49 protein-coding genes (1 of these 49 only partly in view) are annotated in these 56,206 nt (G+C 72.4%); 19 read left to right on the top strand and 30 right to left on the bottom strand.

The window, feature by feature from the left end:
* Nucleotides 1–1,044: the 5' portion of a type I glutamate--ammonia ligase gene (gene glnA / locus ACZ4Z1_RS25660; RefSeq protein WP_468488956.1), read on the bottom strand. Its footprint begins 366 nt before the window's first position; only the first 1,044 of its 1,410 coding nucleotides appear in the window; its start codon is at nt 1,042–1,044; its stop codon lies off the left edge, out of view.
* Nucleotides 1,045–1,511: 467 nt separating this feature from the next.
* On the opposite strand from glnA, the gene ACZ4Z1_RS25655 reads away from it, so the two are divergent.
* Nucleotides 1,512–1,979, top strand: a complete 468-nt coding sequence (locus ACZ4Z1_RS25655; protein WP_468488955.1) for an RDD family protein — start codon at nt 1,512–1,514, stop codon at nt 1,977–1,979.
* A 273-nt stretch (nt 1,980–2,252) separates the two neighbouring features.
* On the opposite strand, the gene ACZ4Z1_RS25650 is transcribed toward ACZ4Z1_RS25655, so the two are convergent.
* From ACZ4Z1_RS25650 to lipB, 4 genes are all read right to left on the bottom strand, one after another.
* Entirely contained in the window at nt 2,253–2,966 is a 714-nt protein-coding gene (locus ACZ4Z1_RS25650; protein ID WP_468488954.1) for a DUF4191 domain-containing protein, read from the bottom strand.
* A gap of 10 nt (nt 2,967–2,976) precedes the next feature.
* Nucleotides 2,977–3,195, bottom strand: coding sequence for an SCO2195 family GlnR-regulated protein (locus ACZ4Z1_RS25645; protein WP_365848339.1), 219 nt, complete (start codon nt 3,193–3,195; stop codon nt 2,977–2,979).
* 252 nt (nt 3,196–3,447) lie between these two features.
* Nucleotides 3,448–4,392, bottom strand: a complete 945-nt coding sequence (gene lipA, locus ACZ4Z1_RS25640) for a lipoyl synthase (RefSeq protein ID WP_468489039.1) — start codon at nt 4,390–4,392, stop codon at nt 3,448–3,450.
* A gap of 190 nt (nt 4,393–4,582) precedes the next feature.
* Entirely contained in the window at nt 4,583–5,398 is an 816-nt protein-coding gene (gene lipB, locus ACZ4Z1_RS25635) for a lipoyl(octanoyl) transferase LipB (RefSeq protein ID WP_468488953.1), read from the bottom strand.
* A 359-nt stretch (nt 5,399–5,757) separates the two neighbouring features.
* On the opposite strand from lipB, the gene ACZ4Z1_RS25630 reads away from it, so the two are divergent.
* A complete protein-coding gene (locus tag ACZ4Z1_RS25630) occupies nt 5,758–7,329 on the top strand; it encodes a regulator (protein WP_468488952.1) in 1,572 nt (523 codons plus the stop codon).
* A gap of 79 nt (nt 7,330–7,408) precedes the next feature.
* Here the strand turns inward: ACZ4Z1_RS25630 and ACZ4Z1_RS25625 are convergent, their stop codons facing one another.
* Nucleotides 7,409–8,635 carry an FAD-dependent oxidoreductase gene (locus tag ACZ4Z1_RS25625; protein WP_468488951.1) on the bottom strand — a complete coding sequence of 409 codons (1,227 nt, stop codon included), beginning with the start codon at nt 8,633–8,635 and terminating at the stop codon, nt 7,409–7,411.
* Between the two features lie 471 nt (nt 8,636–9,106).
* The gene (locus ACZ4Z1_RS25620; RefSeq protein ID WP_468488950.1) at nt 9,107–10,039 is read right to left on the bottom strand and encodes a TIGR01777 family oxidoreductase; all 933 of its coding nucleotides are present in this window, start codon (nt 10,037–10,039) and stop codon (nt 9,107–9,109) included.
* Nucleotides 10,040–10,080: 41 nt separating this feature from the next.
* On the opposite strand from ACZ4Z1_RS25620, the gene ACZ4Z1_RS25615 reads away from it, so the two are divergent.
* On the top strand, nt 10,081–10,572 hold the full coding sequence (locus ACZ4Z1_RS25615) for a GNAT family N-acetyltransferase (RefSeq protein WP_468488949.1): 492 nt from the start codon (nt 10,081–10,083) through the stop codon (nt 10,570–10,572).
* 34 nt (nt 10,573–10,606) lie between these two features.
* On the opposite strand, the gene ACZ4Z1_RS25610 is transcribed toward ACZ4Z1_RS25615, so the two are convergent.
* The 3 genes from ACZ4Z1_RS25610 to ACZ4Z1_RS25600 form a co-directional block, all read right to left on the bottom strand.
* Entirely contained in the window at nt 10,607–11,443 is an 837-nt protein-coding gene (locus tag ACZ4Z1_RS25610; RefSeq protein WP_468488948.1) for an alpha/beta hydrolase, read from the bottom strand.
* Nucleotides 11,440–12,033 (bottom strand): TetR/AcrR family transcriptional regulator, encoded by a 594-nt coding sequence (locus tag ACZ4Z1_RS25605; protein WP_468488947.1) that lies wholly within the window; start codon nt 12,031–12,033, stop codon nt 11,440–11,442. The genes ACZ4Z1_RS25610 and ACZ4Z1_RS25605 overlap by 4 nt, the downstream gene beginning before the upstream one ends.
* Nucleotides 12,034–12,162: 129 nt before the next feature.
* Nucleotides 12,163–12,681: a DUF4240 domain-containing protein gene (locus ACZ4Z1_RS25600; RefSeq protein WP_468489038.1), complete on the bottom strand. Its 519-nt coding sequence runs from the start codon at nt 12,679–12,681 to the stop codon at nt 12,163–12,165.
* Nucleotides 12,682–12,834: 153 nt separating this feature from the next.
* On the opposite strand from ACZ4Z1_RS25600, the gene ACZ4Z1_RS25595 reads away from it, so the two are divergent.
* Nucleotides 12,835–13,800, top strand: coding sequence for an SDR family oxidoreductase (locus ACZ4Z1_RS25595; protein WP_468488946.1), 966 nt, complete (start codon nt 12,835–12,837; stop codon nt 13,798–13,800).
* Nucleotides 13,801–13,820: 20 nt separating this feature from the next.
* Here the strand turns inward: ACZ4Z1_RS25595 and ACZ4Z1_RS25590 are convergent, their stop codons facing one another.
* The 6 genes from ACZ4Z1_RS25590 to ACZ4Z1_RS25565 all read right to left on the bottom strand — a co-directional run bounded on the left by ACZ4Z1_RS25590 (nt 13,821) and on the right by ACZ4Z1_RS25565 (nt 23,835).
* Entirely contained in the window at nt 13,821–14,792 is a 972-nt protein-coding gene (locus tag ACZ4Z1_RS25590; protein ID WP_468488945.1) for a helix-turn-helix transcriptional regulator, read from the bottom strand.
* 239 nt (nt 14,793–15,031) lie between these two features.
* Entirely contained in the window at nt 15,032–17,725 is a 2,694-nt protein-coding gene (aceE, locus tag ACZ4Z1_RS25585; protein ID WP_468488944.1) for a pyruvate dehydrogenase (acetyl-transferring), homodimeric type, read from the bottom strand.
* Nucleotides 17,726–17,942: 217 nt separating this feature from the next.
* Nucleotides 17,943–18,566 carry a GntR family transcriptional regulator gene (locus ACZ4Z1_RS25580; RefSeq protein ID WP_365848327.1) on the bottom strand — a complete coding sequence of 208 codons (624 nt, stop codon included), beginning with the start codon at nt 18,564–18,566 and terminating at the stop codon, nt 17,943–17,945.
* Nucleotides 18,567–18,742: 176 nt separating this feature from the next.
* Nucleotides 18,743–20,515 carry a 2-oxoglutarate dehydrogenase, E2 component, dihydrolipoamide succinyltransferase gene (gene sucB, locus ACZ4Z1_RS25575; protein ID WP_468488943.1) on the bottom strand — a complete coding sequence of 591 codons (1,773 nt, stop codon included), beginning with the start codon at nt 20,513–20,515 and terminating at the stop codon, nt 18,743–18,745.
* Between the two features lie 53 nt (nt 20,516–20,568).
* Entirely contained in the window at nt 20,569–21,957 is a 1,389-nt protein-coding gene (gene lpdA / locus ACZ4Z1_RS25570; protein ID WP_468488942.1) for a dihydrolipoyl dehydrogenase, read from the bottom strand.
* 330 nt (nt 21,958–22,287) lie between these two features.
* Entirely contained in the window at nt 22,288–23,835 is a 1,548-nt protein-coding gene (locus ACZ4Z1_RS25565) for a leucyl aminopeptidase (RefSeq protein WP_468488941.1), read from the bottom strand.
* A gap of 364 nt (nt 23,836–24,199) precedes the next feature.
* Between ACZ4Z1_RS25565 and ACZ4Z1_RS25560 the strand changes: the two genes are divergently transcribed.
* The 5 genes from ACZ4Z1_RS25560 (at nt 24,200) to ACZ4Z1_RS25540 (ending at nt 31,712) form a co-directional block, all read left to right on the top strand.
* Complete coding sequence (locus ACZ4Z1_RS25560; RefSeq protein WP_468488940.1) at nt 24,200–26,293, top strand: hypothetical protein; 2,094 nt, start codon at nt 24,200–24,202, stop codon at nt 26,291–26,293.
* Between the two features lie 684 nt (nt 26,294–26,977).
* Nucleotides 26,978–28,477, top strand: coding sequence for a GT4 family glycosyltransferase PelF (pelF, locus tag ACZ4Z1_RS25555; protein WP_468489037.1), 1,500 nt, complete (start codon nt 26,978–26,980; stop codon nt 28,475–28,477).
* The gene (locus tag ACZ4Z1_RS25550) at nt 28,474–29,940 is read left to right on the top strand and encodes a hypothetical protein (protein WP_468488939.1); all 1,467 of its coding nucleotides are present in this window, start codon (nt 28,474–28,476) and stop codon (nt 29,938–29,940) included. The genes pelF and ACZ4Z1_RS25550 overlap by 4 nt, the downstream gene beginning before the upstream one ends.
* A 204-nt stretch (nt 29,941–30,144) precedes the next feature.
* Nucleotides 30,145–30,840, top strand: a complete 696-nt coding sequence (locus tag ACZ4Z1_RS25545; RefSeq protein ID WP_468488938.1) for a spherulation-specific family 4 protein — start codon at nt 30,145–30,147, stop codon at nt 30,838–30,840.
* Complete coding sequence (locus ACZ4Z1_RS25540) at nt 30,837–31,712, top strand: endo alpha-1,4 polygalactosaminidase (RefSeq protein WP_468488937.1); 876 nt, start codon at nt 30,837–30,839, stop codon at nt 31,710–31,712. The genes ACZ4Z1_RS25545 and ACZ4Z1_RS25540 overlap by 4 nt, the downstream gene beginning before the upstream one ends.
* Before the next feature lie 56 nt (nt 31,713–31,768).
* Here ACZ4Z1_RS25540 and ACZ4Z1_RS25535 read toward each other — a convergent pair whose 3' ends face one another.
* On the bottom strand, nt 31,769–32,581 hold the full coding sequence (locus ACZ4Z1_RS25535; protein WP_468488936.1) for an adenosylcobinamide-GDP ribazoletransferase: 813 nt from the start codon (nt 32,579–32,581) through the stop codon (nt 31,769–31,771).
* Nucleotides 32,582–32,659: 78 nt separating this feature from the next.
* Here ACZ4Z1_RS25535 and ACZ4Z1_RS25530 point away from each other — a divergent pair, with 78 nt between their 5' ends.
* Nucleotides 32,660–33,397 carry a hypothetical protein gene (locus ACZ4Z1_RS25530; RefSeq protein ID WP_468488935.1) on the top strand — a complete coding sequence of 246 codons (738 nt, stop codon included), beginning with the start codon at nt 32,660–32,662 and terminating at the stop codon, nt 33,395–33,397.
* A 38-nt stretch (nt 33,398–33,435) separates the two neighbouring features.
* Here ACZ4Z1_RS25530 and ACZ4Z1_RS25525 read toward each other — a convergent pair whose 3' ends face one another.
* From ACZ4Z1_RS25525 to ACZ4Z1_RS25505, 5 genes are all read right to left on the bottom strand, one after another.
* Nucleotides 33,436–34,134, bottom strand: a complete 699-nt coding sequence (locus tag ACZ4Z1_RS25525; protein WP_468488934.1) for a hypothetical protein — start codon at nt 34,132–34,134, stop codon at nt 33,436–33,438.
* Nucleotides 34,131–35,900 (bottom strand): phosphatidylglycerol lysyltransferase domain-containing protein, encoded by a 1,770-nt coding sequence (locus ACZ4Z1_RS25520; RefSeq protein ID WP_468488933.1) that lies wholly within the window; start codon nt 35,898–35,900, stop codon nt 34,131–34,133. Before ACZ4Z1_RS25520 ends, ACZ4Z1_RS25525 begins: the two co-directional genes overlap by 4 nt.
* A 92-nt stretch (nt 35,901–35,992) precedes the next feature.
* Complete coding sequence (gene cobT, locus ACZ4Z1_RS25515; RefSeq protein WP_468488932.1) at nt 35,993–37,039, bottom strand: nicotinate-nucleotide--dimethylbenzimidazole phosphoribosyltransferase; 1,047 nt, start codon at nt 37,037–37,039, stop codon at nt 35,993–35,995.
* Nucleotides 37,040–37,049: 10 nt separating this feature from the next.
* Entirely contained in the window at nt 37,050–37,916 is an 867-nt protein-coding gene (locus tag ACZ4Z1_RS25510; RefSeq protein ID WP_468488931.1) for a class I SAM-dependent methyltransferase, read from the bottom strand.
* Between the two features lie 63 nt (nt 37,917–37,979).
* Nucleotides 37,980–39,260 carry a bifunctional adenosylcobinamide kinase/adenosylcobinamide-phosphate guanylyltransferase gene (locus ACZ4Z1_RS25505; protein WP_468488930.1) on the bottom strand — a complete coding sequence of 427 codons (1,281 nt, stop codon included), beginning with the start codon at nt 39,258–39,260 and terminating at the stop codon, nt 37,980–37,982.
* Between the two features lie 217 nt (nt 39,261–39,477).
* Here ACZ4Z1_RS25505 and ACZ4Z1_RS25500 point away from each other — a divergent pair, with 217 nt between their 5' ends.
* Nucleotides 39,478–39,684, top strand: a complete 207-nt coding sequence (locus ACZ4Z1_RS25500) for a hypothetical protein (protein WP_468488929.1) — start codon at nt 39,478–39,480, stop codon at nt 39,682–39,684.
* Between the two features lie 79 nt (nt 39,685–39,763).
* On the opposite strand, the gene ACZ4Z1_RS25495 is transcribed toward ACZ4Z1_RS25500, so the two are convergent.
* The 3 genes from ACZ4Z1_RS25495 to ACZ4Z1_RS25485 form a co-directional block, all read right to left on the bottom strand.
* Nucleotides 39,764–40,870 carry a S1C family serine protease gene (locus ACZ4Z1_RS25495; RefSeq protein ID WP_468488928.1) on the bottom strand — a complete coding sequence of 369 codons (1,107 nt, stop codon included), beginning with the start codon at nt 40,868–40,870 and terminating at the stop codon, nt 39,764–39,766.
* A gap of 139 nt (nt 40,871–41,009) precedes the next feature.
* Nucleotides 41,010–41,741, bottom strand: coding sequence for a class I SAM-dependent methyltransferase (locus ACZ4Z1_RS25490; protein WP_468488927.1), 732 nt, complete (start codon nt 41,739–41,741; stop codon nt 41,010–41,012).
* 86 nt (nt 41,742–41,827) lie between these two features.
* Nucleotides 41,828–42,424, bottom strand: coding sequence for a DUF3043 domain-containing protein (locus ACZ4Z1_RS25485; protein ID WP_468488926.1), 597 nt, complete (start codon nt 42,422–42,424; stop codon nt 41,828–41,830).
* A gap of 305 nt (nt 42,425–42,729) precedes the next feature.
* On the opposite strand from ACZ4Z1_RS25485, the gene ACZ4Z1_RS25480 reads away from it, so the two are divergent.
* The 5 genes from ACZ4Z1_RS25480 to ACZ4Z1_RS25460 all read left to right on the top strand — a co-directional run bounded on the left by ACZ4Z1_RS25480 (nt 42,730) and on the right by ACZ4Z1_RS25460 (nt 49,458).
* Nucleotides 42,730–43,530, top strand: coding sequence for a PspA/IM30 family protein (locus ACZ4Z1_RS25480; RefSeq protein WP_073761907.1), 801 nt, complete (start codon nt 42,730–42,732; stop codon nt 43,528–43,530).
* Between the two features lie 129 nt (nt 43,531–43,659).
* Nucleotides 43,660–43,938 (top strand): PspA-associated protein PspAA, encoded by a 279-nt coding sequence (gene pspAA, locus ACZ4Z1_RS25475; RefSeq protein WP_468488925.1) that lies wholly within the window; start codon nt 43,660–43,662, stop codon nt 43,936–43,938.
* Between the two features lie 92 nt (nt 43,939–44,030).
* Nucleotides 44,031–45,347 carry a sensor histidine kinase gene (locus tag ACZ4Z1_RS25470; RefSeq protein ID WP_468488924.1) on the top strand — a complete coding sequence of 439 codons (1,317 nt, stop codon included), beginning with the start codon at nt 44,031–44,033 and terminating at the stop codon, nt 45,345–45,347.
* Complete coding sequence (locus ACZ4Z1_RS25465) at nt 45,344–46,030, top strand: response regulator (RefSeq protein ID WP_468488923.1); 687 nt, start codon at nt 45,344–45,346, stop codon at nt 46,028–46,030. Before ACZ4Z1_RS25470 ends, ACZ4Z1_RS25465 begins: the two co-directional genes overlap by 4 nt.
* A gap of 257 nt (nt 46,031–46,287) precedes the next feature.
* A complete protein-coding gene (locus tag ACZ4Z1_RS25460; protein WP_468488922.1) occupies nt 46,288–49,458 on the top strand; it encodes an efflux RND transporter permease subunit in 3,171 nt (1,056 codons plus the stop codon).
* Nucleotides 49,459–49,518: 60 nt separating this feature from the next.
* Here the strand turns inward: ACZ4Z1_RS25460 and ACZ4Z1_RS25455 are convergent, their stop codons facing one another.
* Nucleotides 49,519–49,728: a DUF397 domain-containing protein gene (locus ACZ4Z1_RS25455; RefSeq protein WP_468488921.1), complete on the bottom strand. Its 210-nt coding sequence runs from the start codon at nt 49,726–49,728 to the stop codon at nt 49,519–49,521.
* Entirely contained in the window at nt 49,698–50,213 is a 516-nt protein-coding gene (locus ACZ4Z1_RS25450; protein ID WP_468488920.1) for a Scr1 family TA system antitoxin-like transcriptional regulator, read from the bottom strand. Before ACZ4Z1_RS25450 ends, ACZ4Z1_RS25455 begins: the two co-directional genes overlap by 31 nt.
* A gap of 210 nt (nt 50,214–50,423) precedes the next feature.
* Here ACZ4Z1_RS25450 and ACZ4Z1_RS25445 point away from each other — a divergent pair, with 210 nt between their 5' ends.
* On the top strand, nt 50,424–50,972 hold the full coding sequence (locus tag ACZ4Z1_RS25445; protein ID WP_468489036.1) for a Uma2 family endonuclease: 549 nt from the start codon (nt 50,424–50,426) through the stop codon (nt 50,970–50,972).
* A gap of 107 nt (nt 50,973–51,079) precedes the next feature.
* Here ACZ4Z1_RS25445 and nadA read toward each other — a convergent pair whose 3' ends face one another.
* Entirely contained in the window at nt 51,080–52,267 is a 1,188-nt protein-coding gene (gene nadA, locus ACZ4Z1_RS25440) for a quinolinate synthase NadA (RefSeq protein WP_468488919.1), read from the bottom strand.
* A 341-nt stretch (nt 52,268–52,608) separates the two neighbouring features.
* On the opposite strand from nadA, the gene ACZ4Z1_RS25435 reads away from it, so the two are divergent.
* Entirely contained in the window at nt 52,609–52,962 is a 354-nt protein-coding gene (locus tag ACZ4Z1_RS25435; protein WP_031004115.1) for a HesB/IscA family protein, read from the top strand.
* Nucleotides 52,963–53,088: 126 nt separating this feature from the next.
* Here ACZ4Z1_RS25435 and ACZ4Z1_RS25430 read toward each other — a convergent pair whose 3' ends face one another.
* Together ACZ4Z1_RS25430 and ACZ4Z1_RS25425 are read right to left on the bottom strand one after the other, a co-directional pair.
* Nucleotides 53,089–54,609, bottom strand: coding sequence for a hypothetical protein (locus ACZ4Z1_RS25430; RefSeq protein ID WP_468488918.1), 1,521 nt, complete (start codon nt 54,607–54,609; stop codon nt 53,089–53,091).
* Between the two features lie 145 nt (nt 54,610–54,754).
* Nucleotides 54,755–55,000, bottom strand: a complete 246-nt coding sequence (locus tag ACZ4Z1_RS25425; RefSeq protein ID WP_468488917.1) for a hypothetical protein — start codon at nt 54,998–55,000, stop codon at nt 54,755–54,757.
* Between the two features lie 141 nt (nt 55,001–55,141).
* Here ACZ4Z1_RS25425 and ACZ4Z1_RS25420 point away from each other — a divergent pair, with 141 nt between their 5' ends.
* Nucleotides 55,142–56,116: a carbohydrate kinase family protein gene (locus tag ACZ4Z1_RS25420; protein WP_468488916.1), complete on the top strand. Its 975-nt coding sequence runs from the start codon at nt 55,142–55,144 to the stop codon at nt 56,114–56,116.
* Nucleotides 56,117–56,206 lie beyond the last annotated feature (90 nt).

Below are 56,206 nucleotides of genomic sequence, written 5' to 3'. Positions count from 1 at the left end.
GCCGGTGATCGGGATGCGCATCGCGGCGGAGCGGTTGCGCTGCGAGTAGACCAGGTTGACCGGGGCCTCGAAGCCGGGGACCAGGCGGTGGTAGGAGTTCACCGTCGGGTTGGTGAAGGCGAGGAGCGAGGGGGCGTGCTTGAGGATGCCGCCGATGTAGTAGCGGGCGGTGTCCGAGAGGCCCGCGTAGCCCTGCTCGTCGTAGAAGAGGGGCTCGCCGCCGGACCACAGGGACTGGTGGACGTGCATGCCGGAGCCGTTGTCGCCGAAGATCGGCTTGGGCATGAAGGTGGCGGTCTTGCCGTTGCGCCAGGCGACGTTCTTCACGATGTACTTGAAGAGCATCAGGTCGTCGGCGGCGGCGAGGAGCGTGTTGAACTTGTAGTTGATCTCCGCCTGGCCGGCCGTGCCGACCTCGTGGTGCTGGCGCTCGACCTTCAGGCCGGCCGCGTCGAGCTCCAGGGAGATCTCGGCGCGCAGGTCGGCGAAGTGGTCGACCGGGGGAGCCGGGAAGTAGCCGCCCTTGTAGCGGACCTTGTAGCCGCGGTTGTTGATCTCGGAACCGGTGTTCCAGGCGCCGGCCTCGGAGTCGATGTGGTAGAAGGACTGGTTCGCCGACGTCTCGAAGCGGACGTTGTCGAAGACGTAGAACTCCGCCTCCGGACCGAAGAACGCGGTGTCGGCGATGCCGGTGGAGGCGAGGTACGCCTCGGCCTTCTTCGCCACGTTGCGCGGGTCACGGCTGTACTGCTCGCCGGTGATCGGGTCGTGGATGAAGAAGTTGACGTTCAGGGTCTTGTCGCGGCGGAACGGGTCCACGCGGGCGGTGGAGAGGTCGGCGCGCAGAGCCATGTCGGACTCGTGGATGGCCTGGAAACCGCGGATCGAGGAGCCGTCGAAGGCGAGCTCCTCGGTCGGGTCGAACGCCTCCGCCGGAACCGTGAAGTGCTGCATCACACCGGGCAGGTCGCAGAACCGGACGTCGACGAACTTGACGTCTTCGTCCGCGATGAACTTCTTGGCCTCATCGGCGTTCTGGAACATCCAACTCCTCCTAGCCCGGTCACCGGCGGTCGGCGGCGCGGGATTGCTACTCGGAGCGCGCCATGTGCGGTGGCGCGCTTGCCCGACCATAGGCAGGCGGGATTTCCCAAGCATGACCCATTTGTTTCGCCGAGGTTAACCGCCGCGCGGCCTATTTCGGGGGTGTCGGGCAGGGAGGACGGGGAGGGGGATGGGGTGGGGAGACGGGGCGGGGAGGGAGAGGAATCGATCATTCCGGTCGCTCCGAGGGGGCGGGGATGCCGGGTGGGTGCGGTGGCCTGGGCGCGAGGAACGGCGCGGAGCGGGCATGGGGCGGGCGCGGAGCTGGGGAGGGGTGGCGAGGCGTGGAGCCGTACGGTCGCGCTGTGTGCCGGGGGCGTCGCGCGGCGGCTCCGGCGCGGTCCCCGGAGGCCCTCGGCCGTGCCCCGCGGACGGGAGAACGTATGCGGTCGCAGTACCGTGGACGGGTGGACAACAGGCAAGCAATCGGATCGTGGATCTCCGGGCCCCGCGCGGCAGCCGAGGACATGGGTGTCGAATTCGGCTACCGAGGGCAGCGTCTCGGGCTGCCCGAGGAGGGGCCGGGCTCGATCGCGCGTCCCGGCCGGCGCTTCGCCGCCCTCTTCATCGACTGGGCGCTGTGCTCGCTCGTCGCGTACGGGCTGCTCAGCCACGGCCGCGCCGATCAGACGAGCAACTGGGCGCTGGCCGTCTTCGCGGTGCTCAGCGTGCTGACGGTCGGCACGGTGGGCTTCACGCCGGGCAAGCGGCTGGTGGGCCTGCGGGTCGTCGCGGAGGGCGGCGGACGGCTGCCCCTGCTGCGTGTGGTCCTGCGGACGCTCCTGCTGGTCGTGGTCATCCCGGCGGTGATCTGGGACCGCGACGGCCGCGGCCTCCACGACCGCCTCGCCCGCGCCGTACAGGTCCGGATCTGAGGGCTGCGCAGCCGAGCCGTACGGCCGAGCCGGGTATCCGGCGGGGCTGGACCGCTTTGTACGAGCCCTACGCGCGCACGTCCGTACGGCTGCCCGTCGGCCCGGTGAGCCCGGTATGCCGGTGACGGAGCCCGCCGCCTCCCAGGCACGCTTCCGCCCCCGGCCGTGTACGGCCGCTGGACCCCAGAACCCCGAGGGGCCCAGGACCACAAGGTCCTGGGCCCCTCGGCCGTTCCGGTGACGGGCGGTGCGAGCCGCCCCGTGCGATGCGGCTCAGCGCATCTTGCCGCCGCCGCCCTTCGGCATCCGCATGCCCTTGGGCATGGGGCCCTTCGGGACCGGCATGTTGCTCATGAGGTCGCCGAGCGCGCGGAGACGGTCGTTGGTGGCCGTCACCTGGGGGCCGGGCAGGGTGCGCGGGAGCTTCAGGAGGGTCGTGCGGATCTTCTTGAGCGGGATCTGGCCCTCGCCGTCACCGACCACGAAGTCGTGGACCGGGGCGTCACCGGCGATGCGGGCCATCCGCTTCTTCTCGGCGGCCAGCAGGCCGCGTACGCGGTTCGGGTTGCCCTCGCCGACCAGGACGATGCCCGCCTTGCCGACGGCGCGGTGCACGACGTCCTGCTGGCGGTTCATCGCCACGGCGGGGGTGACCGTCCAGCCGCGCCCCACGTTGTCCAGTACGGCCGCCGCCGCGCCGGGCTGGCCTTCCATTTGTCCGAAGGCGGCCCGCTCGGCCCGGCGGCCGAAGATGATCGCCATCGCGAGGAAGGCCAGGACGAATCCCAGGATGCCCAGGTAGACGGGGTGGCCGATCAGGAAGCCGAGGACGAGGAGAACGCCGAAAACGACGATGCCCACGCCGGCGACGACAAGACCGACCTTGGGGTCGACCCGACGGGTCATCTTGTAGGTCTGGGCGATCTGCTTCAGTCGCCCGGGGTTCGCAGCGCCCTCAGCGCTGTCTGCTTTTGCCTTCCTCGCCATGGGGCGCAGTTTACGTGGCGTTCGGGCCCTCGGTCGCCGCGGCCTCCAGTACGTGCTGGGCCTCGCGCCGGTCCCTGGCGCGGCGGCGGTCCTCCAGCACCGATGTCCACGCGTTGCGGCGGGCGGTGCGCTGGCCACCGCGCATCAGCACGGACTCCACTGCGCGCAGTGCATCGGTGACCGACGGGATGGGGAGAACGGCGGTGGCGCGAGCGGGCGCGGCCTGCATGGCGGGTTCCCCTTCTGGAGGAAGGATGGATGCGGTCTGTGAAGCCATCGTTACAGATCGGTGTTACCAACTGATGACCCGCCGGTCAAACACCGATGAAACGTTGACGCGGCCCGCACCGCCCCTGCCTGGGGGAGTGCGGGCCGCGTCGTCGCAGCGTGTGCCGGGACTCACATTCCGGCCCAGGGGGCAGCGGGGTCCCACACGGTCCTTACGGGCCCGGACGGCACGTACCCGGCCGCCCGGCGCGGGTCAGACCGCCCGGGCCGACTCCTCGACCTGGCGGCGCTCGATCGCCTGCTGGTACAGGCGGCCGGCGCGGTAGGAGGAGCGGACCAGCGGGCCGGACATGACGCCGGCGTAGCCGATCTCCTCGGCCTCCTCCTTCAGCTCCACGAACTCGGCGGGCTTGACCCAGCGCTCGATGGGGTGGTGCCGCACCGACGGGCGCAGGTACTGGGTGATCGTGATCAGTTCGCAGCCCGCGTCGTGCAGGTCCTGGAGCGCCTGGCTGATCTCCGCGCGCTCCTCGCCCATGCCCAGGATCAGGTTGGACTTGGTGACCAGGCCGGCCTCGCGGGCCTTGGTGATGACCTCCAGCGACCGCTCGTAGCGGAAGCCGGGGCGGATGCGCTTGAAGATCCGCGGCACCGTCTCGACGTTGTGCGCGAGCACCTCGGGGCGCGAGGAGAAGACCTCGGCGAGCTGCTCGGGAACCGCGTTGAAGTCGGGGATGAGCAGTTCGACGCCGGTGCCGGGCATCGCGGCGTGGATCTGGCGGACGGTCTCCGCGTACAGCCAGGCGCCGCCGTCCTCCAGGTCGTCGCGCGCGACGCCGGTGATGGTGGCGTACTTCAGCCCCATCGTCCGGACGGATTCGGCCACCCGGCGCGGCTCGTCGCGGTCCAGTTCCTGCGGCTTGCCCGTGTCGATCTGGCAGAAGTCGCAGCGGCGGGTGCACTGGTCACCGCCGATGAGGAAGGTCGCCTCGCGGTCCTCCCAGCATTCATAGATGTTGGGACAGCCCGCCTCCTGGCAGACCGTGTGCAGGCCCTCCTTCTTGACCAGGCCCTGCAGGTGGTTGTACTCGGGGCCCATTTTCGCCCGGGTCTTGATCCACTCGGGCTTGCGCTCGATGGGGGTCTGGCTGTTCCGGACCTCAAGGCGCAGCAATCGCCGGCCGTCAGGCCTTGGCATTTCCTGCCCGTCGGGTGCGACAGCGGACACGTCCGGCTCCCTACGACTTCGTTTCTTCGGCGTACACCAGGGTACGCCCGTCAATTCGCACGTCTTTACGTGCAGGCCAACCCCGTATGGAAGGGGGGCATTCCGCGCGGTCGGTCGTGCCGGTCCGAAGGAGGCCGGCCCGGCCGGTCCGTGGACCGGCTCAGACCGCCCGTGGGAGCAGCACGGCGTTCTCCAGCACGTCGCGCAGGTGCTTCTCGACGACGGGCAGGACGTCGGCGATGGTGATCTCCCGGCCGAGTTCGCCAGCGAGGGAGGTCACCCCGGCGTCCCGGATGCCGCAGGGGACGATCTTGTCGAACGAGGTGTTGTCCGGGTTCACGTTGATCGCGAAGCCGTGCATCGTGACGCCCTTGGCGACGCGGATGCCGATCGCGGCCAGCTTGCGGTCCTCGCGGCGCTGGCCGGCGTTGGACGGGGCGTACTCCGGGCCGTTCAGCCGGGGGTCGAACTCCTCGTCGGCCGTACGCGGGTCGAAGTCGAGGGAGAGGCCGCCCAGGGACGGGCGGTCCGCGATCGGGTCGCCCAGCACCCAGACGCCGCTGCGGCCCTCGATCCGTGTGGTCTCCACGCCGAACTCGGCGCAGGTGCGGATGATGGCCTCTTCGAGACGCCGTACGTGGGCGACGACGTCGACCGGGCGCGGGAGCTTCTGGATCGGGTAGCCGACCAGCTGGCCCGGACCGTGCCAGGTGATCTTGCCGCCGCGGTCGACGTCGATGACCGGGGTGCCGTCCAGGGGGCGCTCGCTGTCGTCCGTGCGCCGGCCCGCCGTGTAGACGGGCGGGTGCTCCAGCAGCAGGCAGGTGTCCGGAACCTCGTCGGCGAACCGGGCGGCGTGCACCCTGCGCTGCTCCTGCCAGGCCGTCTCGTAATCGACGGCGTCGGAGCCGAAGCCCAGCTGGACAAAGCGCAGCCCCTCGGGTGCGGGGGTGTCCCCCCGAGAGATCGCAGTCACGGCAGCTCCTCTTCGAACTTTGTTGAGTCCTTTGCGCCCACGCCAACTGTACGGCGGGGGCGGACGGCGTCCGCAGGCGCCCGGGGCAGGGGCCTGATGCGCGGGCGCACGGGAATGTTCCGGGAGCCCCGGGGCACTCCGGGGGCCGCCGTTACGGGACGGGGGCGCGGCCGCCGCCGGACGCGTGGAGGACAGTACGAGCCCTGCTCACACGATCGGATGAACGCGTGGCGAAGGCGGCGAGAAAGCCGCTCAAGGCCGTTACATTCACGCCGTTCCACGAGGGCAGGGAGCAGCGCCGGACAGGGTCAGCCGAACCCGGGCAGCTCGGCCCGGAAGGCAGGAGACCGGTAAAGCTGATGACGGAACGACCCCCACAGCGCACGCCCAACCGACAGCTCGCCGCGCTCATCGCGGAGGCGGGATTCTCCAACGCCGGGCTGGCCCGCCGGGTCGACCAGCTCGGCCTGGAGCACGGGCTCGACCTCCGGTACGACAAGACGTCGGTGACGCGCTGGCTGCGCGGGCAGCAGCCCAGAGGCACCACGCCCGCCCTGATCGCCGAGGTCTTCACGCGCAGACTGGGACGCCGCCTGTCGGCCCAGGACCTCGGCCTGGACGCCTGCGCGCCGGTGTACGCCGGGCTGGAGTTCGCGTCCACGCCGAGCGAGGCGGTGGACATCGTCAGCGGTCTGTGGCGCAAGGACTCCGGCAGCCACGCGGAGCTGCGGAAGATCGCCTTCACCCCGGCCGGGCTGGTGGTGCCCAGCCGGGACTGGCTGATCGGGCGGGCCGACGAGCGGGTCGCGCACGGTGAAGCGGCCGAGCCCGCCGGCCGGCTGACCGCGCCGGGCCGGATGCAGGTGTCGGTGCCCCGGCAGCGGCAGATGGACCGGCCCGGTCATGAGCGCGCCGGCCACGACCGCCCCGGGCCGTCCGAACGGGGGGAGCGCGCGGGGACCGCCGAACGCGCCGGGCGTACGGACCGCCCCGAGCGCGCGGAACGCGCCGACCGGGCGCACGCCTACCGGGTGTCCGCCGGTGACATCAAGGCGCTGCGGTCGGTCGGCGAGCTGTTCCGGGCGCTGGACCACGCGTACGGCGGCGGACACGCCCGCCAGGCCCTGGTGCGCTACCTGGAGCACGAGGTCGAGCCGATGCTGCGCGGCACGTACGGCGAGGCGGCCGGGCGGCGGCTGTTCGCGGCGGCCGCCGACCTGACGCGGCTGGCCGGCTGGACGTCGTACGACATCGCCGCGCACGGTCTGGCGCAGCGCTACTTCGTCCAGGCGCTGCGGCTGGCGCAGGCGGCCGGGGACCGCGCGTACGGCGCCTACGTCCTGGTGACCATGAGTCGGCAGGCCGTCTACCTGGGGCATGGCCGGGAGGCCGTCCAGCTGGCGCGGGTCGCCCAGCAGGGGGTCGGCGGCAACGCGCCGCCCGTCGTCCAGGCACTGCTGCACTCGGCGGAGGCGCGCGGGCACGGCGTACTGACCGAGGTACGGGCGTGCACCGCCTCGCTCGCGCGGGCGGAACGGGCCCTGGAGACGGCGCGCCCCGGCGACGACACGCCTTACTGGGCGCGCTTCTTCGACGAGGCGCAGCTCGCCGACGAGCTGGCGCACTGCCATCGCGACCTCCAGCAGTTCCGGGCGGCGGCGCAGCACGCGGAGCGCTCGCTCCAGCTGCGCGGCGCCGGCTTCGCCCGCAGCCGGCTGTTCTGCCGGGTGGTGCTGGCGACGGCGCGGCTCGGCCTGGGCGAGCTGGAGCAGGCGTGTGCGCTGGGCGCGGAGGCGGCGCTCCAGGCGTCCGAGATGCGCTCCGTACGGGCGCACGAGTACGTCCGCGAGTTCGAGCGCCGGCTGGAGCCGTACCGGGACGCGGCGGCGGTACGGGGGTACCGGGACCGGGTGGCGGCCATGAAGGGGTGACGGGCGGGGCTGCCGAGTGTGCCGGCGGCCCCGGCCCGGACGCGCCACCTGGCCGGGTCCGGGCCGGGGCGTGGGTGGGTCAGGCGGCGGCGGACAGTTCGCAGGGCTCGCGGAACGGGGGCAGGCGGAGGTCGTCCAGCGCGGCGCGGGCGGCCCGGCGGCCGGAGCGCAGCGCGCCCTGGACGGTGCCGGTGTCCCGGTGGTCGCCGCACACGTACAGCCCCGCCAGCAGCCGCACGGACCGCTCCGGGCCGTGCGGTACGGGCATGGCCGGGACCGCCTCCGGGTCGTGGTGGGTGGCCAGCAGCTCCCAGGCGTCGGTGGACGTGCCGTAGATCCGGTCGAGTTGGGGGCGGACCGTCTTGTCCAGCGCCCGGGCGGGCAGCGTCGCCGGGGCGCCCAGCACGGTCGTGGTGACCAGGGCGCGGCCCGCGGGAGCCCGGGAGGGATCGGCCTCGCTGGCGACGAAAGTGTGCGCGACCGGGCCGTCGGCGGGCAGGAAGAACGCCGGTTCGCGGACCGGGGGACTGTCAGTGGTGTGGTGCACGATGGTGACCGGGTGGAAATCGGGGACCCGCAGTCCCGGGAGCAGCTCTGCCGCGTCGCGCGCTCCGGTGGCCACGAGCACCGAGCGGCAGGGGAACTGCCCGTGGGCGGCGGTGCTGACGCTGGTGGTCGAGACGGAGACGGCGCGTACGGAGGTGCGCACGGTGCCGGGGGGAAGGGAGGCGGCGAGGAGTTCGGGCAGGGCCGAGGCCCCGCCGGCGGGCAGGCACAGCCGGCCGCGGGCGAACGAGCGCAGGGCCTGGGCGGCGCTGCGGCTGGAGACGGTGAGCCCGGGGTCGCACAGCAGGGCGGACAGAAGGGGACGCAGGAACCCGTCGGGGATGTACGGCGGGAAGGCCGGGCGGGCGGCCAGTGCCTGGGCGACGGGGAGGTCGGCGCGCCGCTCGGAGCGCGCAAGGGCGCGCGCGGCCGAAAGTGCGCCCCTCGTGCTCCGGGGGGCACCGACGCGCTGTGTCCGCCGGCCGTTGTGCAGACAGAGCCCCGGGGAGAAGTGACGCAGGACCAAGCCGTTGAGGCCGGGGGTGGTGCGCAGTTCGGGGTACGAGGTGACGAGCAGTTGGCCGGTGCGGTCCAGCCGGAAGCCGTCCAGATGGTCGGTGGTGGTCCGGCCGCCGGTGCGCGGGGCGGCCTCCAGCACGGTGACCGTGGCTCCCGCGCTGGTCAGATGGTGGGCGGCGGCGAGACCGGCGAGGCCGGCCCCGACGATGACGACGTCCACGGTCGATGCGGTGCGCAGCACGTGCCCTCCCGAGGTCGGTCCCGGTGCCGGCGTCGTCGGGGCTCCTGCCCCGAACCGGCGCGCGGGATGCCGAGTTCGTGAGGTTGGAACCTTAAGAAGGGCGGTGGCGGGGGCGCGATCGCGCGTAGACCGCGCATGGGCGCACGATGCGGCACGGAGTGCCGCGAGGGCGCGTGTGTGGGTCTGTACGGGGGCGGGTGCGGCGCCGCTGCGTCCGGGGTGGGTGCGGTGCCTTCGGCTGCGGGTGTGTTGTAGGGCCGCGTTCGGCGGAAGGGGGTGTGGGGCGGGGCCCGCCGCTGGTGTGTGGTGCGGGCCGGGGCCGGGGGCTGCGGGGTGGGTTCCTGGACTGCTGCGCTTTACGTCCTGGAACCCACCCCTCCGCCCCCGGCCCCTCGGTCTCGTCGGCGGGCCGCGCCCCGGTGGGGGAGGGGCAAGAACAAGGTGTGGGTGCCGCCCCGGTGGAGGGGGCGGTTACCCCTCCACGGCTGCCCGGATGGCGTCGTCCGGGGTGGGGTGGGTGAAGGTGAAGCCGGAGTCCAGGAGGCGTTGGGGGATGATGCGTTGGCTGGCCAGGACGTTGTCGGCGAATTCGCCCAGGGCCAGTCGGAGGGCGGGGGCGGGGACGGGGAAGGGGGTGGGACGGTGCAGGACGCGGCCCATCGCTGCCGTGACCTCGCGGTTGGTGACCGGTTCGGGCGCGGTGAGGTTGACCGGGCCGCTCAGTTCCTCGGTGTCGATGAGGTGCCGGAGGGCGGCGACGTGGTCGTGCAGGGAGATGAAGCTCCAGTACTGGCGGCCGGTGCCGAGCCGTCCGCCCAGGCCCAGCTTGAACAGGGGGAACAGTCGTCCCCAGGCGCCGCCCCGGCGGCCCACGACCAGTCCGGTGCGGGGGAAGACCGTACGGATGCCCGCCTCGACGGCCGGGGCGGCGGCCTCCTCCCAGTCGACGCAGACGCGGGCCAGGAAGTCGTCGCCGGGCGGTGCCGACTCGTCGGTCCGCCGGTCGCCGGTGTCGCCGTAGTAGCCGACGGCGCTGCCGCACACGAAGACCCGCGGCGGGGTGTCCAGGGATGCGATGGCCTCGGCGAGGGCCGCCGTACCGAGGACGCGGCTGTCCCGGATCTCGCGCTTGTACGCGTCGGTCCAGCGGTGGTCGCCGACGCCCGCGCCCGCGAGGTGGACGACGGCGTCGCAGCCCACGAGCCCGGTGGTGTCCACCGTCTGGCGTTTCGGGTCCCAGCGCACCTCGTCGGCGGCGCGGGGCGCGTGCCGGACGAGCCGGACGATGTCGGGCCGCTTCCCGGCGTCCGGCGGGCGGGTGGCGCCGCCCTCGCGCAGGGAGCGCAGCAGTGCCGTTCCGATGAGACCGGCCGAGCCGGTGATGGCGATCCGCATGCCAGCCATACTGCCCGTCCCGGAGGCGTATGCATGGCACAGTGGCACGCATGTCCGATTCGTTCGTCCGAACCGCCGTTTTTGCCGACGAGGAGCCGCTCGCGGTCATGGACCGCCGTACGTGGTCGACGCTGCACGCCGTGACGCCCCGGCCCCAGCCCCCGTACGGCCGGTTCTTCGACGACCGGCACCGGCCCGAGGATCTGCTCGTGGCGGAGATCGCGGGGGAGCTGGCGGGCTATCTGCGGCTGGTGCCGCCGACGGCGCTGCCCTGCAACGCCCACGTCCGGCAGATCCAGGGGCTGGCCGTGGACACCTGGGCGCGTGGCCGGGGCGTCGCCCGCACGCTGCTGGACGCGGCCTGCGCGCAGGCGGCGGACGAGGGGGCCCGCCGGATCACCCTGCGGGTCCTCGGGCACAACACTCCTGCGCGCAGGCTCTACGAGTCGGCGGGCTTCACGGTGGAGGGCGTGCTGCCCGGGGAGTTTCTGCTGGAGGGCGAGTACGTCGATGATGTGCTGATGGGGAAGGTGTTGGTCTGAGCCGTCGGCTCGGGCACGCCCTCCCGGTGTGCTTCTAAGCGGTCAGTGCTTTCTCGAGGACTTCGCTGAAGGCGGTGGGGTGTGTGGTCAGGCCCGTGTGTCCGCCGGGGAAGTGCAGGAGTTCCTGGCCGAGGTGACCGGCGAGGAACGCGGCCGGACGGTGGGACAGCTCGCCTTGCGAGTCCTGGCCGCCGGCGAGTACGAGGCGGTCCGCGAGCGCTGCGAGCCGGTCGAGGTCCGGGGCGTAGGACATGAAGCCGGGGACGATGCGGCCGACGAAGTACGGCAGGTTGGCCATCGTCTGTTCGGCCCGCGCCGCTGCCTGCGGCGGGAGTCTCATCTCGGGTTCCGGCGCGGTGGTGCCGCCGTCCTTCTTCAGCCCTGCGGCGAACACGGCCATCGCCGGCATGAGTCCCTGGGTGCGGAACGTCTCCTGTACGCGGGCGACGAGTGCGCGGTGTTCGGAGGCGTCAGGCAGGACCTCCACCACCGGTGGCTCGTGTGCCACGAGGCGGGTGATGCGTTCGGGGCGGGTGGTGAGCAGGTGCAGGGCGGCGATCGCGCCCGAGCTGATGCCGAGCACCCGGGCGGGCTCGCCGGGGGACAGCAGTTCCAGCATCCGGAACGCGTCGTCGGCGTGCTCGGCCACGTGCTGCTCGGCCTCGGGGTCGTCCAGTGTGCTGCGGGACATGCCGCGCGGGTCGTAGGTCGCGACGGTGTACGAGGCGGCCAGGTCGCCGGCGATGCCGTCGAAGGAGGCCGCGCCGCCCGCCCCTCCGGGTATCAGCAGCAGGAGCGGGCCCTGACCGCGCACTTCGTAGTGCAGGGTCGCGCCGTTCACGCGCAGGCTGCCGGTGGTCGGGCCGGTCATGAGGGGTCTCCTTCTCGGGACGGGGGCCAGTGCTCCAGGAGGGTGTGGAGGGCGTCGAGGGCGCGGATCCACGTCTGTTGCGGCGAGCGTTCGTGCGCGAAGCCGCCGGCGGCTTCCAGGGCGACGAAGCCGTGGAAGGTGCTGCGCAGCAGCCGGACCGCGTCGGTGAGGTCGGGTTCGGACAGGCCGTAGCCGCGCAGCATGCCGTAGGTCAGCTCGACCGCGCGCCGCGGTCCCGGCGCGTTCGCGGCCAGTTCCGGGTCGATGTCCATCGGTGTCTGCGTCGCCGTGTAGCGGCCGGGGTGCCTGGCGGCGTACTCCCGCCAGGCGTTGGCGAAGGCGACCAGTGCTTCCTTGCCCGCGCGGCCGGCGGTCGCCTCCGCGATGCGGATGGTCTTCTCGTCCGCCGCCAGCAGCGCGATCCGGCCGCGGAGGTCTTCCAGGCCGCGTACGTGTGTGTACAGGCTCGCGTCCTTCACGCCGAGCCGCCGTGCCACCCGCGCCATGGTCACCTGGTCGAACCCGGCCTCGTCCGCCAGTTCGGCGCCCGCGACCGTCACCCGCTCCGCCGTCAGACCGGCCCGCGCCATGTGTTCACTTCCCGTGTTCCTGGACTGTTTGGGGACAACAAAAATCCCTAGGGGCCCTAGTTTTTTCCTAGGGCCCCTAGGTTTAGCCTATGGAGGCCAGGAACCGCAAGGGGAATGCGAACGGCGTCGTCAGGTGCCGAAGCGGTCCCACAGCCGGGGGAAGCGCTCCGCCAGGACACGGTCGTCGTCGAGATCGAGATAGGTGCCGAGCGGTTCGCGGGGCTGCGGGGGCAGGCCGAGGTCCGGCATCTCGGCGCCGGTGAGCTGTTCGTACGCCTCGTCCGCCGCGTAGCCGAGTTCCTCCGCGTCGCCGTCCACCTCGTCGTCGAACGTGTCCAGCAGGTCGGCGAGGTGGTCGGGGTCGTGCAGGGCGCCTTCGAAGACCTCCCGCCCCTGGCCGATCAGCCAGCTGCGGAAGCAGTCGAAGGCGTCGTCGCTCGCGCCGCCGAGCAGGATGCCGGCCGCGGCCCACAGGTCCCAGCTGTAGGCGCGGTTGTCCCGGGACTCGAAGTGCCGGGCGAAGTCCACCACCGAGTCGGGGTCGAGGGCCACCAGTCGCTCGACGAGCGCGTCCGCCTGCTCCTCCGGGTCTCCTTCGGCGGCCTCACGGGAACTGTCGATCAGCTGCCAGAACTCCGTCTCGTCCATCACGGGTCCAGCATCGTCGCTGCCGCACGGCGCCGCACGTGGAGTACCCCAGATGCGACGGTGTCGTTATCCGCGCCCCTTCGCGCGGAAAAGCCGACACAAGGTGTCGGGATTCGGCGGGAGGGTCGTGTCATGCGAGAAGGAGAACTCACCATGGCCGAGGCAGCCGCCGCACAGGGACCGCTCACCGGGAAGGTCGCGCTGGTCGCCGGCGCCACGAGAGGCGCGGGCCGGGCGATGGCGGTGGAGCTGGGCCGGGCCGGCGCCACGGTCTACGTCACCGGCCGTACGACCCGGGACCACGTCAGCGAGGTCGGCCGGACGACGGAGACGATCGAGGAGACCGCGGAGCTGGTGACGGCGGCGGGCGGGGCGGCCCGCGGGCCTGCCGCCGGGGGCGGCACCGGTATCGCCGTACCGACGGACCATCTGGACCCGGCGGCGGTACGGGCGCTGGTCGGACGCATCGACCGCGAGCAGGGGCGGCTGGACATCCTCGTCAACGACCTGTGGGGCGGTGACGTGCATGTCGAGTGGGGCAAGAAGATGTGGGAGCACGATCTGGAGAAGGGGCTGCGGGTGCTGCGGCTCGGGGTGGAGAGCCACATCATCACCAGCAGTTGCGCGCTGCCGCTGCTGATCCGCCGGCCGGGCGGGCTGGTGGTGGAGGTGACGGACGGCACGGAGGAGTTCAACCGCCGCTACCGGGAGCCGTTCTACTACGACCTGGCCAAGAGCGGGCCGATCCGGATGGCGAAGGGCCTCGCCCGGGAACTGCCGGAGTACGGGTGCACGGCGGTGTGCCTGACGCCGGGCTGGCTGCGGTCGGAGGCCATGCTGGACACCCACTTCAAGGTCACCGAGGAGAACTGGCGGGCGGGCTGCGCACAGAACCCGCACTTCGCGATCTCCGAGACGCCGGTGTTCGTGGGGCGGGCGCTGGCGGCGCTGGCCACCGATCCGGACGTCGCGCGGTTCAACGGGCAGGCGCTCTCCAGCGGCGGCCTGGCGAAGGAGTACGGCTTCACGGACGTGGACGGGTCGGCGCCGGACGCCTGGCGCTACATCACCGAGGTCGAGCAGGAGGGAAAGCCGGCGGACACGACCGGGTACCGGTAGGCGGCACCGGGAGCCGTCTCTCACGGCTCCCGGTACAGCTCGTACGTACGCGCCGCCGCCGCGGCGAAACGCTCCCGCAGCTCCGGTGGCGCCAGCACCTCCGCCTCCGGCCCGAGGCCGAGCAGCTGGCTGAAGGCGACGTCCAGGGACTCGACGGGCAGGGTGACGGTGATCCGGCCCCGTCCGTCGGGTCCGCCCGCCCGCTCCACGGCCTCTTCGGCGGCGGCGCGGTCGGTCACGTGCCGCAACTGCCGGGCGCCCGCGGGTGTCAGCCGTACGGTCACCTCGTCCCGCAGGAGCGAGCGGGCGAACTGGGCGGCGCGTTCCGCCCAGAAGGCGGGCAGGTCGAAGTCGGGGCTGCGGGTGAAGCGGTCGTCGAGGGGGGTGACGGCGGTGAAGCGGTCGATGCGGTAGACGCGCATGTCCGTACCGGCCCGTGCCGCGAGGTACCAGACGCCCGCCTTGAGGACCAGGCCGTACGGCTCCAGCTCCCGCTCCACCTCGGTGTCCTTGCGGCGGTAGCGCGCGCTGACCCGCCGGTCGTCCCAGACGGCGTCCGCGACGGTGGGCAGCAGATCCGGGGTGGCCGGTTCGCGGTACCACGCGGGCGCGTCGAGGTGGAAGCGCTGGGCGGCGCCGTCCGCGGCGTCCCGCAGCTCGGGCAGCAGCGCCGCGGAAACCTTCAGGCGGGCGGCGGACGCGGCGTCCGCGAGCCCCATGTCGCGCAGCGCGGCGGGCACGCCGGACAGGAACAGGGCCTCCGCCTCGCTGCGTCCGAGGCCGGTCAGCCGGGTCCGGTAACCGCCGATGAGACGGTAGCCGCCCGCCCGTCCGCGGTCCGCGTAGACGGGCACTCCGGCCTCGGAGAGGGAGAGCACGTCGCGGGCGACCGTACGCTCCGACACCTCCAGCTCCCGCGCCAGTTCGGCGGCGGTCATCGACGGGCGGGACTGGAGGAGCAGCACCATTCTGATCAGCCGGGCAGCGCGCATGGCTGCATCATGCCGCGCGGGGCGGCGGCCCGGCTGCGGTCCCGTGCGCGACGAAGATCCCGTGCGGAGACCCCGGGCGCGGTTGAGGTGGCCTCCGCACGGGAGCCGGGGGTGCCGGACCGGGGCCCGGCGCGGGGTGCGGACGCGGCGGGGACGGCCCGCCGCGTCCGAGTGGCGGCCCGAGAGCCTTACCGGTGGCCTGCGGGCCGTACCGGTGGCTCAGCGGCCGTACCGCCGGCCTACAGGCCGTACCGCTCCTTGGCCTCCTTGACCGTCTCCGCCTTCACGTCGCCGCGGCGGGCCAGCGCGGCCAGCGCCTGCACGACGACCGACTGGGCGTCGACGCCGAAGTGGCGGCGGGCGGCCTCGCGGGTGTCGGAGAGGCCGAAGCCGTCGGTGCCGACGGAGGTCCAGTCCTGCTCGACCCACGGGGCGATCTGGTCGGGCACGGCCCGCATCCAGTCGCTGACCGCGACGACCGGGCCGGGGGCACCGGCCAGCGCGCGGGTCACGTACGGGACGCGGTCCTCGCCCTCCAGACGGGCGGCGTCGCACTCCAGCGCGTCGCGGCGCAGCTCCGTCCAGGACGGCGCCGACCAGATGTCCGCCGCCACGCCCCAGTCGCGGGCCAGGATCTCCTGGGCCTCCAGGATCCAGTGGATGGCGGTGCCGGAGGCCAGCAGCTGGAGGCGCGGCGCGTCGGCAGCGGCGGGCGCGGCCTCCTTGAAGCGGTAGAGGCCCTTGAGGATGCCTTCCTCGATTCCCTCGCCCGCCGGCATGGCGGGCTGCACCTTGGTCTCGTTGTAGACCGTCAGGTAGTAGAAGACGTCCTCCGCGTCCGGACCGTACATCCGGCGCAGGCCCTCCTTGACGATCACCGCGACCTCGTAGGCGAACGCCGGGTCGTAGGAGAGCGCCGCCGGGTTGGTGGAGGCGATCAGGTGCGAGTGGCCGTCCGCGTGCTGGAGGCCCTCACCGGTCATCGTCGTACGGCCCGCGGTGGCGCCGATGACGAAGCCGCGGCCCAGCTGGTCGGCGAGCGCCCAGAACTGGTCGGCGGTGCGCTGCCAGCCGAACATCGAGTAGAAGATGTAGAACGGGATCATCGGCTCGCCGTGGGTGGCGTACGAGGTCGCCGCCGCGGTGAAGTCGGCCAGCGAACCGGCCTCCGTGATGCCCTCGTTGAGGATCTGGCCGTCCTTGGCTTCCTTGTAGTACAGGAGCTGGTCGCGGTCGACCGGGTCGTAGGTCTGGCCGACGGGGGAGTAGAGCCCGGCGGACGGGAACAGCGACTCCATGCCGAAGGTACGGGCCTCGTCGGGCACGACCGGCACCCAGCGCTTGCCGGTCTCCTTGTCCCGCATCAGGTCCTTGACCAGCCGGACGAACGCCATGGTGGTGGCGATCTCCTGCGAGCCCGAGCCCTTCTTCAGGGCGTCGAACGCCTTGTCGGCGGGCATCGGCAGAGGCTTGGCGACGACCTTGCGGGCCGGGGCCGGGCCGCCGAGGGCGGCGCGCCGCTGACGCAGGTACTCCATCTCCGGGGAGTTCTCGTCCGGGCGGGCGTAGGGCACCACGTCCGCGTCCAGGGCGCTGTCCGGGATCGGCAGCTCCAGGAGGTCGCGCATGGCGCGGAACTGCTCGCCGGTGAGCTTCTTCATCTGGTGGTTGGCGTTACGGGACTCGAAGCCCTCGCCGAGGGTGTAGCCCTTGACGGTCTGCGCCAGGATGACGGTCGGCGCGCCCTTGTGCTCGACGGCGGCCTTGTACGCGGCGTACACCTTGCGCGGCTCGTGGCCGGCGCGGGAGGTCTGGAACAGCTCCAGCAGCTTGGCGTCCGACAGGCCCTGGGCGATGCGGCCGAGCGACGGGTCGGAGCCGAAGAAGTGCTCGCGCAGGTAGGCGGCGTCGCGGGTGGCGTACGTCTGGAACTGCGCGTCCGGGGTCTCGCGCAGGCGGCGCAGCAGGGCGCCGTCGGTGTCCTGGGCGAAGACCTCGTCCCAGGCCTGGCCCCACAGGGACTTGATGACGTTCCAGCCCGCGGCGCGGAACTGGGCCTCCAGCTCCTGCACGATCTTGAAGTTGGGGCGGACCGGGCCGTCGAGGCGCTGGAGGTTGCAGTTGATGACGAAGGTCAGGTTGTCCAGGCCCTCGCGGCCGGCCAGCGCCAGGGCGGCGGTCGACTCGGGCTCGTCCATCTCGCCGTCACCGAGGAACGCCCACACGTGGGAGTCCGAGGTGTCCTTGATGCCGCGGTGCTCCAGGTAGCGGTTGAAGCGCGCCTGGTAGATCGCGGAGAGCGGGCCGAGGCCCATGGAGACGGTGGGGAACTCCCACAGCCAGGGCAGGCGCCGCGGGTGCGGGTAGGAGGGCAGGCCGTCACCGGCCGCCTCCTGGCGGAAGCGGTCGAGCTGGTCCTCGGTGAGGCGGCCTTCGAGGAAGGCGCGGGCGTAGATGCCGGGGGAGGCGTGGCCCTGGATGTAGAGCTGGTCCCCGCTGCCTCCCCCAGCTACCGCTGGGGGTGCCCCCAGGGCTTCCTTGCCGCGGAAGAAGTGCTGGAAGCCGGTCTCGTAGAGCCAGGCCGCCGAGGCGAAGGTGGCGATGTGGCCGCCGAGGCCGAGGCGGGAGCCACGGGTGACCATGGCGGCCGCGTTCCAGCGGTTCCACGCCGTGATCCGGGCCTCCATCGCCTCGTCGCCAGGGAACTCGGGCTCGGCGGCGGTCGGGATGGTGTTGACGTAGTCGGTTTCCAGCGGCGCGAGGCCCGGGTCAGCGGTGTGCTCCACGGCTCGGCGCATCAGGTAGGCGGCGCGGTGTGGACCGGCCGCCTTCGTGACGGCGTCCAGGGACTCGCGCCACTCGGCCGTCTCCTCCGGGTCGCGGTCCGGGACCTGGTCGAGCTGGCTGTACGGCTGGCGTACGGGATCGGGCATGGGTGGCCCCTTTCCGGACGGAGGAGGGAGGTGCGATGAGTGCTTTGGCAGGCAGGGGTCGCGCCCCACGGACGACGATACGCCTCTGATCGATGATCGATCAACGCAAGTTGAAGGAAAAACCGCAGGTCGGCACGGGGTGCCAGCCTTTTAGGCACGGGGTGCCAGGTCGCCTGCGGCTCCGAATCGTAGGTGAGGGCGCTGCCGGCCTGCGGATTCAGACCCGGGGCGCGCAGCTCAGCACATGCGTCTTCAGTAGCTCGCCGATCCTCGGGTCCCGCCGCCGGAACGCGTCCACGATCTCCTGATGGTCCCGCGCGTGCGAACGCGGCTCCGGGCTGAACCAGCGGATCGACAGCGTCGTCCACACTTCGACACCCAGCGACTCCCAGGTGTGCAGCAGCACGGCGTTACGGGCGGCGCGCACGATCTCGCGGTGGAAGGCCACCGTGTGCCGCACCTGCGCCTCGCCGTCGCCGTGCCGGTCCGCCTCGCACAGCGCCGCCACCTCCCGGTCCAGCGCCGCGGTGTCCTCGGCCAGCCGCCCGGCGGCCAGCTCCGCCGCCACTTGCTCCAGACCGGCCCGTACCGGGTAGCTCTCCTTGAGGTCGTCGGCGGTCAGATTCCGTACCCGGACGCCCTTGTTCGGGGCCGACTCGATCAGCTGGAGCGACTCCAGCTCGCGCAGCGCTTCCCGTACGGGCGTCTGGCTGACCTCCAGCTCGACCGCGATCCGCCGTTCCACGATCCGCTCACCGGGCTGCCAGCGGCCGCTGACGATCCCTTCGAGGATGTGCTCGCGGATCTGCTCGCGGAGCGAATGGACGACGGGCGGGGTCATGACGTGCTCCTTCAGAGCGTGCGGCAGACGGCGGCCGGGGCCCCGCACCACGAGGCGGTACGGGCGGCCACCGCAGGACGGCCATTATCCGTGCAACGAAAACGGGTCGGCCCCGGCTCGTACGAACTTGTACGAACCGGGGCCGACCCTGCACACCTACGGGGTGGCTACCGCGCTCAGAGACCGATCTCGGTCTCGAACTCGCCGGCCTCCAGGATCTGCTTGACCGTCGTCAGGTAACGGGCCGCGTCGGCACCGTCCACCAGGCGGTGGTCGTAGGAGAGCGCCAGGTAGGTCATGTGGCGCACGGCGATGGTCTCGCCCAGCTCCGGGTGGTCGACGACCACCGGGCGCTTGACGGTGGCACCGATGCCCAGGATGCCGACCTGGTTCGGCGGCACGATGACCGTGTCGAACAGCGCACCGCGCGAGCCGGTGTTGCTGATCGTGAAGGTCGCGCCCGACATGTCGTCCGGGCTGATCTTGTTGGTGCGGACCTTGCCGGCCAGCTCCGCGGTCTTACGGGCGATGCCGGCGATGTTCAGGTCGCCCGCACCCTTGATGACCGGGGTCATCAGGCCCTTCTCCGCGTCCACCGCGATACCGACGTTCTCGGTGTCGAAGTAGGTGATCGTGCCCTCGTCCTCGTTGATCCGGGCGTTGACGACCGGGTGGGCCTTCAGCGCCTGGACAGCGGCCTTGACGAAGAACGGCATCGGCGAGAGCTTGACGCCCTCGCGCTGCGCGAAGGCGTCCTTGGCCTTGTTGCGCATCCGCATGATCTTGGTGATGTCCACCTCGACCACGGAGGTCAGCTGCGCCTGGCCGTGCAGGGCCTTCATCATGTTGTCGCCGATGACCTTGCGCATCCGCGGCATCTTGACGGTCTGGCCGCGCAGCGGGGACGCCTCGATGGCCGGACCCGTCGACTTGGCCGGGGCGGCGGCAGCGGCCGGGGCGGCCTGCTTGGCGGCCTCGGCGGCGGCGATGACGTCCTGCTTGCGGATCCGGCCACCGACACCGGTGCCCTTGACCGAGCCCAGGTCCACGCCGTTCTCCTGGGCCAGCTTGCGGACCAGGGGGGTGACGTACGCGGCGTCCGCCTCACCCGAGGCCGGAGCCGGGGTGACGGGGGCGGCGGCCGGAGCCGGCGCCGGGGCCGGAGCGGCGGGGGCCGGGTCCGGGGCGGGGGTGGTCACGGCCTGGGGGGCCGGGGCCGAGGGGGCCTGCGGAGCCGGGGCGGGAGCCGCCTGCTGGGGGGCTTCCTGCTTCGGGGCCTCCTGGGCGGGGGCCGGAGCCGGAGCGGCCGGGGCCTCGGCCGGCGCCGGGGCAGCACCCTTCTGGCCGATGACGGCCAGCTTGGCGCCGACCTCGGCGGTCTCGTCCTCGCCCACCAGGATCTCCAGCAGGGTGCCGGCGGTGGGGGCGGGGATCTCGGTGTCGACCTTGTCGGTGGAGACCTCCAGCAGCGGCTCGTCCTCGGCCACCTCCTCGCCGACCTCCTTGAGCCAGCGGGTGACGGTGCCCTCGGTCACGCTCTCGCCGAGCGCGGGGAGGACGACGTCCGTGCCCTGGGCGCCGCCGGCGGGGGCCGCGGGGGCCTCCTGCTCGGGGGCTTCCTGGGCGGGGGCCTCCTGAGCCGGAGCCGCGGCGGGCTCGGGCTCGGCGGCCGGCGCCTCGGCCGGGGCGGACTCGGCCGCGGGCGCGCCGCTGCCGTCGTCGATGATGGCCAGCTCGGCGCCGACCTCGACGGTCTCGTCCTCGGCCACCTTGATGGAGGCCAGCACGCCGGCGGCGGGGGCGGGGATCTCGGTGTCGACCTTGTCGGTCGACACCTCCAGCAGGGGCTCGTCGGCCTCTACGCGCTCACCCTCGGCCTTGAGCCAGCGGGTGACGGTGCCCTCGGTGACGCTCTCGCCGAGCGCCGGAAGGGTTACGGAAACCGCCATGGTTTCTCTTGCTCCTTACAGAAAGTGCGGATGTGGTCGCGCCCGGACCGGGATCAGTCGTGGGAGTGCAGAGGCTTGCCGGCCAGGGCCAGGTGGGCCTCGCCGAGCGCCTCGTTCTGCGTCGGGTGCGCGTGGATGAGCTGCGCAACCTCGGCCGGCAGGGCCTCCCAGTTGTAGACCAGCTGGGCCTCGCCGACCTGCTCGCCCATACGGTCACCGACCATGTGGACGCCGACCACGGCACCGTCCTTGACCTGGACGAGCTTGATCTCGCCCGTGGTCTTGAGGATCTTGCTCTTGCCGTTGCCCGCGAGGTTGTACTTCAGGGCGACGACCTTGTCGGCACCGTACAGCTCCTTGGCCTTCGCCTCGGTGATACCCACCGAAGCGACCTCGGGGTGGCAGTACGTCACGCGCGGCACGCCGTCGTAGTCGATCGGCACGGTCTTCAGACCGGCCAGCCGCTCCGCCACCAGGATGCCCTCGGCGAAGCCGACGTGCGCGAGCTGGAGGGTCGGGACGAGGTCACCGACGGCCGAGATCGTCGGCACGTTGGTCTGCATGTACTCGTCGACCAGGACGTAGCCGCGGTCCATGGCGACCCCGGCCTCCTCGTAGCCCAGGCCCTGCGAGACCGGGCCGCGGCCGATGGCGACCAGCAGCACCTCGGCCTCGAAGGTCTTGCCGTCGGCCAGCGTGACCTTGACGCCGTCCTGGGTGTACTCGGCCTTGTCGAAGAAGGTGCCCAGGTTGAACTTGATGCCGCGCTTGCGGAAGGCCCGCTCCAGCAGCTTGGAGCTGTTCTCGTCCTCGACCGGGACGAGGTGCTTGAGGCCCTCGACGATGGTCACGTCGGTGCCGAAGGACTTCCACGCGGAGGCGAACTCGACGCCGATGACGCCGCCGCCCAGCACGATCGCGGACTTCGGCACGCGGTCCAGCTTCAGCGCGTGGTCCGAGGAGATGATGCGGTCGCCGTCGATGGTCAGGCCCGGCAGGGACTTCGGCACGGAGCCGGTCGCCAGCAGCACGTGGCGGCCCTGGACGCGCTGGCCGTTGACGTCGACGGAGGTGGGGGAGGACAGCCGGCCCTCACCCTCGATGTAGGTCACCTTGCGGGAGGCGACCAGGCCCTGCAGCCCCTTGTACAGGCCCGAGATGACCTCGTCCTTGTACTTGTGGACGCCCTCGATGTCGATGCCGTCGAGGGTGGCCTTGACACCGAACTGCGCGGCTTCGCGGGCCTGGTCCGCGATCTCGCCGGCGTGCAGCAGGGCCTTGGTGGGGATGCAGCCGTTGTGCAGGCAGGTGCCGCCGAGCTTGTTCTTCTCGATCAGGGCGACGTCCAGGCCCAGCTGCGCCCCGCGCAGGGCAGCGGCGTAACCGCCGCTACCGCCTCCGAGGATCACTAGGTCGAAAACGGTGCTGGCGTCGTTCGCCACGTCACGTCCTCCATGCATGGGTACGCCGGAGCCGGTCGTCGGTGACCGGGCGGCGGCTGTTGATCGGCCGCTTCTTGGATCGGCCCTGGGTAAGGGGGCCCTGTCCTGCCAAGAACCCATCTTCGCACTTGTTGAACGCGACCGGGACGGCGGGCCGGGCTGTGGGACGGCACGACGGCCGTTCCGGGGGGTTGCGCGTGCGGTTACCCAGGCGTACGGGCGTACGGATTTCGTCGAGGGCGAACACGCGCGTACGGCCCCGGGCGCCGGGCCCGGGGCCGTACCGACGAAAACGTCACAACCGCCATGAACGCGGCAACCGCGGCAGGGTCAGCCGAGGTCGCCGTCCGCGGTGCGCTCGGCCAGCCGCACCAGGGTGCGGACCGCGGAGCCCGTACCACCCTTGGGGGTGTATCCGTACGGCGCGCTCTCGTGGAAGGCCGGGCCGGCGATGTCCAGGTGCGCCCAGGTGATGCCCTCGCCCACGAACTCCTGGAGGAAGACGCCGGCCAGCAGGCCGCCGCCGGCCCGCTCGCCGACGTTCTTCAGGTCGGCGACCGGGGAGTCCATGGTCCGGCGCAGCTCGGACGGCATCGGCATCGGCCAGGACGGCTCGCCGGCCTCCTCCGCGATCTCGTGCAGGCTCGCCCGGAAGGCGTCGTCGTTGGCCATGATCCCGAAGGTGCGGTTGCCCAGCGCCAGCACCATCGCGCCGGTCAGCGTCGCCACGTCCACGATCGCGTCGGGCTGCTCCTCCGAGGCGCGGGTCAGCGCGTCGGCCAGCACCAGGCGGCCCTCGGCGTCGGTGTTCAGCACCTCGACGGTCTTGCCGCTGTACATGGTCAGCACGTCGCCGGGGCGCATCGCGTTGCCGGACGGCATGTTCTCGGCGAGCGCCAGCCAGCCGGTGACGTTGACCCGCAGGCCCAGGCGGGCGGCGGCCACGACCGTGGCGAACACCGCGGCGGCGCCGCTCATGTCGCACTTCATGGTCTCGTTGTGGCCGGCCGGCTTCAGGGAGATGCCGCCCGAGTCGTAGGTGATGCCCTTGCCGACGAGCGCCAGGGTCTTCTCGGCCTTCGGGTGGGTGTGGGCGATCCGCACCAGCCGGGGCGGGTTGTCCGAGCCCTGGCCGACGCCCAGCAGGCCGCCGTAGCCGCCCTTGGCCAGGGCCTTCTCGTCCAGCACCTCGGCCTTGAGGCCGAACTCCTTCGCGGCGGCCTGGGCCTGCGCGGCGAAGGACTTCGGGGTGAGGTGGTTGGAGGGGGTGTTGATCAGGTCGCGGGCGCGGTTGACCTCGGCGGCCAGCGTCCCGGCGCGCTCGGCGGCGGCCTTGAAGGCCTTGTCGCGCGGCTTGCCGCCGAGGATCGCGATCTCGGCCAGCGGCGCCTTGCCGTTGCCGTCGGCCTTCTTGGCGCCGCGGGCGGTCTTCGCGTCGTCGCCGCTGCGGTACGCCGTGAAGGCGTACGCGCCGAGCAGTGCGCCCTCGGCGACCGCCGCCACGTAACCGGCCTCGTCGGCGGGCAGCGCGAAACCGGCCTTCTTGGTGCCGGACAGGGCGCGGGCCGCGGAGCCGGCGGCGCGGCGCAGCACCTCGGGGTCGTACTCCTCGTCCCCGGCCGGGGCGTCGCCCAGGCCGACCGCCAGCACGACCGCCGCCTTCAGGCCGGAGGCGGCCGGCAGCTTGGTGACCTCGCCCTCGGCACCGCTCGCGCCGAGGGTCTCCAGTACGCCGGCGAGCTTGCCGTCGAACGCCTTGTCCACGGCTTCGGCGCCGGGGGCCAGTACGACGCCCTTGGCGCCCTTGGCCACGCCGACGACGACGGTGTCCGCACGCAACGTCGCGGCGGAGGATGTGCTGAGGGTCAGTGCAGTCACGGTGATGGGAGTCCTGTTCCGTCCGGGTGTCCGTCTGCGCTCTGGGCGCTGCTGCGGCCGAGCCTACGCTCGGGTGCCCCGGACGTAACCGCTTGATGCCGTATCGGCCCGGCCTGTCACATCTTCACCAGCTGCCCCAGGAGACCCAACGCCTCCTGGGCCCAGGGGAGTTGCCGGTTCCGCGGGCAGGCGGCCCGGCCGCATTCCGGGTCCCGCCGTCAACCCCCCTGTGCCGAATGAGACGTGCGTCACAGTAGTGACGACTCGGGGATAGACGGCCTGGAATCTTCGCATGATGTGCACGAGCCTGCCCGGTACCACTTCCGGAAGCAGGGGGAACTTCCGGGGGGAAGGGACTGCGCCCATGGGCAGCAACCGCACGCCGGCCACCAGACCGGCCAACGTCTTGACCGCACTCGCGGCAGCGATGATCACGGCACTGCCGCTGGCGGTGGGCGCCCCCGCAGCGCAGGCCGCGCCACCCCCGGCGGCGAGCCTCGCACCCCGCATCGACCTGCGGATCCTGGTCGTGAGCGACGGGGGCGAGTCCACCGACGCGATCGTCGCCGAACTGCGCAGCCAGGGCGTCCCGTACACCACCGTCGACCTGACGAGCCCCGGCCGCCCGGTGATCGACGCGGCGTTCCTCGGCGACACCGTGGACGGCCGGCCGCGCGCCAGGTTCCAGGGCGTCGTCCTGCCGAACGACAATCCGTTCGGCTCGGCCGCCTCCACGGAACTGGCCGCCCTGAAGGCGTACGAGACCACGTACAAGATCCCGCAGGTGGACGCGTACACGTACGCGCGGCCCGACGTCGGCCTGCGCACGCCCGACGACGGCGGCTACGCCGGGGTGCTGGACGGCTTCGCCACCCGCACCACCGCCGCGGGCAAGGCGGGCCCCTTCGGCTACCTCAAGGGCGCGGTGCCCTTCGAGGACGCCGACCCGCAGGTCTCCGAGAGCTACGGCTACATAGCGCAGCCGCTGGCCACCCCGCCCGCCGGTGCCACGTTCACGTCGTACCTGGACGCGGCGGTGCCGGGCACCTCCGCGCGCGGCTCGCTGATCGGCGAGTACGCCCGCGACGGCCGCCGCGAACTGGTCGTCACCTTCGCGCAGAACCGCTACCAGCAGCAGTTCCGGCTGCTCGCCCGCGGCATCGTGGACTGGCTGACCCAGGGCATCCACCTCGGCCGGAGCCGCAACTACTTCTCCGTCCAGGTCGACGACATCTTCGCCCCGGACGCCCGCTGGGACGTCACGAACAACTGCACCCCCGGCGACTTCGACTGCCCCTCCGGCGTCCCGGACACCACGCCGGTCCGGATGACCGAGGCGGACGCCGCGTACGCCGCCCAGTGGCAGCGCTCCAGCGGATTCAAGCTCGACATGGTCTACAACGCCGGCTCCGGCGAGGAGTGGAAGCTGGAGCACGGCGGGGTGGACGCGATGGCCGACCGGCTGCTCGCCGACAAGGCCGAGTACCGCTGGGTCAACCACACCTGGACCCACCCCTTCCTCGGCTGTGTCCAGGACACCTCGGTCGTGCCCTGGCGCTGCGCCAAGGACCTGTTCGGCGGCACCCGGTGGGTCAGCCTCGGCGAGATCACCGGCGAGATCGAGAAGAACCACGCCTGGGGCGTGGCCAAGGGCCTGGCAGTGGACCCCGCGGAGCTGGTCACCGGCGAGCACTCCGGTCTGAAGACCCTGCCGCAGCAGCCGCAGGACAACCCCAACCTGGCGCCCGCGCTCGCCGCCACCGGCGTCAAGTGGCTGGCCAGTGACAACTCGCGGGAGTCCGCGCAGCGCCCGGCCGGTGCGGCGCTGACCGTGCCGCGCTACCCCATGAACGTGTACTACAACGTGGGCAAGGCGGCCGAAGAGGTCGACGAGTACAACTGGATCTACACGAGCAAGGCCGACGGCGGCAGCGGGATCTGCGAGACCGACCCCAACTCGACGTGCCTGCCCGACCCGTTGCCGACCGCCACGGGCTACGCCTCGTACATCGTCCCGCAGGAGGCGCGGACCGCCCTCGGGCATGCTCTGGCCAACGATCCGCGGCCGCACTACATCCACCAGTCCAACCTCGCGGAGGACCGGATCGCCTATCCGGTTCTGGACAAAGTTCTGGCCGACTATCGCGGGTTCTTCGAGGACAGCACCCCTGTCGTCAACCAGCGCCACCGCGACATCGGACGCGAGTTGCAGCAGCGTGCGGCCTGGCAGAAGGCCCTGGACGCCGGTTCGGTGACGGCATACAGAATTGGCGATGTTGTCACCGTCACGTCGCCGGCCGGGGTGGCCGCTGCGGCTACGATGCCCGAGGGAACCAGAACGCAACGTGCCGACGGGACCGCGGAATTCGGCGAGAGCTATGCCGGACGGGTATCGGAGTGGGCCACAGCGCAGTCGCCCGGAGCGGCCATCACGCTCAAACTTCCGACTACCGCCTGACACGTTCCCGGCGCCGCCCGGCCCGCGCACCCGGCCGGGCGCGCCGGGACCGGGCGGCCGCCGGCGCCCACCGCACCCCGCCACCACCGAAGCCGCCGTACCGCACCGATCCCTGCCCGCCACCGCACCTGACGGTGCACGACGGCCGCGCCCGCGCACCGCAGCACGCGCCCGGCCGCCCCGCACCCCAGCCCGCCGTACTCCCGCTCGCCGCACCGCAGATCCCGCACCGATGTACCCGCACCGATGTACCCGCACGGAACCACCGCGCCCGCACCGGCGTACCGGTGCACGACGGCGCACCCGCCCCCGGACACCTGGACGGACGCGCAGGTACGGACGCGTCCGCACAGGTGTCCCGCGGCTGTGCCCGCGCACCGGCGCCGGCCCACCGCACCACCCCCGCCCCCGTGCGCGCCCCCACAGCACCGCACGCCCCCGCACCCCAGTACCCGCACGTCCCCGCAGCTCCGCACGCGCGCACCGCACCAGGCCGGCACGGCCGCCGGCCGCGTCACGCGCACCGCGCCCGCACGGTGCCCGCAGCACCCGCGTCCGCGCGTTCCGCACCGCTTCACCCAGCACTCATTCCCGGGGGGATTCGCCATGAACGCAACCCTGTACGAGGTCGGCAGCCGAAGTCACCGGCCCGACGACGGGCCGCAGCCCGGCAGGCACGTCACCATGCTCACCGAAGGCACCTACCCGCACGTCCACGGCGGCGTCTCCACCTGGTGCGACCAGCTCGTGCGAGGAATGCCCGAGGTCCGCTTCAACGTCATCGCGCTCACCGGCAGTGGCCGTGAGCCGGTGACCTGGGACCTGCCCGACAACGTCTACGCGCGCTCCTCCGTCCCCATGTGGGGCCCGCCGCCGGGCCGGCGCACCGCCGGGCTGCTGCGGGGGCGCGAGCGGCGCCGCTTCGTCGACACCTACGAGCGCTTCCTGCTGTCCATGCTGGACCCGCAGTCCTGCACCGACTTCGGCACCGAGCTGTACGCACTGGCCGAGCTCGCCCGCGAAGGGCGGCTGAGCGCCGCGCTGCGCACCGAGTCCGCGCTGCGCTCCCTGATGTGGATCTGGACCCTGCCGCACGTCGCCACGCGCGCGGCCGCCCCCACCGTGCACGACGCGCTGACCGCCACCGACCTGCTGGAACACGCGCTGCGCCCGCTGTCCGTCCGCGTACCGGAGGACAGCGTCGCGCACGCCGTCAGCAACGGGCTGGCCTGCCTGCCCGCGCTCGCCGCCAAGAAGTTCGACGGCGTACCGTTCCTCCTCACCGAGCACGGCATCTACCTGCGCGAGCGCTACCTCGGCTACCGCTCCGACGCCCAGCGCTGGCCCGTCAAGGCCCTGATGCTCGGCTTCTACCGGCAGCTGACCGTCGAGAGTTACCGGGCCGCCGACCTCGTCACGCCGTGCAACAAGTACAACAAGCGCTGGGAGGAGCGCGGCGGCACCCCGCCCGAGAAGATCCGCACCGTCTACAACGGCGTCGACGTCCAGCTCTTCCCGCACGCCGAACAGGAACCCGACGCGCCCACGCTGAGCTGGGCCGGACGCATCGACCCGATCAAGGACCTGGAAACCCTCGTCCGCGCCTACGCGCTGTGCCGCGCCGAAGTCCCCGACCTGCGGCTGCGGCTGTTCGGCGGGGTGCCGGCCGGCGGTGAGGCGTACAAGACCCGCTGCGAGAAGCTGGCCGCCTCGCTCGGCGTGACCGACGGGATCAGCTGGGAGGGGCGCATCGACGACGTGGCCCGCGCCTACGCCGCCGGCAGCATCGTGATGCTCTCCAGCATCTCCGAAGGCTTCCCGTTCAGCCTCATAGAGGCCATGTCGTGCGGCCGTTCGACCGTATCGACCGACGTCGGCGGGGTGCGCGAGGCGGTCGGCGACACCGGGCTCGTCGTCCCGCCCCGCGAACCGGAAGCGATGGCCAAAGCCACCCTGGAACTGCTCAGGGGCGGCTGGCAGAAGCGCGCCGAACTCGGCAGCCGGGCCCGGCAGCGGGTCATCGACCAGTTCACGCTGCGCCGCTCCGTCGACGGCTTCCGCACCGTCTACCGCGAACTCGACGGCGCGTACCAGCAGGCCGCGGAGCAGCCGCAGGACGAGTGGACCCTCCAGCTGCGCGGGCCGTGGAACACCCCCCTCGCCGCCGACGGGGCCGGCTGGTGAGCGGACCCCTGTGGCTGGTGCCGGGGGAGGGCGGTCAGGGCCGTGTGGACGACCTGCCGGACGTACCGCGGCCCCAGCGCCCGCACTGGGCCGCGCCCGATCCGGTCGACGAACTCGCCGCGCGGATGGGCGACCTGATCGCCGCCGCCGTCCACCCCGACGAGATCGCCGCCATCATCGAGTCCGACGGCATGAGCGACGACCAGATCAAGCTCACCTACGGGCGCGAGAACTCCTTCGCCCTCGCCGAGGAACTGTACGAGCGGGTGCCGCGCCGCTACCCCGAACCGGACCGCGCGCACACCGACCCCTGGCGGGTCAGCCTGCTCGGCTGCCTGCTGCGCGCCCTGGTCTTCGCCCTGCCGGGACTCGCCTACCTCGTCGGCTCCCACCTGCTTTCCGGCCCGCCGGACCCCCGCGGGCTGCCCGCAGGAACGATGCCCCTGCTGGCCGGCGCCCTGGCCGGCTGGGTCTGGAACCAGGCGCTCGCCCACCGCGCCTACTCCTGGCTCGGCCTCGGCGAACGGCGGGCCGCCGCCCGGGCCCTCGCCGTCGGCGCACCGCTCGGCGCGCTGGCCGGCGCGGCCGTCGCCTGGGCCGTCGGCGCCGCCGACGCGGACGCGCCCGGCGCGGTGGTCTTCGCCGCCGGCCAGGCCGCCTACCTCGGCGCGGCCACCACCCTGCTCGTCTTCGGCCGGGAACGGTGGCTGCTGGGCGCGCTGGCCCCGGTCGCGCTCGGTGCCGCGCTGATGGCGGTGTACGTACCGCCGGACGCCGTACGGGCCGCCCTGCTCGTCCTGTCGCTCGGCGCGGCCGTCGCGCTGGCCGCCGTCACCGTCCTGCGCTGCCGCCGCGAGCCCCGGCGGGACGGGCCCGCGCCGCGCGCCGTGGCCTCCGTGCCGTACGGGCTCTTCGGCCTGGCCATCGGGGTGCTGGTGCTGCTCACGGCGCTCGGCGACGTGCTGCGGTACGGGGCCGAGGCCGAGGTCGCGGCGCCCGCCGCGGTGGCCCTCACACTCAGCATGGGCCCGGCCGAGTGGCTGCTGTACCGCTACCGCAGCCGGGCCGTCGCCGCACTGCGCACCAGCACCACCCCCGCCGGATTCTGGCGCGCCACCTCCGGCGCGCTGGCCCGGTGCCTGGCCTGGTACCTCGCCGTACTCGCCCTGCTCGGCGGCGTCGGCAGCCTGCTGTGGCGGCAGGGGCCCCCGATGGACGCGGCCCACGGCCTGGGGCTGCTGTGCCTGGGCGTCGTGCTGTGGACCGCGCTGCTCCTCCAGGCGTTCGGGGCGGTGCCGGTCGCGGCGGTGGTGTGCGGCCTGGCCGCGGCCGCCCAGACCGCGGTCCTGGTGACCGGGCCGCTGTCCCCGGCCGTCGCCCAGCTGACGGTCTGCGGCGCGGCCGCGCTCGTCCTGGCGGCCGTGGGATCGGCGCTGCTGGGGCGGGCCACGGCGCATCGCTGAGGCGTGCGCCTGATGGACAGCTGAGCATTCTTCCCGCCGCCTCGCGCCAAGTCCCCGCACCGAGGCGGCCTCAGGGCTGCGCAGAGGTACGCACGTTCCTCCCGTACGTCGCAAGTGGCCGGTAACGGCCGTCGGGTTCACGCCCTGTCACCCGCCCTCGTATCCTCAGCATCTCGTCCCATTTCCGACAGGAGCCCCCGAACCATGACCTCGCCGTCCTCGGGGCAGTCCCGTCCGCCCTCCCGTCAGCTGCTGGTGCCGCTCTACGAGCACCCCGCCCAACGCCCCGACGCCTGGCGGCGACTGGTCGCGGCGGCGCCCGACCTGTACGGCGTGGTGCTCAATCCGGCCAGCGGGCCGGGCACCGCCCCCGATCCGCACTTCGCCGAGGCCGCCGGACAGTTGCGGGCCGCGGGCGTACGGGTCCTCGGCTACGCGGACACGGACTACGGACGCCGCCCGCACGCCGCCGTCGCCCAGGACCTGCTGCGGCACCGTGACTGGTACGGGGCCGACGGCGTGTTCTTCGACCAGGCCGCGTCCGACGCCGGGCTCCTCACGCACTACAGCCGTCTGACGGTCGCCGCGCGCGCCGCCGGGGCCGGCACCGTCGTCCTCAACCACGGCGTCCACCCGCACCCCCGCTACCTCGACTTCGCGGACCTCCTGGTCACCTTCGAGGACAGCTGGGCCGCGTACGAGACCGCCGAGGTCCCGCCGTGGACCGCCCACCACCCGCCCGAACGGTTCTGCCACCTCATCCACGGCCTCCCCGAAACCTGTGCGGAGGCCGCCGCCGAGCTGGCCCGGCAGCGCGGAGCCGCCGTGCACTGCGCCGTCCCCGGCACCACGCCGCATCCCTGGGACGCACTTCCGCCCTACCTGGAGACACCCCGATGAACCGCCCGCACGCCCCGCACCACCGCAAGAGACTCACGCTCCTCCTCGGCGCACTCCTGCTCGTCACCACCGCCTGCTCGCAGACCCCGTCCGGCCCGCACGACAAGCCGAGCCACAGTGCGAGCCCCGGCACCGGCTCCGCCAGCCCCAGCAGTCCCGGCGGCAAGCCGCGTCCCATCTGGCATCCGAAGCCGGGCGTCGACTGGCAGTGGCAGCTCACCGGAAAGCTCGATCTCTCCGTGGACGCCCCCGTCTACGACATCGACGGCTTCCGCGAAAAGGCATCCACGGTCGCCGACCTCCACCACCGCGGCCGCAAGGTCATCTGCTACATCAGCGTCGGCGCCTACGAGGATTTCCGCCCGGACGCGCGCCACTTCCCCAAGGACGTCATCGGCGAGGACAACGGCTGGGAAGGCGAGCGCTGGCTCGACATCCGCCGCCTGGACGTACTGCGCCCGCTCATGGCCAAGCGCTTCGACATGTGCCGCGACAAGGGCTTCGACGCGGTCGAGCCGGACAACGTCGACGGCTACAAGAACGAGACCGGCTTCGAGCTGACCGCCGAGGACCAGCTCGCCTTCAACCGCATGATCGCCGAGCTGGCCCACGACCGCGGCCTGTCCGTCGGCCTCAAGAACGACCTCGACCAGATCCCCCAGCTCGTCGGCGACTTCGACTTCGCCGTCAACGAGCAGTGCGCCCAGTACGACGAGTGCGCCAAGACGACCCCCTTCATCAAGGCGGACAAGCCCGTCTTCCACGTCGAGTACGAACTCCCGGCCGCCCGTTTCTGCACCTCGACGAAGCGCCTGGGCCTCAGCTCGCTGCAGAAGCGCCTCCATCTGGACGCTTGGCGAAAGGCCTGCTGACGCCTGACGCGAAGCCCCCGGAGCCTGACGGCCACGGGGGCTTCATTCCGCCCTGTTCACCCCACCGCCAGCACCACCACCGCCACCAGCCCCGTCATCTCCGCGACGGCACCGAAGACGTCGCCGGTGATGCCGCCGAAGCGGTGGCGGCAGCGGCGTAGGGTCGCCTCGCCGGCCGCGAGGGCGAGGAGGGCGGCCAGGGCTGTGTGGAGGGCGCCGGATGCGCCGGTGTGGGTGCCGAGGGCGGCGGAGAGGGCCAGGACGGCGGCGGCCGTGGTGGCCGCTGCGGGGAGGGGGACCGTGCCGGCCACCGCGGCGCCCAGACCGTCGGGGCGGGCCGGGGGGACGCCGGGACGGGCGGTGAGGGTGAGGGCGCAGCGGGCGGTGACGGCTGCGACCACGGCGGCCGCCGCGCCGTGGGCCCAGCCGCGTTCGTACAGGTGGGCGAAGGCGGCCGCCTGGGCGAGCAGGGTGAAGAGCAGGGTGATGACGCCGAACGGGCCGATGTCGGACTGCTTCATGATGCGCAGCGCGTCCTCGGCGGGCTTGCCGCTGCCCAGGCCGTCGGCGGTGTCGGCGAGGCCGTCCAGGTGGAGGCCGCGGGTGAGGACGGCGGGTACGGCCGTGGTGGCGACGGCGGCGAGGAGGGGGCCGCTGTCCAGGAGGAGGAGCAGGGTTCCGAGAGCCGCTGAGGCCAGGCCGACCGCCAGGCCTGCCACCGGCGCGCAGAGCATGCCGCCGCGCGCTGCCGGCCGGTCCCAGCGGCGGAGCCGTACGGGCAGCACGGTCAGTGTGCCGAAGGCGAAGCGCATGGCGTCCCCGAGGGTGGGGGAAGGCGAGGGGCCGGACGGGGCGGCGGCGTCGTTCATCGCGGCAGGCTAACCCGGCTGTCCCGGACCGTACGGCGCTAAATTGCCCCTATACCCGACAAATGGGGAGTGCGTGGCATGGGTCACTGGTGGTTCCGCAACATCATCGAGCCGGGGAAGCTCCCGCTGCTGCTCGCGCTCGTCTCCTTCGTGCTGACCTTCGTCGTGACCCGTGTGATCACCCGGCTGATCCGGGCCGGCAAGGGGCCCTTCCGGAACATCTCGCCGGGCGGCCTGCACATCCACCACGTCGTGCCGGGCGTGGTGCTGATGGTGGTCGGCGGCTTCACCGCGCTGGCCGGCGGACGCCACGGGTACGGGTCGGGGATGGCGGCGGTGCTGTTCGGGATGGGCGTCGGGCTGGTGCTGGACGAGTTCGCGCTGATCCTGCACCTGGACGACGTGTACTGGAGCGAGCAGGGCACCAAGAGCGTGGAGATCGTGATCGTCACGGCCGCGCTGGTCGCGCTGATCCTGGGCGGCGCCCTGCCGTTCGGGGTGAACGAACTGGGGCCCGAGGAGTTCCACAACCGCTTCCGGGTGGTGCGGACCGTGGGGATCAACTTCCTGTTCGCGCTGGTGGCGCTCTTCAAGGGCAAGGGCCGGATGGCGGTGATCGGGGTGTTCGTGCCGTTCGTCGCGCTGTTCGGGGCGGTCCGGCTGGCCCGCCCCAACTCACCGTGGGCGAAACGGTTCTACCGGCGGCGCCCCAAGGCCCGCGCCAAGGCGAAGGTCCGTGCCTTCCGGCACGACCGGCGCTGGAACCGGCTGCGCCGCCGGGTGAACCACGTCATCGGCGGGGCGCCGACCCACTGAGAGCCCGCGTGCCGGGCGGGCGGGTGCCTGGCCGGGATTCAGCCACCGGCCCTCACCTGCTGCTCGTCCCGTGGCTTGCGGCGCCGGTGCAGCACCTCCCACACCCCGCACAGCGCCAGCACCGCCACGACCGCGGCGATGTGCTCCCGGCCCGCCAGGTTGTTCTTGATGAACACCACCTCGTAGACCATCGCCAGCACCACCAGAGCGCACGTGAACCACGCCCGGTACACCCAGCACACGAAGATCCCGAGGCCGACGACGGCCGCCGACGGGCCGGTGTCGTGCACGAACGCGTCCGTCGGCGGCAGGCCGATCGGGTTGTCCGGGCCGAGCCAGATGCCGATTCGCGCGTACATCGTCCCGGCGAGCGTGGCCGCGTACGCGATGACCAGCGTCCGGGCCCGGCCCAGGCAGATCTCGCAGATGCCGAAGACGAGCAGGAGCTGCGCCAGCGCGCCCCACACCGGCAGGTCCAGGGCCGGTACGAACAGCGACAGCGGCGTACGCAGCAGCGCCAGCCACAGGTGCTCGTCGGCCTGTACGGAGCCGATGTTCTGGATGAACTGATAGCCCCAGGACTGGTTCTGGACGATCTGGAAGAGCGAGGTGAGCAGCACCGCGGAGATCGTCATGGGGATCGCCAGCAGCTTCTTCGCGCGCAGGCCCGACCACACGGTCCGGAACAGCAGGCCCCACTCGGCACGCACGGCGCGGCGCAGGACCGGCTCGCTCATCTCTTGGTCTCCAGGTGTTTGCGGTTGAGCCACTTCGGCAGGCCGGGGGCCTCCAGGAACCCCTCGGCGCGGGCGCTGGCGAGGCCGATGCGCAGCAGGTCGGTGCTCTTTTCGAAGAGCATGTACCGGGGCTCCCAGATGGGCCGGTATTTCGCGTTGGCGCGATAGAGCGATTCGATCTGCCACCACCGGGAGAAGAAGCTGAGCAGCGAGCGCCACAGGCGCAGCACCGGGCCCGCGCCGAGCCGCGCACCGCGTTCGAAGACGGAGCGGAACATCGCGAAGTTCAGTGAGACCTGAGTGACGTCCACCTCTTTCGCCCGCTGGATCAGTTCCAGCACCATGAACTCCATCAGCCCGTTCTCGGAGTCCCGGTCGCGGCGCATCAGGTCGAGCGAGAGGCCCTTGGCGCCCCACGGCACGAAGCTGAGCAGCGCGCGCAGTTCACCGTCGGCGTCGGTGCATTCGAGCATCACGCAGCGCCCGTCGCCGGGGTCGCCGAGGCGGCCCAGGGCCATCGAGAAGCCGCGCTCGGTCTCGCCGTCGCGCCAGTCGTCGGCCAGCTTCAGCAGCCGGTCCATCTCCGCCTCGGGAATGTCTTCGTGGCGGCGGATGCGGACGGTGTATCCGGCGCGCTTGACGCGGTTGTACGCCTGCCGGACGGTGCGCATCGCGCGTCCCTCCAGCGTGAACTCCCCGGTGTCGACGATCGCCTCGTCGCCCAGCTCCAGCGCGTCCAGGCCGTGCCGGGCGTAGATCGTGCCGCCTTCCTCGCTGGCGCCCATCACGGCCGGCGCCCAGCCGTGCGAGCGGGCCTCGGCGAGCCACAGGTCGATGGCGCCGGGCCACGCCTCCGGGTCGCCGATCGGGTCGGCGGAGGCGAGCGAGACCCCGCCGACGACGCGGTAGGTGACGGCGGCCTTGCCGGTGGGGGACCAGATGACGCTCTTGTCGCGGCGCAGCGCGAAGTAGCCCAGCGAGTCCCGGTCGCCCTGGCGGGCCAGCAGGTCGCGCAGCCGCTCCTCGTCCTCGGGGGTGATCGGGTCGGTGCTGCGTACGGAGCGGAAGGCGGCCCACAGCACGAGCAGCAGCAGGACGGAGCTCATGACGTTGATGACGACGTTGGCCCAGTTCGGCGTGGCGATGCCGGGGAAGCGGTCCTCGTCGGCGGCGATGGAGACCAGCCGCATGATGCCGTAACGCCAGCGGTCCAGGAAGGACGCGTGGTGGCTGTCGTGCGCGGTGTTGGCGAGGGTGACCAGGAGCGCGGCGAGCAGCGAGGTCACCAGCAGGCCGCCGAGCGCGACGGCCGCGGCCAGTTTGGGGTTGGAGCGGTCGCCCTTGGCGTAGAACTCCGTGCGGCCGACGAGCAGTGAGACGACGAACAGCAGCGTCACGACGAAGGAGAACCAGTTCTGCCCGTGCTGCCGGAACTCCGGCGCCGTCACCATCGCGAGGGCGAACAGCGCCAGGAACAGCCCGGACAGCACCAGGTTCAGTATCCACGCGGCGCGTTTGCGGCGCCGCATGGTGACCGCGAAGAACAGCGAGAAGACGCCGGAGGCGAATCCCGCGGTGAGCAGGTACGGCGTGAAGAACTCATCGACGTTGTGCCGGCGGATGTCCTGTCCGAAAGACACCCACACGGCGCTGAGGAAATTGATGAAGGTGACGGCGCGCAGGTACCACACGGCGTACGCGGCACCGCGCTGTGACCACCGACCGCGGGTGCGGTCCTCATCCGGGCTCAAACGGACTTCTCCCATGAAACTTGATCATATGGGGGCGTCGTCGATGCCCGGATCCGCTGGAATCCGGCCACTTCACAGCGGCGCGGGCCGTTGCCGGCCGGCGCCGCTCAGTCGCGTACGGGCAGGTCTGCCGCCAGGGCCGCGGCCGCCTGCACCAGTGGCAGGGCGAGCAGCGATCCCGTCCCCTCACCAGCAGTGACGCCGTGATCGAGCAAAGGGTTGAGCGCGATCCGGTCGAGTGCCTTGGACTGCGCCGGCTCACCGCTGACCTGTCCGGCCAGCCACCAGTCCGGCGCCCGGAACGCCACCCGCTGCGCCACCAGCGCGCAGGCCGCCGAGACCACCCCGTCCAGGATCACCGGGGTGCGCCGGACCGCGCTCTGGAGCAGGAACCCGGTGATCGCGGCCAGGTCGGCGCCGCCGGTGGCGGCCAGCAGCTCCAGCTGGTCGCCGAGGACCGGCCGGGCCCGGCGCAGCGCGTCGCGGATCGCCGCGCACTTGCGCATCCAGGCCAGGTCGTCGATGCCCGCGCCGCCGCGTCCGGTGACCACCGACGCGTCGGTGCCGCACAGCGCGGCGATCAGCGTGCTCGCCGCGGTGGTGCCGCCCACGCTGAGGTCGCCGAGCGCGACCAGGTCCGTACCGGCGTCCGCCTCCTCGTCGGCGACCGCCATGCCCGCCCGGAAGGCCCGCTCGGCCTCTTCGGGCGTCAGCGCGTCCTCGATGTCGATCCGGCCCGAACCGCGCCGTACCCGGTGCCGGGTGACGTCCTCCGGCAGCTCCGCCGGGTCGCAGTCCACCGCCATGTCGACGACCCGCACCGGGACCCCGGCCCGGCGCGCGAGGACCGCCGCCGGGCTGGACCCGTCCAGCACGTCCCGTACGAGCTGGTGCGTCGTCCCGGCCGGACGGCCCGAGACGTCCAGCGACGCCACCCCGTGGTCGCCCGCGAACAGCACCGCGCGCGGCCGCTCGACCGGCCGTACCGGCACCTGCTGCTGTGCGGCGGCCAGCCACTCGCCCAGCTCGTCCAGCCGGCCCAGGGCCCCGGGCGGCACCGCCAGCCGCTGCCGGCGCTCCTCGGCATCGCGGCGCGCGCCGCCGTCGGGGCGCTCGATCAGGTGGGCGAAGTCATCGAGGTTCAGGGCGCTCATTCGGCGCAGATTACCGGGAACGGTGCCCGGCGGCCCGCTCCGGGTCGGCGGGGGCGCCTCCGGGCCGGGTGGTGGGGGCGGCCGGGGCGGCCGGGCGGCAGCCGGACCCGGGGCCGGGGGCGGCCGGGCGGAGGCCGAAGCGGATCTCGGTGACCGTGCGGGCAGGCGTGTGCAGCAGCGGTACGTGCTCCCGCCAGTGCGCCAGGTGCCCGGCGAGCGGCCCGCGTCCTGGCGGCGGTACTTCGCGGACGGTGAGGATGTTCGGGTGCGCGCTCGCGATCCTCGGCCGGTCGGCGGCGTTCATGCCCCAGCGCAGCGGCGGTGCGGCCGGAGCCGTGCGGACGTCCCCGGGCAGCCGGTCCCGGCTCGTCGGCATACGGGCGCCCGGACGCGGCCGCTCCCGGCCCACGCACCACCGGGGCACCGCGTCGAAGACCAGCGCGCCCCCGGGGAAGCGCTCCGCGCACGCCGCGATCAGGGCCCGCACCTCGGGCGGCCGGAGGAACATCAGCAGCCCGCGCGCCATCACCACCACCCCGCGCTCCGGTTCCCGGACCGCGTCCAGCCAGCCGGGGCCGGTCACCGGGCACGCGAGCGTCCGCCGCCGGGGCCCGTCCGGCGTCAGCATCCGGCGGACCGCGGCGGCCTCCGGCGGCTCCACGGTCAGCCAGTGCAGCCACCCGTTGTCCAGCCGCCGGAAGGCGGAGCTGTCCAGTTCCTCGCCGAGCGCGACGACGGTGGCGTGCGGGTGCTGCCGTACGTAGGCGCGTACGGCAGCGTCGAAACGGCGCGCGCGGCGGGGCGTGCGGCCGGCCGCGGGGCCGGTCGTGTCGGTGAGGGCGGCGCCTGAGCCGGCCGGGCCATCCGTATCGGTCACGGATCCAAGACCACCCGGCGCCGCGGGCGCGGGCAAGCGGACACGGGCACGGCCCGGCCCGTGTCATCCGCGCAGCGCAAGCGCCTGCCCGGCGACGACCAGCAGGACGTGTTCGCACTCGGCGCCGAACATCGCGTTCAGGCGACCCAGTTCGTCGCGGAAGCGGCGGCCGGACGCGGTCGCCGGCACCACCCCCGAACCGACCTCGTTGCTCACCGCCACCACCGGACGCCGGGTGCCGCGCACCGCCGCGACCAGCTCGTCCACCCGGGCGCGCAGCTCCCGCTCACCGCCCGCCGCCCACTTCTCGTCGTCCCACGCGCCGACCTCGTCCATGGCGTGCGTCAGCCACAGGGCGAGGCAGTCGATCAGCAGCGGCGAGTCGTCCGGGGCGGCCAGGGCGGCGGGTCCGCCCGGCCGGTCCTCCGGGCGGTCCTCGGGCCGGGCGCCGCCTTCGAGGAGCGGCAGCAGGTCGCAGGTCTCCGTCGTGCGCCAGGACGCCGGGCGGCGTTCACGGTGGGCCGAGACCCGCGCGGCCCACTCCGTGTCCCCGTCACGGGTGCCGCCGGTCGCGACGTAGAGCACGTCGGGGAAGGCGGCGAGCCGCCGCTCGGCCTCCGCCGACTTGCCGCTGCGCGCGCCACCCAGCACCAGCGTGCGGCGCGGCAGGTCGGGAACCGCGTGGTACTCGCCGACCAGCAGCGACGTGCCGTCCGGCACGGTACGCGCGCCCGCCGCCGCCAGCCGTCGGTGCAGCTCCGGGCCGGGCGGCACGGTGTGGTCCAGGTGGACGCCCAGTACGTCGGTCGCCGCGTCCACGGCGCCGCCGGCCCGCAGCCGGGCCAGTGCGTCCGGCCGCCCCAGCACGTCCAGCAGGACCATGTCGTACGGGCGGACGCCGCGGCCGGGCCCCTCGCCGTCGGCCGGCCCGGCCGGCGCGGCGCCCGGCGGCAGGTACAGCAGCCGCTCGCCGTCGGCGCCGCCGACCTCGTAGCCGGTGCCCGGCACGTCCACGGCGACGGCCCGCACCCGGTGCCCGTCCAGCAGCGCCAGCTCCCGGCCGTCCGCGACCCGCCCCGGCTGCGGCAGTCCGGCGGGCACCTCCATGGCCGGCCCGTCGTGCGGGTGCGAGAGCAGCACCTGCCGTACGGCGGTGAGCGAGTGCCCGGCGCGGGCGGCCGCGAAGGCCGGACCTGGCGTCAGGTCCAGGAGCAGCGCCCCGTCGACGAGCAGCGCGGTGGCCGCCCGCGCCTCGTCGCCGACGGCGGAGGCACAGGCGGCGCAGGGGCAGCCGGGGCGCGGCAGCCCGCGGGGGGCTCCGGTGCCGAGGAGAGTCAGTTCCACCCGCCGATTTTCTCCCGCCCGCGCCGACCGGGCGCGCGGGGGCCCGTCTCGACACGGCCGTTAGGCTGCGGATCAGCACGTACGCGAGGACGTACGCCGCGCGTTCGCGGGGAATACGCCGCTCGTACGGCGCTCGTACGGAGGACAGCAAGGACGGCACCGCGGCGCGCCACGGTGCGCGAACCAGCAGGCACTCGGTGGGACCCAGGAGGCGGACATGGCGTGGACATGGCGGTTCGAGAAGGCCGACGGTACGGAGACGGAGCCCGCGGTGCAGCCGGAGGACTTCTCCACCCAGGGGGACGCGGAATCCTGGATCGGCGAGGTGTGGAAGGACCTCCTCGAAGGAGGCGCCGACAGGGTGACGCTCTTCGAGGACGGAACCGAGATCTACGCGATGAGCCTGCACGCCGACGCGGGCTAGGCGGGATCTGAGAGACAGGCCCTGGCGGCAGGCCGGCGTCGGCCGGGTCACGCCCGGCCGGCGCCCCCGCGCCTTCCCGCTAGATCGTCCCCAGCGTCACCCGCACCGTCTTCCGCGACCCGTCCCGGTCGACCGTGACGTCCACCTTGTCGCCGGGCTTGTGGCCCGCCAGCGCCTCCGACAGCGCCTGCATCGTACGGACGGCCGTCCCGTCGAACTTCACGACGACGTCACCGGCCTCGATGCCCGCCCGGTCCGCCGGGCCGTTCTCCTTGACGCTCGCCACGCTCACCCCGGCGCCCTCGAAGTCCGCGCCGACCAGGGTGCGGCCCGTGATGCCGAGCGCCGCCCGGCCCGAGTTGGTGACCTTGCCGTCCTTGATGATCTGGTCGGCGATGTTGCGGACGGTGGACGCCGGGATCGCGAAGCCGATGCCGGGCGCCGCGCCCTCACCCATCTGCGGGTCCGTGGCGGCCAGCGTGGGGATGCCGATGACCTGGTCGGAGAGGTTGACCAGCGCGCCGCCGCTGTTGCCGGGGTTGATGGCGGCGGAGGTCTGCACCATGTTCGCGAGGGTCGCGCCCGTACCGCCGCCGCTGCTGGGTTCGCTGACGGTGCGTCCGGTCGCCGAGACGATGCCCTGCGTGACGCTGCCGGACAGGCCCAGCGGGCTGCCCATGGCGAGCACGATCTGCCCGATCTCGACCTTGGCGGAGTCACCGAACGTCGCGGGCTTCAGGTCCTTCGGCGCATCGTCGATCCGGATGACGGCGAGGTCCTGCTCCGGGTACGAGGCGACCAGCGTCGCGTCCAGGGAGCGGCTGCCGCGCGCCGTGGTGACCTCGAACTTCTTGTCCTCGCCGACGACGTGCGCGTTGGTGACGATGTGCCCGCGCGCGTCGTACACCACCCCGGAGCCCAGCCCCTCCCCGGTGGTGATCTGGACGACCGACGGCAGCACGTCCCTGACCACTTTCTGGTACGCGTTCTGCAGGTCGGTGCTGACACTGGGGGCCGCCGCCTTCGCGGGGGAGGTGGCGGCGGCCGCGGGGGCCGACGAGGAGACGTCCTTGCCGGGTCCGGAGGAGGAGTCGGTGCCGGAGCAGCCGGCCACCAGCGCGGTCGCGCACAGGGCTGCGGCCGCGGCGACCGCCGCCCGGTGACGGGAAGTCAGTGAAGGCGTCATGTCTGAAGTGTCCCGTCAGGACGCCTGAACCGCCCCCTGATCGGACGCCGTGGCGAGAAACCGCGTCCCGGGTCGCACACAGGGGCGCGCGGCACCTGCGTCCGAGCCGCAGCCGCCTCCGTACGCCCCCGCCGCCGCGCTACTGGCGCCCCTCGCCGCCCGGCCCGCCCCGTACGCCGCACAGGTGCAGCAGCGCCGCCACCGCACGGTACGGATCCGTGCGGCCGGCCCGGTCCTCGGCGGCCAGCAGCCGTTCCAGCTCGTGGTCGGGGGGCGGCGGCGCATCGTCCGCCGCGGTGTCGGTGAAGACCCGGATGCCGTACCAGGTCTCCAGCGGCGCGCCGATCCCGTCGAGCGTCGCGGTCAGCGCCGCCAGGCGGTCGGCGCGCGCCTTCAGGCCGAGGCGGTTGACGTACTCGGGTGTGTCGAAGGCGCCCAGGGCGGCGGCCCAGTCGCCGGACAGGCCGGGCCGCATCGCGAGCGCGTCGGCGTTGCGCACCACCAGGGACAGCAGCCCGCCGGGTGCCAGGACGCGTGCCAGCCCGGCCAGCATCGGGTCCGGCTCCGCCACGTACATCAGCACGCCGTGGCAGAGCACCATGTCGAAGGCGCCGGGCGGGAAGAGCACACCGGTGTCCCGGCCGTCCCCCTCGATCAGCTCCATCCGCTCCTGGATGCCGGCCGGCTCCTCCGCCAGCGCCGTACGGGCCGCCGCCAGCATCGCCGGGTCGGACTCCAGGCCGGTGACCTTGTGCCCGGCCCGGGCCAGCCGCAGTGCCTGGGTGCCCTGGCCCGCGCCCACGTCGAGGATCCGCAGCCGCTGCCCGACCGGGAAGCGCGCCGCTATCTGCTCCTCCAGCTGGCGGGCCACCAGTTCCTGGCGGACCGTGTTGCGCAGTCCGCCCAGCCCGCCGAGCCACCGCTCAGCGCCGGGCGAGAAGCCCGAAGAGGTTGCGTTCAGGGCCGCTCTCCGCGCTTGACCTGCGGCTTCGGCAGACGCAGCCGGCGCATCTGGAGCGTGCGCATCAGGGCGTAGGGCTTGACGCCCTTGTGGTTGTCGTCCGGGAAGCGCTGCTTGAGGCGCCGGCTCAGCGAGAACCACAGCACGAACGAGTCGATGACGATCAGCACGATGATGAACAGCCACAGCAGCAGCGCGATGTTCTGGATCGCCGGCTGGCGCAGCATCGTCAGCACCAGGATGATCACGGCCATCGGCAGGAAGAACTCCGCCACGCACCAGCGCGAGTCGACGAAGTCGCGCGCGAAACGGCGCACCGGGCCCTTGTCGCGGACCGGCAGGAACCGCTCGTCGCCGTTGGCCAGCGCCTCGCGCTGCCGGGCCATGTCGGCGCGGCGCGCCTCACGCGCCGCCTTCTGCGCCTCCTTGCGGTTGGCAGGGGTGTGCGCACGCGTACGGCGCTGCGACTGCGCCTGGCTGCGCTTCGGCGTCGGGCGGCCCTTCGGGGCCTGCGGGTCGCGGGGCTGCTTCGGCTCGGACGCGGTCACCTTGGCGGTCGCGGCCTGCTCATCCTTCGAACGGCTTCGGAACACACACGCAAGAGTACGGGTTGGCCGCGCATGGACCACAGCGGCATGGGGAACGATCCGGCAACGGCGCCGGCCTGTGGCGGGCGCCACGCATGGGACAAATGGGGGCGAAGGGGGCACGGTGTGGGTTCCCGGGGCGGTCCCTACTCCTTGCGCCGGATAGCGGCGGCACCCTGATCGTCCTGCAGGAGGAGCGCATCCGGGTCCGAACAGTGCGGTAATGGAACCGGGGCCCGTACTGTGGGGTCTGTAGATGTGCTGGAGCCGAAGCCCGATGTAACTCGGTCAGAAGGGGGCGCGCGAGGCCCATGAGCGGTGTCATGAAGCGGATGGGGATGATCTTCCGCGCGAAGGCCAACAAGGCCCTGGACCGGGCCGAGGATCCGCGCGAGACCCTTGACTACTCGTACCAGAAGCAGCTGGAACTGCTGCAGAAGGTCCGCCGCGGCGTCGCCGACGTGGCGACCTCCCGCAAGCGCCTGGAGCTGCAGCTCAACCAGCTCCAGAACCAGTCCTCCAAGCTGGAGGACCAGGGCCGCAAGGCCCTCTCGCTCGGCCGCGAGGACCTCGCCCGCGAGGCGCTGTCCCGCCGGGCCGCCCTCCAGCAGCAGGTCACGGACCTGCAGACGCAGCACCAGACGCTCCAAGGCGAGGAGGAGAAGCTCACCCTCGCCGCGCAGCGCCTGCAGGCCAAGGTCGACGCCTTCCGTACGAAGAAGGAGACGATCAAGGCCACGTACACCGCCGCCCAGGCCCAGACCCGTATCGGTGAGGCGTTCTCCGGCATCTCCGAGGAGATGGGCGACGTCGGCATGGCCATCGAGCGCGCGGAGGACAAGACCGCGCAGATGCAGGCCAGGGCCGGCGCCATCGACGAGCTGCTGGCCTCCGGCGCGCTCGACGACCCGACCGGCATGGCCAAGGACGACATCACCGCCGAGCTGGACCGGCTCTCCGGCGGTACGGACGTGGAGCTGGAGCTCCAGCGGATGAAGGCCGAGCTGGCCGGCCCGGGCGCCGACAAGCAGGCCATCGAGGGCGGCCAGGCGGGCCAGGGGCAGCAGGCCCCGCAGGCGCAGCCCGGACAGCCGCGTTTCGACAAGCAGTGACGGCCGGCGGCGGTTAGCCTCATCGGGACCGCCGCACCGGACCAGGCCGCCGCATCGGATCAGGTCGTCGCGCCGGACCGGACCGCCGCACTGGATCAGGCCGCCGCATCGGACCAGAAGGAGACCGTCGTGATCGTACGGATCATGGGGGAGGGGCAGGTGAAGCTCGCCGACGCGCACTTCATCGAGCTGAACAAGCTGGACGACGAGCTGCTCGAAGAGATGGAGAGCGGCGACGAGGAAGGCTTCCGGCGCACCCTCGGTGCCCTCCTGGACGCGGTGCGCCGCCTCGGCAGCCCGCTGCCGGACGACGCCCTGGAACCGTCCGAGCTGATCCTGCCCTCCGAGGACGCGACCCTCGACGAGGTCAGGCAGATGCTCAGCGACGACGGCCTGATCCCGGGCTGACCCGCCGCCCGGAGCCCCGGGCGGCCCGTACCACCTCCAGCGCAGGCAAGCGCCCCGGATCCCGCACGGGACCGGGGCGCTACCGTTTCCCCGTGACTCCCCTCGCCCCCGGGCAGCCCGGTCCGCGTCCGGGCGGCGGCCCGTTCGCCTGGATACGCGCCCACCCGCTCGCGTTCGACGCGGTGCTGGCGCTCGCCGTCGTCGTGGCGATCCTGGTCGGCGCGGTGGCCGAGCCGCACGGACCGCACGGGCCCCGGTTCGGCGAACGCGAACTGACCGCCACCACCGTGGTCCTCGCCGTCGCCGCCGGCGGCGCCCTGGTCCTGCGCCGCCGCTTCCCGCGCAGCGTCCTGGCGGCCACCGGCGTGTGCACCGTCCTCGAACTGCTCCTGGAATCCGGGGCGCCGCGCGCCCCCGTCGCCTGCGCCGTGGTCATCGCCCTGTGCACCCTCGCCGCCCGCACCGACCGCTCCACCACCTGGCGCGTCGGCGCGCTGACCGTCGTCGTGCTGACCGCCGCCGCGATGCTCTTCGGCGACCGTCCCTGGTACGCCCAGGAGAACCTCGGGATCTTCGCGTGGACCGGCATGGCCGCCGCGGCCGGTGACGCCGTCCGCAGCCGGCGCGCCTTCGTCGCCGCCATACGGGAACGGGCCGAACGCGCCGAGCGCACCCGCGAGGAGGAGGCCCGGCGCCGCGTCGCCGAGGAGCGGATGCGCATCGCCCGCGAGCTGCACGACGTGGTCGCCCACCACATCGCCCTGGTCAACGTGCAGGCCGGAGTCGCCTCGCACGTCATGGACAGCCGCCCCGACCAGGCCAAGCAGGCGCTGGCGCACGTACGCGAGGCGTCCCGTTCCGCCCTGGACGAGCTGCGCGCCACCGTCGGCCTGCTGCGCCAGTCCGACGACCCGACGGCCCCCACCGAACCCGCGCCGGGCCTCGGCGTGCTGGACCAGCTCGTGGACGGTTTCGTACGCGCCGGGCTGCCGGTCACCCTCGACGTCCCGGGGCAGGTGGACGGCCTGCCCGCCGCCATCGACCTCACCGCGTACCGCATCGTCCAGGAAGCGCTGACCAACGTGCACAAGCACGCCGGTACGGGCGCCCGCGCGACGGTCCGCATCGTGCGCAACGCCGACGCCCTGACCGTCACCGTCCTGGACGACGGCGGCGCCACCGGCCCGGACCCCGGCTCCCGCACCCGGGAACCCGGCGGCGGCCACGGCCTGATCGGCATGCGCGAACGCGTCGCCGCGCTGCGCGGCACGATCGAGACCGGCCCCCGCCCGGCCGGCGGCTTCCAGGTACGCGTACGGCTGCCGCTCCAGACCCGAGCCGCCCGGACGACCCAGACCACCGGGGCCGAAGCGCCCGCCCGCACCTGCCGCACGGGGGACACCGGATGACCGTCAAAGTACTGCTCGCCGACGACCAGGCCCTGCTGCGCAGCGCCTTTCGCATCCTGGTGGACTCCGAGTCCGACATGGAGGTGGTGGGGGAGGCGTCCGACGGTGCCGAGGCGTACGAGCTGACGCGGTCCACCGGGGCTGACGTGGTCCTCATGGACATCCGGATGCCGGGCGTCGACGGCCTCACCGCCACCCGCATGATCAGCGCCGACCCGGACCTGACCGCTGTGCGGGTGGTCATCCTGACGACCTTCGAGGTCGACGATTACGTGGTGCAGGCGCTGCGGGCCGGGGCCAGCGGGTTCCTCGGGAAGGGGGCCGAGCCGGACGAGCTGCTCAGTGCCATCCGGATCGCGGCAGCCGGTGAGGCGCTGCTGTCGCCGGCCGCCACGAAGGGGCTGATCGCCAAGTTCCTCGCGCAGGGGGAGGAGCCGGCCGAGGGCGGCCCCGGGCGGCCCGGAGCCGCCGGGCTGGCCACCCTGACCGGCCGTGAGCGTGAGGTGCTCGTCCTGGTCGGGGGCGGCCTGTCCAACGACGAGATCGCGGAGCAGCTCGCGGTCAGCCCGCTCACCGTCAAGACGCACGTCAACCGGGCCATGGCCAAGCTGGGCGCGCGCGACCGGGCCCAGCTCGTCGTCATCGCGTACGAGTCGGGGCTGGTGCGCCCCCGGGCGCAGTAGGGGGCCGCGGGGAACTGTCCGCGGACGGGGCGGCAGGGAGCCCTGGGGAACCGCCCGTGGACGGGGTGGCAGGGGCCCGTCCGCCCACGGGTGCAGCAGGGGGTGGAGACCGCCGTACTCCGAACGCTGTACTGCGCGCGGGGCGGAAACCGACCTGGGAGCGAGGAAAACCCGGCGGGGCGTGGCGGATCGTTTAGTCGGGCCAGTGGCGCCCGCCTGCCGAGAACGCCGTACAGAACAGAAGAGAGACCCCACCCATGTCCTGGCTGTCCCGACTCAGCCTCGTACAACGGGGCCTGATAGCGCTGATGTCGATCGTCGCGGTCGCCTTCGGCGCCATCGCGATCCCCCAGCTCAAACAGCAGCTCCTGCCCACCATCGAACTGCCCATGGTGTCCGTGCTGGCGCCGTACCAGGGCGCCTCGCCCGACGTCGTCGAGAAGCAGGTGATCGAACCGCTGGAGGACGGAATCCAGGCGGTCGACGGCATCAAGGGCGTCACCTCGACGGCGAGCGAGGGCTCGGCCGTCATCATGGCCCAGTTCGATTACGGCAACGACTCCAAGCGGCTGGTCGCCGACGTGCAGCAGGCCGTCAACCGGTCCCGGGCCAAGCTGCCGAAGGACGTGGACCCGCAGGTCGTCGCCGGCTCGACGGACGACATCCCCGCCGTCGTACTCGCCGTCTCCGCCACCGGCAAGGACCAGCAGACGCTGGCCGACCAGCTCGACCGCAGCGTCGTGCCCGGCCTGAAGAACATCGAGGGCGTCGGCCAGGTCACCGTGGACGGCGTCCGGGACCGCATCGTCGCCGTCACCCCCGACGACGCCAAGCTCGCGCAGGCCGGGATGACGGCCGCGGCGCTCGGCCAGGCGCTGGAGGCGGGCGGCGCGTCCGTGCCCGCCGGTTCGTTCGCCGAGAAGGGCCGCAGCAACACCGTCCAGGTCGGCTCCGGCTTCACCTCCGCGCAGCAGATCCGCGACCTGCCCCTGACCCCCGCAGCGGGCCCCGGCGGCGCTGGTTCCGCGGGCTCCGGGAGCGCTTCGGCGGGCAAGCCGGTACGCCTCGGTGACGTCGCCACCGTCAAGGAGGAGCAGGCCACCCCCACCTCCATCACCCGCACCAACGGCAAGCCCAGCCTGGCCGTCATGGTGACCATGGGCCGGGACGGCAGCGCCGTCGACATCTCCGAGGCCGTCAAGGACAAGCTGCCCGGCATCCGCACGGCGCTCGGCAAGGGCACCGAGGTCACCGTCGTCTCCGACCAGGGCCCCGCGGTCTCCAAGTCCATCGAGTCGCTGACCACCGAAGGACTGCTCGGCCTGGCCATGGCCGTGATCGTGATCCTGGTCTTCCTGCTCAGCCTGCGCTCGACGCTGGTCACCGCGGTCTCCATCCCGCTGTCCGTCGTCATCACGCTGATCGTGCTGTGGACCGGCGACCTGTCGCTGAACATGCTCACCCTCGGCGCGCTGACCATCGCCATCGGACGCGTCGTGGACGACTCGATCGTCGTCCTGGAGAACATCAAACGGCACCTGGGTTACGGCGAGGAGCGCCGCGAGGCGATCCTGACCGCCGTCCGCGAGGTCTCCGGCGCGATCACCTCCTCCACCCTCACCACGGTGGCGGTCTTCCTGCCCATCGGCGTGGTCGGCGGCATGGTCGGCGCCCTGTTCGGCTCCTTCTCCATCACGGTGACGGTCGCCCTGCTCGCCTCGCTCCTGGTCTCCCTGACCGTCGTCCCGGTCCTCTCCTACTGGTTCCTGCGCGCCCCGGAGATCCCCGAGGGCGCCGACCCCGAGGAACTGCGCCGGGCCGCCGAGGCCAAGGAGAGCGGCAGCCCGCTCCAGCGCCTGTACGTCCCCGTACTGCGCTTCGCCACCCGCCGCCGCGCCACCAGCCTCGTCATCGCCGTCGTCGTCCTCCTCGGCACGTTCGGCATGGCCCCCCTCCTCAAGACCAACTTCTTCGACCAGGGCGACCAGGACACCCTCAGCGTCAAGCAGGAACTGAAGCCCGGCACGAGCCTGGCGGCCGCCGACGCCCAGGCCAAGAAGGTGGAGAAGGTCCTCGGCAGCATCACCGAGGTCGAGGACTACCAGGTCACCGTCGGCTCCTCCGGCTTCATGGCGGCCTTCGGCGGCGGCAGCGGCGCCAACCAGGCCTCGTACCAGCTCAAGCTGAAGGACGCGGCGGACTCCGCGAAGGTCACCGACAAGCTCCGCACCGAACTCGACACGCTCGGCAAGGACATCGGCGAGACGACGGTCTCCTCCGGTGGCGGCTTCGGCAACCAGGACCTCAGCGTCGTCGTCAAGGCCGCCGATGCGGACGTCCTCAAGAAGGCCTCCGAGCAAGTACGGGCCACCGTCGCCGGCCTCGACCACGTCACCGACGTGCAGAGCGACCTCGCGCAGAGCGTGCCCCGCATCTCCGTCCAGGCCAACGCGAAGGCGGCCGCGGCAGGTTACAGCCAGGCCACCCTCGGCCAGGTCGTCGCCCAGGCGGTACGCGGCACCACCAGCGGCAAGGCGACGATCGACGACACCGAGCGGGACATCGTCATCAAGTCCACCCACCCGGTCACCTCCGAGGCCGCCCTGCGCGACCTGGCCGTACCGACCCCGGCGGGCCCGGCCAAGCTCGGTGACCTCGCCACGATCCGTACGGTCGCGGGCCCCGTCCAGACCACCCGCATCGACGGCGCCCGGTCCGCGACGGTCACCGCCAAGCCGACCGGCGACAACACCGGCGCGGTCACCGCCCAGCTCCAGTCCAAGATCAAAGCCCTGGACCTGCCGGAGGGCGCCACGGCGGAGATCGGCGGCGTCTCCTCCGATCAGTCCGACGCGTTCTCCTCGCTCGGCCTGGCCATGCTGGCCGCCATCGCCATCGTCTTCATGCTGCTCGTGGGCACCTTCCGGTCCCTGATCCAGCCGCTGATCCTGCTCGTCTCGATCCCCTTCGCGGCGACCGGCGCGATCGGCCTGCTGCTCGCCACGGGTACCCCGATGGGTGTCCCGGCGATGATCGGCATGCTGATGCTGATCGGCATCGTCGTCACCAACGCGATCGTGCTGATCGACCTGATCAACCAGTACCGCGCCCAGGGCTACGGCGTGGTCGAAGCCGTCATCGAGGGCGGCCGCCACCGCCTCCGCCCGATCCTGATGACCGCACTGGCCACGATCATGGCCCTGCTCCCGATGGCCCTCTCCATCACCGGCGACGGAGGCTTCATCTCCCAGCCGCTGGCGGTGGTCGTCATCGGCGGCCTGATCACGTCCACGCTGCTGACGCTGCTGCTCGTTCCGACGCTGTACGCGATGATCGAACTCCGCAAGGAACGCCGCGCGGCCAAGCGGGCGGCGAAGCGGGAGCGGCCCGCGGAGGAGCCCCGTACGCCGGAGCCCGCGGGCGTCTGAGGCGTTTGGCGCACATGACCCGGCCCGTCCCAGGAAGGTTCTGGGATGGGCCGAGCCGTGTCAGGCCGTCTTGAGACTGGTGATGAACGCGGCCCAAGAGGCGCTGGGGAAGGTGAGTATGGGGCCGTGGGGGTTTTTGCTGTCGCGTACGGGGACGGTGCCGGGGAAGTCCCCGGTTATCTCGACGCATTCGCCACCGTTGGTGTTGCTGTGGCTGCTCTTGCGCCAGCGGGCTGTGCTCAGGTCAAGGGTGCTTCGCGTGGCCTGCAATTCTCCATAGCCTTTCGAATCAGGTCCGCCGACGTCGACAGTGGAAGGGCGTTCGCGCGGAGTGTTTCGTACTGCCGACGTCGCTTCTTCACCATGTCCGGGTCCTCGTAAAGGTGACCGGCCTCGATGCCCTCTTCGTAGGCCACTGACGAGCCGTTGGGGAGTGTCAGCAAGGTCAGTGCGCCGCCCAACAGCGGGTGGAGTCCTGCACTGAAGGGCATGACCTGGACCTTACTCTCCGGAGTATCTACCTGCTTGAGCAGCGAAGCCAGTTGCTCGTACATGCACTCGCTGGTGCCCATCTGCCGTCGCAGCAGACTCTCGTCGAGGATCGCCCAGCGATAGCGTGGTGCGTCCGCATGCTGCCGTTGTTGCCGGGACATGCGGGCGTTGACAAGTTCCTCCGGGCGCTGCGCGACGCACTCCGTATCGCGGTCAGCCGGGGCGCCCGGCTGGCGCAGGCGCAGGCGCCGCCCTGTGAGCACGGGAAAACCGAGCGGTGCGGCGGCAAGACGTTCTGCTGCGGCTGCCGGCGGCAGATCTACCTCTGAGCCGGGCCGTGGGCCGTGTCCGGCAGCCGCATCAACTACGCTGGCATCAGCCGTCCGACCGCGTCCGCGATCCGGGATCAAGGCCCCTGACCGCCGTCTTCGAGGCGCCTGGAGGAAGCCGTGACCGCCGAACTCCCCGACTGGATGATCCCGCCCAGGCCCAGTGGCTGGGAAGCCGACGACCTCGACCACCTCCCTCAGGCGCCGCGGCACACCGAACTCATCGACGGAGCCCTGATCTTCATGATGTCGCCGCAGCGGTCCTGGCACTCCCGACTGGTGGAGAACCTGACCTTCGCGTTGCGGCAATCCGCCCCTGCCGGGTTCGAGACCGAGCGGGAAATGACCGTCCGGCTCGACAAGAAGAGCCGCCCCGAGCCGGACATCCTGGTCACCACCGCCGCGTACGATCCCGACCGGACCTGGTACTCGCCCGAAGACGTTGCCCTGGTCATCGAAGTCGTCTCGGAGGAATCAGCGGACCGTGACAGGTCCCTGAAGCCCTTCAAGTACGCACAAGCCAAGATCCCCCACTTCTGGCGCATCGAGGACGAGGCCGGTGTCCCCGCCGTCCACACCTATGAATTCGACGGCATGACCTGCGCTTATGTGGCCACCGGCATTCACCGGGACCGGCTGAGGGTTTCCGTACCGTTCCTCGTCGACATCGACCTCGACAGCCTCGTGCCCTGACCTCGGCTGCCGTGCGTCACGGCTCCACCACGTGGCCGTGGGGCCCGCACCGGCCTCCCCGGCCGGTGCGGGCCCCACGGGCCTGAGTCCTGCGCGCCCAAGGCGCCCTACGGCAGCGCCAGCATCCGCTCCAGTGCCAGCTTCGCGAAGCTCTCCGTCTCCCGGTCGACCTGGATGCGGTTGACGACCTTGCCGTCGGCGAGGGATTCGAGGGCCCAGACCAGGTGGGGGAGGTCGATGCGGTTCATGGTGGAGCAGAAGCAGACCGTCTTGTCGAGGAAGACGATTTCCTTGTCCTCGGCGGCGAAGCGGTTGGCCAGGCGGCGGACGAGGTTCAGTTCGGTGCCGATGGCCCACTTGGAGCCGGCGGGGGCCGCTTCCAGGGCCTTGATGATGTACTCCGTGGAGCCGACGTAGTCCGCCGCCGCCACGACCTCGTGCTTGCACTCGGGGTGTACGAGGACGTTCACGCCGGGTATGCGGGCCCGTACGTCCTCGACGGATTCGAGGGAGAACCGGCCGTGCACGGAGCAGTGGCCCCGCCACAGGATCATCTTGGCCGCGCGCAGCTGCTCGGCGGTGAGGCCGCCGTTCGGCTTGTGGGGGTTGTAGACGACGCAGTCGTCCAGGGACATGCCCATGTCGCGTACGGCGGTGTTGCGGCCCAGGTGCTGGTCGGGCAGGAACAGGACCTTCTCGCCCTGTTCGAAGGCCCAGTCCAGCGCGCGCTTCGCGTTGGAGGAGGTGCAGATCGTGCCGCCGTGCTTGCCGGTGAAGGCCTTGATGTCGGCGGAGGAGTTCATGTACGAGACCGGGACGACCTGCTCGGCCACGCCGGCCTCGGTGAGCACGTCCCAGCACTCCGCGACCTGCTCGGCGGTCGCCATGTCGGCCATGGAGCAGCCGGCCGCCAGGTCGGGCAGGACGACCTGCTGGTCGTCGGAGGTCAGGATGTCGGCGGACTCGGCCATGAAGTGCACACCGCAGAAGACGATGTACTCGGCGTCCGGCCGGGCCGCCGCCTCGCGCGCCAGCTTGAAGGAGTCGCCGGTCACGTCCGCGAACTCGATGACCTCGTCGCGCTGGTAGTGGTGTCCGAGGACGAAGACCTTGTCCCCGAGCTTCGCCTTGGCGGCGCGGGCGCGCTCGACCAGTCCGGGGTCGGACGGGGCCGGCAGGTCGCCGGGGCAGTCCACGCCGCGCTCGCTCTTCGGGTCGGCCTGGCGGCCGAGGAGGAGCAGTGCCAGCGGGGTCGGCTGGACGTCCAGGGGCTGGGCGGTGGTCACGACACGCACCCTCTCTTTTCCGTGTCTAAGGGGCGGCGTAGCCGCTCCAGTGGAGCCGGTGCTTGCACCGGGGGGTGCGGCACGGCCGCACCCGGGGAGCCGGTGACGGCTGCACCGGGACCCCTTTTCGTCGGTTTGACGCTATCTATCATAACCGCTTCATGTCACTTTGACGATGGCCATCGCGTCGATGTGACGCATCCCCGTACCCGGCCCGCCCGCGACCGGTCCGCAGTGTGCGAGCATGAAAGACGAAAGAACGAGAACACGTCGCGCCAGCCGGAATGAATTCCGGGCCCCGTCGGTTGCAGCCGAGGGCAAGCGGTCCGTACAACCCGGGAGAGATCTAGATGAGCGTTCAGGACGAGACCACCGTCAGCGACGGCATCATCCTGTCCGACGCGGCCGCGTCGAAGGTGAAGGCCCTGCTGGAGCAGGAAGGCCGCGACGACCTCGCGCTGCGGGTGGCCGTCCAGCCCGGCGGCTGCTCCGGACTGCGCTACCAGCTCTTCTTCGACGAGCGGTCGCTCGACGGCGATGTCGTCAAGGACTTCGACGGCGTCAAGGTCGTCACCGACCGGATGAGCGCCCCGTACCTGGGCGGCGCCTCCATCGACTTCGTCGACACCATCGAGAAGCAGGGCTTCACGATCGACAACCCGAACGCCACGGGCTCCTGCGCCTGTGGTGACTCCTTCAGCTGAGCCGGCAGCGGAGTCGGCTGAAGACAGCAGAACGTACGACGGCGGCGCCCCCTTCGCAGGGGGCGCCGCCGTCGTCGTGTCCGGGGCCGACCGCCGGGTCACCTCACCCGCGGGCCGCCGCGGGCGCTACTTCGCCGGAACCTCCTTGCCGGTGGACGCGTCGATCACGTCCCGTCCGGCCAGCGGCTTGTCCAGCGGCACCGTCTGCGTGAACTCCTTCGCCATCTTCACGCAGATCTGGTTCGGCTTCTTCTCCTTGCCGATGACCTCGGCCTTGACGCTCTTGCCGGTCTGCTCGGCGGTCGCCGAGTAGGTGCTGCACACGCCGCCCCAGAAGTGCAGCTTGAGCGACTTGCCGTCCGCGCTGACCTCGTACGATTCCAGGCCCATCGCCCCGGCCTTGCCCGACGGCTTGCCGCTGCCGGGCGGCTGGGCCGGGCTGGAGGAGGCGCCGCCGTCGCCGTTCTTGACGTACTTCGGGTCGACGGCGGGGTGAGTGACCGTGCCGCCGCCCGTCCGCTGCACCTGGTAGAGCCATGAGGGCACCAGCGCCTGGCGGCCGTTGACGTACTGGGCCGAAAGTCCGAAGACCGCGCCGGTCACGTCGGCGGGCTTGTGCGCGGAGGCGTTGCCCACGCACGGCTCGACGCCCTGGCCGCCGGCCTTCTTCTGCGGCTCGGCCGTAGCGCACCCGCCGGAGCCGGAGTTGGCGCCGCCGTGCGCGGCGTTCAGCCGCTCCAGCGTCTTCCCGGCGCTCTGCACCGGGTACGTGTCGCCCTTGACCGGCTGCGCCAACTGGCCGCTGCCGCCGACGACCTGGCCGTCCGAACCGATCTGGATGTCGCTCTGCCAGCCGTACGTGGGCAGTCCGCCGATCACCGGGTTGGCGCTGACGATCCGTACCGCGCCGGACAGGCCGCTCGCGTCCAGCTCGGCGTCCTGCTGGCCGAGCGCCTCCAGTACCGGCTGTGCGGCCTGCTTCGCCTTCTCCGGGGAGACGGCGTCCTGAGGGGAGGCGTCACCGTCCCGGTGGGACGGGCAGTCGGGCCCGCTCGCCTGCGAACCGCTGCCGTCGCCCTTCGGCGCGGTCTCCGCGCAGCCGGTGCCGCCGGGCGTGCCGTACTGCGAGTACGTCCAGGCGCCGGAGCCGCTCTTGGTCACCTCCAGGACGGGGCTGCGCGCGTCCCGGGTCAGGCCGCCCACCTTCCAGGAGTTGCCGTCCGAACGGACCTTGCCGGGCAGGTCCAAGGCCTTCGCGAGCTTGGCCACCGCCTCCTGGCTCACCTGGCCGCGCGGCTGGTAGACGGGTGCCGAGGAGGGGCCGTCGGGCAGCTTGCCGGTGGCCCGGTAGCCCGCGCCCTGCGGGTTCGGCTCGCCGGGCGCGATCCCGCTGCGCGAGCCCGCTTCCTTCGCGTAACCGTCCAGGACGAGCGGCGGCGGGCCGCCCTCCGGACGGGCGCCGGCGCCGCTGTCCCCACCGCCGGAGGCGGTCGAGGCCCAGTACGCCGCGCCGCCGCCGGCCAGCAGCACCGCCGCGGCCACCGAGGCCGCGATCAGCGGGCTGCGCCGGCGCCGTGCGGTCGTCTCCCGGGTGTCGTCGCTGGAATTCTCCCCGCCGGACGCGGGGGGAGTGTCCTCGGTGCTCACCGCATCGCTCCTTCGGCTCCGCTGAACAACTGACGTGTCCTCCTCCGTGGGGAGGACGCCGGTTGGACGGAGCCGAGGCGTCCGCGGTTCCCCCGGGCCCGGGAGCCGGTGTCCGGATCCCGGGCCCGGCGGCGGGCGCGGGCTCTCAGTCCCCGTACTCGGACATCCCGCTGACCAGGGCGGCGGAGGACGCGGGGACGCTGATTCCGTGCAGTTCGCGGGCAGGCGGCGGGGGTGCCTGGCGGTCGCTGCGCCAGTGCGGTGCCATCCGCGCGCAGTCGCCCAGCATCTGGGCCATCGACTCGGGTTCGGCGGAGCCGGGGGCGCGGCGGGCGGCGGGGGCGGGAACGTCGGCGGAACGGGGTGTGACGCCCTTCACATGCTTGGTCATACGGGCACCGTATGCATCCCGCGCCTCGCGAAGAAAGCCCTACTATTGGGTAGTTTCTGCTGGTGGGCGGAGATCAGGACAGCCGGTACCGTTGACCAACGTCCGTCTCGTCCTTCCGCCTTCCGCAGGAGCAGACCCGTCGTGCGTATCGCAGTCACCGGCTCCATCGCCACCGACCATCTGATGACCTTTCCCGGCCGTTTCGCCGACCAGCTGGTCGCCGATCAGCTGCACACGGTCTCCCTCTCCTTCCTGGTCGACGAACTCGACGTCCGGCGCGGAGGTGTCGGCGCCAACATCTGCTTCGGCATGGGCCAGCTCGGCACCGCGCCGATCCTGGTCGGCGCCGCAGGCAACGACTTCGAGGAGTACCGCGCCTGGCTCGACCGGCACGGTGTGGACACCCGCTCGGTCCGCATCTCCGAGGTCAAGCACACCGCCCGCTTCGTGTGCACCACCGACGCCGACCACAACCAGATCGGCTCGTTCTACACCGGCGCGATGAGCGAGGCGCGGCTGATCGAGCTGCACACCGTCGCCGAGCGCGTCGGCGGCCTGGACCTGGTCCTGATCGGCGCGGACGACCCCGAGGCGATGGTCCGCCACACCGAGGAGTGCCGGACCCGCGGCATCCCCTTCGCGGCCGACTTCTCGCAGCAGATCGCCCGGATGGACGGCGAGGCGATCCGCACCCTCATGGAGGGCGCCGCGTACCTGTTCAACAACGAGTACGAGAAGGGCCTGATCGAGTCCAAGACCGGCTGGACCTCCGAGGAGATCCTGGCCAAGGTCGGCACCCGGGTCACGACGCTGGGCGCCGACGGTGTCCGCATCGAGCGGGCCGGCGAGCCGGACATCGTCGTCGGCACCGCCGAGGAGAAGGCCAAGGCCGACCCGACCGGCGTGGGCGACGCGTTCCGCGCCGGCTTCCTGTCCGGCCTGTCCTGGGGCGTCGGCCTGGAGCGCGCCGCGCAGGTCGGCTGCATGCTCGCGACGCTGGTCATCGAGACCGTCGGCACCCAGGAGTACGAGCTGCACCGCAGCCACTTCATGGACCGCTTCACCAAGGCGTACGGGCACGAGGCGGCCGAGGACATCCGGACGCATCTGGCCTGATGCAGCCGGTCCACGGCGGGGGGGGGGGGGGGGGGGGGGGGGGGGGGGGGGGGGGGGGGGGGGGGGGGGGGGGGGGGGGGGGGGGGCGGG

This window comes from Streptomyces sp. NPDC030165, from assembly GCF_055573595.1.
Note: the sequence above shows the minus strand (reverse complement) of the source record. Positions and strands in the feature narration are given on the sequence as shown.

What these genes read in the sequence shown, in the direction of transcription:
- ACZ4Z1_RS25480 (WP_073761907.1), top strand. Translation starts at nt 42,730, where the DNA reads ATGAGCGGTGTCATGAAGCGGATGGGGATGATCTTCCGCGCGAAGGCC.
- pelF (WP_468489037.1), top strand. Translation starts at nt 26,978, where the DNA reads ATGCTCACCGAAGGCACCTACCCGCACGTCCACGGCGGCGTCTCCACC.
- ACZ4Z1_RS25650 (WP_468488954.1), bottom strand. Translation starts at nt 2,966, where the DNA reads ATGGCGAGGAAGGCAAAAGCAGACAGCGCTGAGGGCGCTGCGAACCCC.
- ACZ4Z1_RS25580 (WP_365848327.1), bottom strand. Translation starts at nt 18,566, where the DNA reads ATGACCCCGCCCGTCGTCCATTCGCTCCGCGAGCAGATCCGCGAGCAC.
- ACZ4Z1_RS25600 (WP_468489038.1), bottom strand. Translation starts at nt 12,681, where the DNA reads ATGGACGAGACGGAGTTCTGGCAGCTGATCGACAGTTCCCGTGAGGCC.
- ACZ4Z1_RS25595 (WP_468488946.1), top strand. Translation starts at nt 12,835, where the DNA reads ATGGCCGAGGCAGCCGCCGCACAGGGACCGCTCACCGGGAAGGTCGCG.
- ACZ4Z1_RS25535 (WP_468488936.1), bottom strand. Translation starts at nt 32,581, where the DNA reads ATGAACGACGCCGCCGCCCCGTCCGGCCCCTCGCCTTCCCCCACCCTC.
- ACZ4Z1_RS25530 (WP_468488935.1), top strand. Translation starts at nt 32,660, where the DNA reads ATGGGTCACTGGTGGTTCCGCAACATCATCGAGCCGGGGAAGCTCCCG.
- ACZ4Z1_RS25645 (WP_365848339.1), bottom strand. Translation starts at nt 3,195, where the DNA reads ATGCAGGCCGCGCCCGCTCGCGCCACCGCCGTTCTCCCCATCCCGTCG.
- ACZ4Z1_RS25425 (WP_468488917.1), bottom strand. Translation starts at nt 55,000, where the DNA reads ATGACCAAGCATGTGAAGGGCGTCACACCCCGTTCCGCCGACGTTCCC.
- sucB (WP_468488943.1), bottom strand. Translation starts at nt 20,515, where the DNA reads ATGGCGGTTTCCGTAACCCTTCCGGCGCTCGGCGAGAGCGTCACCGAG.
- ACZ4Z1_RS25610 (WP_468488948.1), bottom strand. Translation starts at nt 11,443, where the DNA reads ATGACCGGCCCGACCACCGGCAGCCTGCGCGTGAACGGCGCGACCCTG.
- cobT (WP_468488932.1), bottom strand. Translation starts at nt 37,039, where the DNA reads ATGAGCGCCCTGAACCTCGATGACTTCGCCCACCTGATCGAGCGCCCC.
- ACZ4Z1_RS25620 (WP_468488950.1), bottom strand. Translation starts at nt 10,039, where the DNA reads ATGGCTGGCATGCGGATCGCCATCACCGGCTCGGCCGGTCTCATCGGA.
- ACZ4Z1_RS25520 (WP_468488933.1), bottom strand. Translation starts at nt 35,900, where the DNA reads ATGGGAGAAGTCCGTTTGAGCCCGGATGAGGACCGCACCCGCGGTCGG.
- ACZ4Z1_RS25540 (WP_468488937.1), top strand. Translation starts at nt 30,837, where the DNA reads ATGAACCGCCCGCACGCCCCGCACCACCGCAAGAGACTCACGCTCCTC.
- ACZ4Z1_RS25465 (WP_468488923.1), top strand. Translation starts at nt 45,344, where the DNA reads ATGACCGTCAAAGTACTGCTCGCCGACGACCAGGCCCTGCTGCGCAGC.
- ACZ4Z1_RS25495 (WP_468488928.1), bottom strand. Translation starts at nt 40,870, where the DNA reads ATGACGCCTTCACTGACTTCCCGTCACCGGGCGGCGGTCGCCGCGGCC.
- ACZ4Z1_RS25590 (WP_468488945.1), bottom strand. Translation starts at nt 14,792, where the DNA reads ATGCGCGCTGCCCGGCTGATCAGAATGGTGCTGCTCCTCCAGTCCCGC.
- ACZ4Z1_RS25435 (WP_031004115.1), top strand. Translation starts at nt 52,609, where the DNA reads ATGAGCGTTCAGGACGAGACCACCGTCAGCGACGGCATCATCCTGTCC.
- ACZ4Z1_RS25445 (WP_468489036.1), top strand. Translation starts at nt 50,424, where the DNA reads ATGATCCCGCCCAGGCCCAGTGGCTGGGAAGCCGACGACCTCGACCAC.
- lipA (WP_468489039.1), bottom strand. Translation starts at nt 4,392, where the DNA reads ATGCCAAGGCCTGACGGCCGGCGATTGCTGCGCCTTGAGGTCCGGAAC.
- ACZ4Z1_RS25500 (WP_468488929.1), top strand. Translation starts at nt 39,478, where the DNA reads ATGGCGTGGACATGGCGGTTCGAGAAGGCCGACGGTACGGAGACGGAG.
- ACZ4Z1_RS25630 (WP_468488952.1), top strand. Translation starts at nt 5,758, where the DNA reads ATGACGGAACGACCCCCACAGCGCACGCCCAACCGACAGCTCGCCGCG.
- ACZ4Z1_RS25605 (WP_468488947.1), bottom strand. Translation starts at nt 12,033, where the DNA reads ATGGCGCGGGCCGGTCTGACGGCGGAGCGGGTGACGGTCGCGGGCGCC.
- ACZ4Z1_RS25560 (WP_468488940.1), top strand. Translation starts at nt 24,200, where the DNA reads ATGGGCAGCAACCGCACGCCGGCCACCAGACCGGCCAACGTCTTGACC.
- ACZ4Z1_RS25460 (WP_468488922.1), top strand. Translation starts at nt 46,288, where the DNA reads ATGTCCTGGCTGTCCCGACTCAGCCTCGTACAACGGGGCCTGATAGCG.
- ACZ4Z1_RS25525 (WP_468488934.1), bottom strand. Translation starts at nt 34,134, where the DNA reads ATGAGCGAGCCGGTCCTGCGCCGCGCCGTGCGTGCCGAGTGGGGCCTG.
- ACZ4Z1_RS25615 (WP_468488949.1), top strand. Translation starts at nt 10,081, where the DNA reads ATGTCCGATTCGTTCGTCCGAACCGCCGTTTTTGCCGACGAGGAGCCG.
- ACZ4Z1_RS25545 (WP_468488938.1), top strand. Translation starts at nt 30,145, where the DNA reads ATGACCTCGCCGTCCTCGGGGCAGTCCCGTCCGCCCTCCCGTCAGCTG.
- aceE (WP_468488944.1), bottom strand. Translation starts at nt 17,725, where the DNA reads ATGCCCGATCCCGTACGCCAGCCGTACAGCCAGCTCGACCAGGTCCCG.